The organism is Methylobacterium sp. AC832, assembly GCF_979256025.1.
Genome location: NZ_CEEDMV010000003.1, coordinates 388,738 through 446,408, shown reverse-complemented (window position 1 = coordinate 446,408; position 57,671 = coordinate 388,738). Strand labels below are relative to the sequence as shown.

Annotated in this window: 46 protein-coding genes and 3 tRNA genes (1 of these 49 running past the window's edge); 29 read left to right on the top strand and 20 right to left on the bottom strand. The window is 67.1% G+C overall.

The window, feature by feature from the left end; all coding sequences use genetic code 11:
* Nucleotides 1-66: 66 nt before the first annotated feature.
* A complete protein-coding gene (locus AC0IXR_RS13695) occupies nt 67-1,083 on the bottom strand; it encodes a carbon-nitrogen hydrolase family protein (protein ID WP_311274441.1) in 1,017 nt (338 codons plus the stop codon).
* A 148-nt stretch (nt 1,084-1,231) separates the two neighbouring features.
* On the opposite strand from AC0IXR_RS13695, the gene AC0IXR_RS13690 reads away from it, so the two are divergent.
* Nucleotides 1,232-2,236, top strand: a complete 1,005-nt coding sequence (locus AC0IXR_RS13690; protein WP_082470081.1) for a LysR family transcriptional regulator — start codon at nt 1,232-1,234, stop codon at nt 2,234-2,236.
* A gap of 60 nt (nt 2,237-2,296) precedes the next feature.
* Here the strand turns inward: AC0IXR_RS13690 and AC0IXR_RS13685 are convergent, their stop codons facing one another.
* Nucleotides 2,297-2,818 carry a MarR family winged helix-turn-helix transcriptional regulator gene (locus tag AC0IXR_RS13685; protein WP_419951184.1) on the bottom strand — a complete coding sequence of 174 codons (522 nt, stop codon included), beginning with the start codon at nt 2,816-2,818 and terminating at the stop codon, nt 2,297-2,299.
* A 151-nt stretch (nt 2,819-2,969) separates the two neighbouring features.
* Between AC0IXR_RS13685 and AC0IXR_RS13680 the strand changes: the two genes are divergently transcribed.
* From AC0IXR_RS13680 to AC0IXR_RS13630, 11 genes are all read left to right on the top strand, one after another.
* Nucleotides 2,970-4,244, top strand: a complete 1,275-nt coding sequence (locus AC0IXR_RS13680) for an amidohydrolase/deacetylase family metallohydrolase (RefSeq protein ID WP_471761109.1) — start codon at nt 2,970-2,972, stop codon at nt 4,242-4,244.
* A 25-nt stretch (nt 4,245-4,269) separates the two neighbouring features.
* A complete protein-coding gene (locus tag AC0IXR_RS13675) occupies nt 4,270-5,136 on the top strand; it encodes an alpha/beta hydrolase (RefSeq protein ID WP_471761108.1) in 867 nt (288 codons plus the stop codon).
* Nucleotides 5,133-7,505 (top strand): xanthine dehydrogenase family protein molybdopterin-binding subunit, encoded by a 2,373-nt coding sequence (locus AC0IXR_RS13670; RefSeq protein ID WP_471761107.1) that lies wholly within the window; start codon nt 5,133-5,135, stop codon nt 7,503-7,505. Before AC0IXR_RS13675 ends, AC0IXR_RS13670 begins: the two co-directional genes overlap by 4 nt.
* Nucleotides 7,502-8,377 (top strand): FAD binding domain-containing protein, encoded by an 876-nt coding sequence (locus AC0IXR_RS13665; RefSeq protein ID WP_471761105.1) that lies wholly within the window; start codon nt 7,502-7,504, stop codon nt 8,375-8,377. Before AC0IXR_RS13670 ends, AC0IXR_RS13665 begins: the two co-directional genes overlap by 4 nt.
* The gene (locus AC0IXR_RS13660; RefSeq protein ID WP_471761104.1) at nt 8,374-9,597 is read left to right on the top strand and encodes a xanthine dehydrogenase family Fe-S subunit; all 1,224 of its coding nucleotides are present in this window, start codon (nt 8,374-8,376) and stop codon (nt 9,595-9,597) included. Before AC0IXR_RS13665 ends, AC0IXR_RS13660 begins: the two co-directional genes overlap by 4 nt.
* A gap of 55 nt (nt 9,598-9,652) precedes the next feature.
* A complete protein-coding gene (locus AC0IXR_RS13655; protein ID WP_056433986.1) occupies nt 9,653-10,804 on the top strand; it encodes an ABC transporter substrate-binding protein in 1,152 nt (383 codons plus the stop codon).
* A 371-nt stretch (nt 10,805-11,175) separates the two neighbouring features.
* A complete protein-coding gene (locus tag AC0IXR_RS13650) occupies nt 11,176-12,048 on the top strand; it encodes a branched-chain amino acid ABC transporter permease (protein WP_471761102.1) in 873 nt (290 codons plus the stop codon).
* The gene (locus AC0IXR_RS13645; protein ID WP_471761101.1) at nt 12,045-13,082 is read left to right on the top strand and encodes a branched-chain amino acid ABC transporter permease; all 1,038 of its coding nucleotides are present in this window, start codon (nt 12,045-12,047) and stop codon (nt 13,080-13,082) included. The genes AC0IXR_RS13650 and AC0IXR_RS13645 overlap by 4 nt, the downstream gene beginning before the upstream one ends.
* Nucleotides 13,079-13,894 carry an ABC transporter ATP-binding protein gene (locus tag AC0IXR_RS13640; RefSeq protein ID WP_200919231.1) on the top strand — a complete coding sequence of 272 codons (816 nt, stop codon included), beginning with the start codon at nt 13,079-13,081 and terminating at the stop codon, nt 13,892-13,894. Before AC0IXR_RS13645 ends, AC0IXR_RS13640 begins: the two co-directional genes overlap by 4 nt.
* On the top strand, nt 13,887-14,591 hold the full coding sequence (locus AC0IXR_RS13635) for an ABC transporter ATP-binding protein (protein WP_471761100.1): 705 nt from the start codon (nt 13,887-13,889) through the stop codon (nt 14,589-14,591). The genes AC0IXR_RS13640 and AC0IXR_RS13635 overlap by 8 nt, the downstream gene beginning before the upstream one ends.
* Nucleotides 14,563-14,913: a Rieske (2Fe-2S) protein gene (locus AC0IXR_RS13630; protein WP_424753578.1), complete on the top strand. Its 351-nt coding sequence runs from the start codon at nt 14,563-14,565 to the stop codon at nt 14,911-14,913. The genes AC0IXR_RS13635 and AC0IXR_RS13630 overlap by 29 nt, the downstream gene beginning before the upstream one ends.
* Before the next feature lie 107 nt (nt 14,914-15,020).
* Here AC0IXR_RS13630 and AC0IXR_RS13625 read toward each other — a convergent pair whose 3' ends face one another.
* The 8 genes from AC0IXR_RS13625 to AC0IXR_RS13590 form a co-directional block, all read right to left on the bottom strand.
* The gene (locus AC0IXR_RS13625) at nt 15,021-15,956 is read right to left on the bottom strand and encodes a phosphotransferase (protein WP_471761099.1); all 936 of its coding nucleotides are present in this window, start codon (nt 15,954-15,956) and stop codon (nt 15,021-15,023) included.
* Nucleotides 15,957-15,966: 10 nt separating this feature from the next.
* Entirely contained in the window at nt 15,967-16,935 is a 969-nt protein-coding gene (locus AC0IXR_RS13620) for a phosphotransferase (protein WP_471761098.1), read from the bottom strand.
* On the bottom strand, nt 16,932-18,224 hold the full coding sequence (locus tag AC0IXR_RS13615) for a Zn-dependent hydrolase (RefSeq protein WP_207412486.1): 1,293 nt from the start codon (nt 18,222-18,224) through the stop codon (nt 16,932-16,934). The genes AC0IXR_RS13620 and AC0IXR_RS13615 overlap by 4 nt, the downstream gene beginning before the upstream one ends.
* The gene (locus tag AC0IXR_RS13610) at nt 18,217-18,984 is read right to left on the bottom strand and encodes a DeoR/GlpR family DNA-binding transcription regulator (protein ID WP_471761097.1); all 768 of its coding nucleotides are present in this window, start codon (nt 18,982-18,984) and stop codon (nt 18,217-18,219) included. Before AC0IXR_RS13610 ends, AC0IXR_RS13615 begins: the two co-directional genes overlap by 8 nt.
* A gap of 86 nt (nt 18,985-19,070) precedes the next feature.
* Nucleotides 19,071-20,906 carry an ABC transporter ATP-binding protein gene (locus AC0IXR_RS13605; protein WP_471761096.1) on the bottom strand — a complete coding sequence of 612 codons (1,836 nt, stop codon included), beginning with the start codon at nt 20,904-20,906 and terminating at the stop codon, nt 19,071-19,073.
* Complete coding sequence (locus AC0IXR_RS13600; RefSeq protein WP_056433956.1) at nt 20,906-21,829, bottom strand: ABC transporter permease; 924 nt, start codon at nt 21,827-21,829, stop codon at nt 20,906-20,908. Before AC0IXR_RS13600 ends, AC0IXR_RS13605 begins: the two co-directional genes overlap by 1 nt.
* Nucleotides 21,829-22,809: an ABC transporter permease gene (locus tag AC0IXR_RS13595; protein ID WP_471761095.1), complete on the bottom strand. Its 981-nt coding sequence runs from the start codon at nt 22,807-22,809 to the stop codon at nt 21,829-21,831. Before AC0IXR_RS13595 ends, AC0IXR_RS13600 begins: the two co-directional genes overlap by 1 nt.
* A 99-nt stretch (nt 22,810-22,908) precedes the next feature.
* Nucleotides 22,909-24,480 carry an ABC transporter substrate-binding protein gene (locus tag AC0IXR_RS13590; RefSeq protein WP_471761093.1) on the bottom strand — a complete coding sequence of 524 codons (1,572 nt, stop codon included), beginning with the start codon at nt 24,478-24,480 and terminating at the stop codon, nt 22,909-22,911.
* Between the two features lie 428 nt (nt 24,481-24,908).
* Between AC0IXR_RS13590 and AC0IXR_RS13585 the strand changes: the two genes are divergently transcribed.
* Nucleotides 24,909-25,511, top strand: coding sequence for a tyrosine-type recombinase/integrase (locus tag AC0IXR_RS13585; RefSeq protein ID WP_471761092.1), 603 nt, complete (start codon nt 24,909-24,911; stop codon nt 25,509-25,511).
* A gap of 40 nt (nt 25,512-25,551) precedes the next feature.
* On the opposite strand, the gene AC0IXR_RS13580 is transcribed toward AC0IXR_RS13585, so the two are convergent.
* Nucleotides 25,552-25,625 (bottom strand) — tRNA-Gln (locus AC0IXR_RS13580).
* Between the two features lie 522 nt (nt 25,626-26,147).
* On the opposite strand from AC0IXR_RS13580, the gene glpD reads away from it, so the two are divergent.
* Both glpD and glpK read left to right on the top strand, forming a co-directional pair.
* Nucleotides 26,148-27,656, top strand: coding sequence for a glycerol-3-phosphate dehydrogenase (glpD, locus tag AC0IXR_RS13575; RefSeq protein WP_311274400.1), 1,509 nt, complete (start codon nt 26,148-26,150; stop codon nt 27,654-27,656).
* Between the two features lie 70 nt (nt 27,657-27,726).
* Nucleotides 27,727-29,232, top strand: a complete 1,506-nt coding sequence (gene glpK / locus AC0IXR_RS13570; protein WP_311274399.1) for a glycerol kinase GlpK — start codon at nt 27,727-27,729, stop codon at nt 29,230-29,232.
* 57 nt (nt 29,233-29,289) lie between these two features.
* Here glpK and AC0IXR_RS13565 read toward each other — a convergent pair.
* A tRNA-Cys gene (locus AC0IXR_RS13565) sits at nt 29,290-29,363 on the bottom strand.
* A 206-nt stretch (nt 29,364-29,569) separates the two neighbouring features.
* Here AC0IXR_RS13565 and AC0IXR_RS13560 point away from each other — a divergent pair.
* From AC0IXR_RS13560 to AC0IXR_RS13530, 7 genes are all read left to right on the top strand, one after another.
* Nucleotides 29,570-29,645 (top strand) — tRNA-Asn (locus AC0IXR_RS13560).
* A gap of 332 nt (nt 29,646-29,977) precedes the next feature.
* Nucleotides 29,978-31,300, top strand: a complete 1,323-nt coding sequence (locus tag AC0IXR_RS13555; RefSeq protein ID WP_056433899.1) for a glycosyltransferase family 4 protein — start codon at nt 29,978-29,980, stop codon at nt 31,298-31,300.
* Between the two features lie 358 nt (nt 31,301-31,658).
* Nucleotides 31,659-33,863, top strand: coding sequence for a polysaccharide pyruvyl transferase family protein (locus tag AC0IXR_RS13550; RefSeq protein ID WP_311274398.1), 2,205 nt, complete (start codon nt 31,659-31,661; stop codon nt 33,861-33,863).
* Nucleotides 33,864-34,093: 230 nt separating this feature from the next.
* Entirely contained in the window at nt 34,094-35,407 is a 1,314-nt protein-coding gene (locus AC0IXR_RS13545; RefSeq protein WP_244477932.1) for a glycosyltransferase family 4 protein, read from the top strand.
* A 70-nt stretch (nt 35,408-35,477) separates the two neighbouring features.
* Nucleotides 35,478-36,479 carry an NAD-dependent epimerase/dehydratase family protein gene (locus tag AC0IXR_RS13540; protein ID WP_056433889.1) on the top strand — a complete coding sequence of 334 codons (1,002 nt, stop codon included), beginning with the start codon at nt 35,478-35,480 and terminating at the stop codon, nt 36,477-36,479.
* A gap of 176 nt (nt 36,480-36,655) precedes the next feature.
* Nucleotides 36,656-36,862 (top strand): hypothetical protein, encoded by a 207-nt coding sequence (locus AC0IXR_RS13535; protein ID WP_056433887.1) that lies wholly within the window; start codon nt 36,656-36,658, stop codon nt 36,860-36,862.
* 341 nt (nt 36,863-37,203) lie between these two features.
* Entirely contained in the window at nt 37,204-38,958 is a 1,755-nt protein-coding gene (locus AC0IXR_RS13530) for an outer membrane beta-barrel protein (RefSeq protein ID WP_471761091.1), read from the top strand.
* Between the two features lie 76 nt (nt 38,959-39,034).
* Here AC0IXR_RS13530 and AC0IXR_RS13525 read toward each other — a convergent pair whose 3' ends face one another.
* The 6 genes from AC0IXR_RS13525 to AC0IXR_RS13500 form a co-directional block, all read right to left on the bottom strand.
* A complete protein-coding gene (locus tag AC0IXR_RS13525; RefSeq protein WP_311274396.1) occupies nt 39,035-39,628 on the bottom strand; it encodes an AprI/Inh family metalloprotease inhibitor in 594 nt (197 codons plus the stop codon).
* 168 nt (nt 39,629-39,796) lie between these two features.
* Nucleotides 39,797-41,050: a cytochrome P450 gene (locus AC0IXR_RS13520; protein ID WP_471761090.1), complete on the bottom strand. Its 1,254-nt coding sequence runs from the start codon at nt 41,048-41,050 to the stop codon at nt 39,797-39,799.
* A complete protein-coding gene (locus tag AC0IXR_RS13515; RefSeq protein ID WP_311274393.1) occupies nt 41,047-42,348 on the bottom strand; it encodes an NAD(P)/FAD-dependent oxidoreductase in 1,302 nt (433 codons plus the stop codon). Before AC0IXR_RS13515 ends, AC0IXR_RS13520 begins: the two co-directional genes overlap by 4 nt.
* Nucleotides 42,349-42,353: 5 nt before the next feature.
* Nucleotides 42,354-42,599 (bottom strand): ferredoxin, encoded by a 246-nt coding sequence (locus AC0IXR_RS13510; RefSeq protein ID WP_471761089.1) that lies wholly within the window; start codon nt 42,597-42,599, stop codon nt 42,354-42,356.
* A gap of 80 nt (nt 42,600-42,679) precedes the next feature.
* The gene (locus AC0IXR_RS13505) at nt 42,680-43,189 is read right to left on the bottom strand and encodes a GNAT family N-acetyltransferase (protein ID WP_471761088.1); all 510 of its coding nucleotides are present in this window, start codon (nt 43,187-43,189) and stop codon (nt 42,680-42,682) included.
* Nucleotides 43,190-43,203: 14 nt separating this feature from the next.
* Nucleotides 43,204-43,932 (bottom strand): DUF3750 domain-containing protein, encoded by a 729-nt coding sequence (locus AC0IXR_RS13500; RefSeq protein ID WP_056434251.1) that lies wholly within the window; start codon nt 43,930-43,932, stop codon nt 43,204-43,206.
* 216 nt (nt 43,933-44,148) lie between these two features.
* Here AC0IXR_RS13500 and AC0IXR_RS13495 point away from each other — a divergent pair, with 216 nt between their 5' ends.
* Entirely contained in the window at nt 44,149-46,326 is a 2,178-nt protein-coding gene (locus AC0IXR_RS13495; protein WP_471761087.1) for a TonB-dependent receptor, read from the top strand.
* Nucleotides 46,327-46,479: 153 nt separating this feature from the next.
* Nucleotides 46,480-46,719 carry a hypothetical protein gene (locus AC0IXR_RS13490; protein ID WP_056433863.1) on the top strand — a complete coding sequence of 80 codons (240 nt, stop codon included), beginning with the start codon at nt 46,480-46,482 and terminating at the stop codon, nt 46,717-46,719.
* 254 nt (nt 46,720-46,973) lie between these two features.
* Here AC0IXR_RS13490 and AC0IXR_RS13485 read toward each other — a convergent pair whose 3' ends face one another.
* Both AC0IXR_RS13485 and AC0IXR_RS13480 read right to left on the bottom strand, forming a co-directional pair.
* Complete coding sequence (locus AC0IXR_RS13485) at nt 46,974-47,348, bottom strand: DUF6481 family protein (protein ID WP_056433860.1); 375 nt, start codon at nt 47,346-47,348, stop codon at nt 46,974-46,976.
* Nucleotides 47,349-47,560: 212 nt separating this feature from the next.
* Complete coding sequence (locus AC0IXR_RS13480; protein ID WP_018043862.1) at nt 47,561-47,770, bottom strand: cold-shock protein; 210 nt, start codon at nt 47,768-47,770, stop codon at nt 47,561-47,563.
* Between the two features lie 658 nt (nt 47,771-48,428).
* On the opposite strand from AC0IXR_RS13480, the gene AC0IXR_RS13475 reads away from it, so the two are divergent.
* The 5 genes from AC0IXR_RS13475 to AC0IXR_RS13455 form a co-directional block, all read left to right on the top strand.
* On the top strand, nt 48,429-50,342 hold the full coding sequence (locus AC0IXR_RS13475; RefSeq protein ID WP_471761085.1) for an autotransporter assembly complex protein TamA: 1,914 nt from the start codon (nt 48,429-48,431) through the stop codon (nt 50,340-50,342).
* 104 nt (nt 50,343-50,446) lie between these two features.
* Complete coding sequence (locus AC0IXR_RS13470) at nt 50,447-54,814, top strand: translocation/assembly module TamB domain-containing protein (protein WP_471761084.1); 4,368 nt, start codon at nt 50,447-50,449, stop codon at nt 54,812-54,814.
* Nucleotides 54,815-54,960: 146 nt separating this feature from the next.
* The gene (locus AC0IXR_RS13465; RefSeq protein ID WP_056433851.1) at nt 54,961-55,617 is read left to right on the top strand and encodes a DUF47 domain-containing protein; all 657 of its coding nucleotides are present in this window, start codon (nt 54,961-54,963) and stop codon (nt 55,615-55,617) included.
* 5 nt (nt 55,618-55,622) lie between these two features.
* A complete protein-coding gene (locus tag AC0IXR_RS13460) occupies nt 55,623-56,630 on the top strand; it encodes an inorganic phosphate transporter (RefSeq protein WP_056433847.1) in 1,008 nt (335 codons plus the stop codon).
* Nucleotides 56,631-57,016: 386 nt separating this feature from the next.
* Nucleotides 57,017-57,671, top strand: partial view of a methyl-accepting chemotaxis protein gene (locus tag AC0IXR_RS13455; protein WP_471761083.1) — the beginning only. It continues 1,022 nt past the right edge of the window; only the first 655 of its 1,677 coding nucleotides appear in the window; its start codon is at nt 57,017-57,019; the stop codon falls past the right edge of the window.

Sequence of the window (57,671 nt, the reverse complement as noted above, 5' to 3'; positions counted from 1 at the left end):
GGTTTCTGTGCTTGGGACTCGGTCGGGATCAGGAATGCAGGGGCGTGTCGGCTTGGCGTCAGCAAGTCACGCGCCGGTCGCCACAGGCGGCAGCGGCTCGGGCGCAAGCGCCGGACCGTCCCGGAACTGTGCGGGCGCGAGCCGCTGGCGGTTCACGGCGAGGTCGAAGACGTCGAAGCGGTTGTAGTAGCCCACCACGTCGTGGAACTGCTTGGGCTCGACGCAGGCGTTGAGGTCGATCTCAGCGTAGAGAATCCCCTCCTCCTGCAGCGCCTCGCCGATCTGCGTGCCGGTCGGATCGACGAAGAACGAGGCGGCGCGCGGCGTTCCGTCGAGCACCTCGGCGGCGCCCGGATCGCGCGCCGCCAGGAAGTCGTAGGCGTCCCGGTCCAGCACGCCGGCCGTGACCAGTCCGAAGGCCTTGGCCTCGAAGCAATGGGCACTGGCGCGCAGGCGGTTGGCGGCGAGGTTGTCGTAATTGCCGCCGCCCTGCGGCCGACGTGTCGGCCAGACCGGAGGCCAGGACGAGATGTGGAACTGCTCGCCCTGCGCCATCAGGGCATAGCGGGCGAGCGGGTTGGTGTTTTCGCCGCAGATGAGCTGGCCGATGCGGCCGATCCCCGTCTCCACCACTTTAAGCCCAGCCCCGTCGCCCGAGGCCCAGATGAGCTTCTCGTAATAGGTCGGCATCAGCTTGCGGTGGTGGTTGAGGATCGTGCCATCCTCCCCGATGAAAAGGTTTGCGTTCCAAAGGCAGCCCACGCTGGCGGGCGAGCGCTCGCTGATGCCGATCGATACGAAGATGCCCGCTGCCCGCGCCGCCTGCCGGATCCGCGCGATCTCCGGTCCGTCGACGAGGACTGATTGCTCCGCCATGCGGGCGAACAGATCGTGGTTGTCGATGGGAGCCGAGAGGGCGGCCCAGACCGGAAAGGCCGGGATGAAGGTCTCGGGAAAGGCGACCAGCGCGGCGCCGGCCCGGGCCGCTTCTTCGATCAGGGCGACCGCCTTGGCGGTGGTCGCGGCGGCATCGAGGAAGACGGGTGCTGCGTGAATTGCTGCGGCCTTGAACCGTGGAAGCATCGGGGTTTCCCTTTCCACGCCGAAGTTACGTGGTGGAATCGGCTTGCGAAGCGGGCAATTCTGCAAGGCGCCTTGCAGGATGTCTCCGGGATGATGTCCGGGCCGGCGCACAGGGGCGACTGGCGCACATCTTGCGCCCGCTTCGACCATGCAGACCTTCGATCTCCTGGACTGGAACGACATCAAGGTCTTCCTGGGAGCGGCCCGTGGCGGGAGTCTCGCCGCCGCGGCCAAGCGCCTGAAGGTCGACCAATCCACTGTGAGCCGGAGGCTGGCGAACCTGGAGAGTGTCCTCGGCCTCGCACTCTTCGAGCGCGTGCCGTCGGGGCTCCGTCTCAGCGATATGGGGCAGCGCATGCTCCAGCATGCCGAGCAGGTCGAGAGCGCGGTCATCTCCCTCCGGCACGAGGATCATTCCGGCGATGGCCGTATCGGGGGGCGCGTACGGCTCGCCACGATGGAAGGCATTGCCTCCCTGTACCTCGCCGAGCGCCTCTCGAGCTTGAGAGACCGCCACCCCGACTTGATGATCGACCTCGTGACCTCGGCTCAGACCGTCTACGTCAACCGTCGCGAGGCCGACCTCTTCCTCAGCTTCTTCAAGCCACCGGGGAGAGGGTTGGTCTCGGAGCAGATCGGAGCGTTCCGGCTTGGCCTGTATGCGGCGCCGAGCTACCTCGCGCGGCATGGATGCCCCGTCGATCTATGGGCGCTGAAGGAGCACCGCTTCGTCTCTTACGTCGAGGATCTCATACAGGTCGATTGCGTCCGCTGGCTGGACGACGTGCTCGACGAGCCCCGGACGGTGTTCCGTTCCACCAGCATGATCGCACAGAAGAGCGCGGCACTCGGAGGGCTCGGCCTCGTTCTGCTGCCGAGCTTTGCGGTGACGGCCCGTGACGACCTCGTTCCGGTTCTGCACGGGAGTGCCTTCACGACCCGGGAACTCTGGCTGAACGTTCACGCAGATCTTCAATTCGTGCCCCGCATCCGGGCCGTCATGGCCTTCCTGAAGAGCACGATTACAGCGGATGCGCAGTTTCGGGTGTCGGCGGACGATGCCGCTCCACCGGCGGTTCGCCATGTCGGGGAACCGCCGCGGAAGCGCGTTCCAAGTGTTCAACCGCGATGCGAGACAGTGCATTCTGCATGATCGTCGGGCGGTCACCCGCCTGCGCGCTGGAGGCCTGCGGGCGCTTCTCTGCGGGGCCGCTCAATTCACGAGCCCGTCCGCGTCGCGCCGCTGCTGATGGGCGGCGGTGATCTTCTTCATGAGCCGGATCAGTGTCGCCTGCTCCTCTTCCGAAAGGGGTTCGAGCGTCGCGTCATGGGCCTGACGCGCGGCCGTCTCCATCTGCCCCAGCAGGGCACGGCCTGCCTGGGTCAGGCGACAGCGTTGAGAACGCCGATCGGTCGGCGAAGCAGAGCGTTCGACGTATCCGCGTAGCTCCAGGCGTTTGAGGGCGCCGGTCGTCGTCGTTCTGTCCAAGGCGACCGCGTTGGCCAAGGTTGTCTGGTCGGCTTCCTCACGTTCTGCCAGTAGAGAGAGCAGGCTGTACTGCAGGGGAGTGACGCGGAAAGCGCCACAACGCTCTGAAAATAGGCTGACATGGATCTGATGCAGCCGCCGCATCAGAAAGCCCGGCCGTTCCGGCAGGAGCCAGGGCGTTCCGAGGGGCTGAAGAGCCTCCGGTGAGGGCGCCGCATCCGCTTCAGCCAGCCCGCTTTCGTTCATCTGCGTCCCGTCTCCCGCTCCCGATCCGAAGCCCGGACGGTTCCTGGCACGTAACATGCCTAGGCAGATATACGAAGCATACTTCGCATTTCCCTGGTCACGTCCGTGCGAGGCAAGGCGAAGGCCGACGCGCGACGATGGAGGAGACGGAATGGACGCTGGTCGCTACGACATGCTGCTGTGCGGCGGACGGGTCATCTGCCCGGCCTCGGGCATCGATGGCATCAAGGACGTCGCCATCCGCGACGGGCGGATCGCCGCCGTCGAGGACAGCATAATACCGTCCGCCGCCACCGAGGTGGTGAACGTCTCCGGCAAGCTCGTCCTGCCGGGGATGATCGACACCCACGGGCACGTCTACCAATACGTCACCGGACGGTTCGGACTGCCGCCGGACATGGTCGGCGTGCGCTCGGGCGTGACCACGGTGATCGACCAGGGCGGCGCGTCCTGCATGACCCTGCCGGGCTTCCGCCACTTCATCGCGGAGAGGGCCGAGACCCGGATCTACGCGTTCCTTTCCGCCTATCTGGTCGGGGGCCTCGAAGGTCACTTCTACCCGAACCTCTACAGCCCGGACGGGGTCGACATCGACGCCACGGTGAAGTCGGCGGTGGAGAACCGCGACCTCGTGCGCGGCATCAAGGGTCATGCAGAGATCGGGGGCTTCGCCCGTTGGGGCATCAAGGTGATGGAGATGGCGGCCGAGATCAGCCGCCGGGCCGACCTGCCGCTCTACGTGCATTTCGGCCAGCTCTGGGGCCTGCCCGAGAACGGCGCCAATGGCGAGGACGCCAACACCATCATGGAGCGGGTGATCCCGCTGCTGCGTCCCGGGGATTTCCTCGCCCACCCGTTCACCCGGCATCCCGGCGGCTTTATCAACGAGGAGGGCGTCGTCCACCCGATCATCCGGGCGGCGATGGATGCGGGCCTCCGGGTCGATGTCGGGCATGGCAGCCACTTCTCCTATCGGGTCGCCCGCGCCTCCCTGCCGGCGGGCGTCGTGCCCTACACGCTGGGCGCCGACATGCACGGCTACAACACCGAGGTGCCTCGGCCGGCGGGCACGCCCGACGAGCACCACGATGACGAGAACCACCCCTTCCTGGGCCAAGCCCGCTTCAGCCTGACCCAGGCCATGAGCTCGATGATGGCGCTCGGCCTCAGCCTCGAACAGGTCGTCCCCATGGTGACGAAGCATCCGGCCGAGATGCTGGGCCTGTCCGACCGGATCGGTGCCCTGACGCCGGGCTTCGCCGCCGACGTCTCGGTGCTGCACGACCATCGCGGCCGGTTCCTCCTGCGCGACAACGAGGACACCCAGGTCATCGCCCAGCGCCTGCTGCAGCCGGCCTTCTGCCTGCGCGCCGGCCGCCGCTTCGACGCCGACTCGCCGATCCTGCCCAGCGCCATCGCGGCCTGACCCCGGTATCCCAGGAGACGACCGCATGAGGGCCGATCCGTCCCCGCTGCTGCCCGACCCCCGGCACGATTGGTCCTGCCTCGACCTGGCAGCGCGCGATGCCGCCTACGACAACAACGCGGCGGTGCCCGATGCCGCCGCCCAGGCCGCGGCGCGCAACGCGGCCTCCGCCGCCTACCGCGCTGCGCATCCGGGCGCCCTCGACATCCCCTATGCGTCCGCGCCCCGCACGGCCCTCGACCTCTATCCGGCGACAAACCCGGCGGCGCCCTGCCTCGTCTTCATCCATGGCGGCTATTGGCAGCGCAATTCTCGTGACCTGTTCGCCTGCTTCGCCGAAGGCCCCGCCGCTGCTGGCTGGTCCGTGGCGATGCCGGGCCACACCCTCGCCCCCGAGGCGAGCCCGACGCAAATCGTCGAGGAGATCGGCCTGGCCCTCGACTGGCTGGCCGAGCACGGGCCGGCGCATGGCCTCAGTGGTCCGCTGGTCCTCGCCGGCTGGTCGGCGGGGGCGCATCTCGCGGCGATGCAGCTCCATCACCCGGCCGTGGTGGCGGGGCTCGCGATTTCGGGAGTCTACGAACTCGGGCCCATCCGTGACACCGGGCTGAACCAGGCCCTCTCCCTTACCGACGCTGAGGTCGCGGCCTTGTCGCCGCTGCGCCTGCCGGTGGTGGGGAAACCCCTGGCCATCGCCTACGGCACGGCCGAGCGCCCGGCCCTCGTCCACGACGCCCGCGACTTCCACACCCTGCGTAGCGCCCACCACGCGCCGGGGCCGCTCGTCCCCGTGGCGGGGGCCGAGCACTTCTCGATCTTGAACGAACTGCGTCGTCCCGGCGGCGTGCTGGTGCGCGCCGCCATCGATCTCATCGAGGGGAGACACGCATGAGCGACGCGATCCTGCTCACCGAGGGCGTCGGCGCACGCCTGCCCCGCAAGGAAGACGACCGCCTGATGCGCGGGCGCGGACACTATGTCGGCGACCTGCGCCTGCCCGGCCTGCAGGACGTCGCCTTCGTGCGCAGCCCCCTGGCGCATGCCCGTATCCGGGCGATCCACGTACCGGAGGCGTTTCGCCACCACGTGTTCACGGCGGCCGACCTCGCGGACGTGCAGCCGATCCGGGCCGTTTCGGGGCTCGCCGGTTTCAAGGTCTCCGAGCAGCCGGTCCTTGCCAAGGACAAGGTCCGGCAGGTCGGTGAATTGCTGGCGATCTGCCTCGCGCCGACGCGAGCGCAAGCCGAGGACATCGCCGCCGCCATCGTCCTCGACCTCGAAGAGCTTCCAGCCGTGCACGACATGCTCGCCGCCCGCGAGCCCGGCTCCGCCCTGGTCCACGAGCATTGGGGCGACAACGTCTTCCTGGAGACCCTGGTCGACGTGAACTTCGCCGCGGCGCTCGATGCCCCGATCAAGGTCTCGCGGACCATCTCCACCGGACGCCAGTGCATGGCGCCCATCGAGGGGCGGGGCACGGTGGTGCATCTCGACCACCGCATGGATCAGCTCGTGGTCCACACGGCGAGCCAGATGCCGCATATCGTGCGCAACGGCCTCTCCGAATGTCTCGGGATCGAGCAGGGGCGCCTGCGCATCGTCTCGCCCGATGTCGGCGGCGGCTTCGGCTACAAGGCGATCCTGCTCGCCGAGGATGTCTGCCTCGCCTGGCTGGCGCTCCGCGTCGGCCACCCCGTGCGCTGGCTGGAAGACCGGCGCGAACACCTCACCGCCAACGCGAATTGCCGCGAGCACCATTACCGCATCACCGCCTATGCGGAGCGGGACGGCACCCTCCGGGGCATCGATTGCGAGGCCACCGTCGATTCCGGGGCCTATTCGGCCTACCCGTTCTCCGCCTGCCTTGAGGCCGCGCAGGTGGCGAGCATCCTGCCCGGCCCTTACGACTTCCCGGCCTATCGCTGCCGGACCTGGTCGGTCGCCACCAACAAGTGCCCGATCCTGCCCTATCGCGGCGTCGCCCGGACCGGCGTGTGTTTCGCCATGGAGCTCATCCTCGACGCGGTGGCGGCCGAGGCCGGCCTCGAGCCCTGGACGGTGCGCGAGAAGAACCTCGTGCGGGCCGAGCAGATGCCCTTCGACAACATCACCGCCAAGCATTTCGACAGCGGCGACTACCCGCAGGCGCTGAGACGCGCCCTGAAAGCCATCGATGTCGACGCCGTACGGGCGCGCCAGCGGATTCCCGAGCCCGACGGGCGCCGCATCGGCCTGGGGCTTTCGATCTATTGCGAGCAGGCGGCCCACGGCACCTCGGTCTATTCCGGCTGGGGCATCCCCATGGTGCCGGGCCACGAGCAGGCGGGTGCGCGCCTCACCCCCGATGGCGGCCTCGAACTCCGGATCGGTGCCCATTCGCACGGGCAGGGATTGGAGACGACCCTGGCGCAGGTGGCGCACGAGATCCTCGGCGTTCCGGTGGCCCGCACGCGCCTCGTCCATGGCGACACCGCGATGACGCCGTATTCCACGGGCTCCTGGGGCTCGCGCGTGATGGTGATGGCCGGCGGCGCCGTGGCGGCGGCCTGCCGCGAACTCAGCTTGCGGGCGCTCCGCATCGGGGCGCACCTGCTCCAGGCCGACCCGGCGGACTGCCGTTTCGAGGCGGGCCGCGTCGTCGGTCCCTCGGGCGATGTCGGCCTCGCGCAGATCGCCCACACCTGGTACCGGCGCCCGCAGGATTTGAGCCTGGACGTGAATCCGGGCGGCCTCGAAGTCACCGCCGGTTATAAGCCGCAACGCGATTCCGGCACCTTCTCGTACGCGGCCCACGCGGCCCTCGTCGCCGTGGACCCCGATCTCGGGGCGGTGGAAATCCTCGACTACGTCATCGTCGAGGATGGCGGCACCCTGGTGAACCCGCTGGTGGTGGACGGCCAGATCTATGGCGGCCTCGCGCAGGGGATCGGTACGGCCCTCTACGAGGAGATGCGCTTCGATTCCCGGGGCCAGCCGCTGGCCTCCACCTTCGCCGACTACCTCCTGCCGGGGCCGGCGGAGGTGCCCGAACCCCGCATCGACCACATGGAGACCCCCTCCCCCTACACGCAGTTCGGCGTGAAGGGGATCGGCGAGGGCGGGGCCATCGCGCCCCCGGCCGCGCTCGCCAACGCCATCAACGACGCCCTGCGTCCCCTCGGTGTGGCGATGCTGCATGCGCCGGTGAGCCAGCACCGCATCGTCGAGGCCGTGCTGGAGGCTCGCGACGCGGCCTCTGCCCGCAGCCGGGAGGCCGTATGAAGCCCGCCCGCTTCGCCTATGAGCGCCCCGGCGATCTGTCCGCCCTGCTCGCCCGGCTCGCCACCGCCGAGGGCAGCGTGAAGCTGATGGCCGGGGGGCAATCCCTCGGACCGATGCTGAACCTGCGCCTCGTCGAACCCGACCTCGTCCTCGACATCACGGGCATCCCCGAGCTGCGTCGGGCCTCGGTCGAAGGCGAGACCCTGGTGCTCGGCGCCTGCATCACCCATGCGGATATCGAGGACGGGCGCGTCCCCGACCTCACGGGCGGCGCCATGGCGCGGGTGGCGATGGCCATCGCCTACCGGCCGGTGCGCAATCGCGGCACGATCGGCGGCTCCCTCGTCCATGCCGATCCGGCCGCAGACTGGGTCACGTCGCTGATCGCGCTCGGCGCCGAGGTCGAACTGGCCTCGACATCCGGTCGCCGCCGGCTGGCCCTGGAGGACTTCGTCACCGGCGCCCTCGACGTGGCCCTGGCGCCCGGCGAAATGCTGATCGCCGTGCGGATTCCCGCCCTCCCTCCCGGCACTGCCTGGGGCTACGTCAAGCATTGCTCCAAGATCGGCGAGTTCGCCCACGCCATCGGGGCCGTACGGATCGAGCCCCATGCCGGGCGCGGTCGTGTGGTGATCGGCGCCATCGAGCGTGCGCCCCTCGTGATCCCGGACGCATCCGACCTGTTCGGCGGCCGGATCGGTCCCGACTTCGCCGAACGCTTCGATGCCCGGGCCGCCGATGCGCGCCTGCGCGAGGCCGGGATGACCGACGCCGTCGACCGCCACGTCCACGTCACCGTGCTGGGCCGCGCCATCGCGCAGGCGGCCGCCGCGCCGCCCTCCCTCACACCTACTGTCAGCGAGGCCGCATGAGCACCGCCGCGTCAGCCCTTCGCGACGACTGCCTGCCGCTAAACTTCACCGTGAACGGTCGTGCGCGCAGCCTGCGGGCCGAGCCGCGCACGCATCTCGGCGACGTCCTGCGCGACACCCTCGACCTGACCGGGACCCATCTCGGCTGCGAGCACGGAATCTGTGGCGCCTGCACGGTGCTGCTCGACGGCGAGCCGGCGCGGGCCTGCCTGACCGTTTCGGGGGCCTGCGCGGGGGCCGACATCACCACCATCGAAGGCCTCGACGACGACCCGATCGCCGGTGAATTGCGCGCCGCCTTCAACCGTGAGCACGCCCTCCAGTGCGGCTACTGCACGCCCGGCATGCTCATCGCCGCCCGTGATCTCGTCCTGCGCCTGCCGGACGCCGACGAGCGCCGCATCCGCGCCGGCCTCTCGGGCAACCTGTGCCGCTGCACCGGTTATGTCGGCATCGTCCGCGCGGTGCGCAGCGTCATCGCCGAGCGTCGCGCCCGCGGTATCGGGCCGACGACCGGCGGACAGCGCGGCCTCGGCCCCGTCGGCGCGCGCCTCGGCACGTCGTCCGGCACCGCATCGGAGGCGGCCCGCACGCCCCTGCGCCCCGTTGCACAGGCCGAGGCCGCGCCGTCGATCGCCGATCTCGACGGCGATTTCGTGCCGGCCCACCGGTTCGACCAGTCCTTCACCGTGGCGCACCCGCCCGACACCGTCTTCGCTCTGTTCGGCGACGTCGAGGCCGTGGCCGCCTGCCTGCCCGGCGCCATGCTGACGGGCCAGCCGAACCCGGACGCGGTCGAGGGCGCGCTTCAGGTGCGGATCGGGCCGATCGCCGCGCGCTTTCGCGGCCGCGCCCGGATCTTTCGCGATGAGGCGGCCCGCACGGGACGCATCCTCGGTGCCGGCAGCGACGCAGGCGGACGCTCCGCCACGCAGGGCGAGATCCGCTACCGCGTCGGATCGGGCGAAGCTCTCGGTACCGCCCGGATCGATCTCGCCGTCGGCTACACCCTCAAGGGGCCGCTGGCGCAGTTCGGGCGGCCGGGGCTCGTGCGCGACCTCGCCGGACGCCTCGGGGCCGACTTCGCCGCGAACCTCGAAGCCCGCCTCTCCGGTGCGCCGGCCCCGGCTTCCACGGGCCTCAACCCCCTGCGCCTGCTCCTCACGATGCTGACGACTTCCCTGCGCCGGCGCCTCGCCGCATGGGGCCGCCGTCCCTGACCGTCGCCTCCCCCCGCGATCCTGCCCGCGATCCTGCTCAAGACCGGAGACCACCATGACGCGCAGCCACACGATTCCCGCCCTGACCCTCGCCTTCGTCCTGTCGGCGGGGGTAGCCCACGCGCAGGCGATCCGGATCGGCGTCAACGAGCCCCTCACCGGTCCGTTCGCGGCGTCGGGCACCTACGTGGTCAACGGCGCCCGGATCGCCGCCGACGAGATCAACGCCAAGGGCGGTGTCTTGGGAAAGAAGCTCGAACTCGTCGTCGAGGACAACAAGAGCAACCCCACCGAGGCGGCGGCGGTGGCCGAGAAATTGATCACCAGCGACAAGACCCCGGTGCTCATGGGGGCCTGGGGGTCCAGCCTGACGCTCGCGGTGATGCCAAAGCTCGCCGATTACGAAACCGCGATGCTGGTGGAGACGTCGTCGTCGGGCAAGATCACCACTTCGGGCAACCCTTACGTCTTTCGCATCTCGCCGCCCTCGGCCCTGGAAGCCGAGGCCTTCGCGCCGATGGTGGAGAAGCTCGGGCTGAAGAAGGTCGATTTCCTGGCCATCAACAACGACTGGGGCCGGGGGGCGGCGGCCGATTTCGGCAAGATGCTCAAGGGCAAGGGCGTCACGGTCGGCCTCGTGGAGACCATGGACCAGGGCGCGCAGGACATGAGCGCTCAATTGTCCAAGCTGAAGGGCTCGGATGCCGACACGATCATGATCACGGCTGCCGTCGATCAGCTGACGCTCCTGTTCAAGCAGATGGCGGCGCTCGGCCTCAAGAAGCGGATCATCACCACCGGCGGCTCCCAGAACCCCGACCAGATCATCGCCCAGGCGGGCAACGCCGCCGAGGGGACGATGCATCTCACCACCTTCCTGCCCTGGTACCCGGACAAAACCCCGAACCCGGCGGCCACCGCCTATTTCATCGGCGAGTGGAAGAAGCGCGGCTTCGAGTTCGCCGGCGTCACCGAGAGCTTCCGGGGCTACGACGGCATCCGCGCCATCGCGGCGGCCATCGAAAAGGGCGGCGCCGCCGATGCGGCCTCGATCAAGAAGGGGTTCTGGTCGGTCGATTTCACCGGCCTCAACGGACAGATTCGCTTCGCCAAGGCCGGCCCCGCCGGGTCCGAGAGCGGCCAGAGCAAGCCGGACGTCTATCTCGTCAAGATCGACGGCGGGAAGGTCGTGGTGCCGACGCTTTAGCCGGGCGCAAGCCTCCCGGCTCGCACCCCTCGGGTATCACATGCGGAACAGGCTCTTCTCCTTAGGGCTACTGGATTCCCCCATCTGTTTTTGCAGGCAGAGCGCGTCCCTCTCCCCCTTGTGGGGAGAGGTTAGGAGTGGGGGTGGCTCCGCTAGCCCCCGCAAGCTGAGGGTCGCTCAACCACCCCCACCTCCAACTCCTCCCCACAAGCTCGACGGATCTCGGGCAGGCCCGAGATCCGCTGGGGAGGAGGGCCGCCCATCCCGCGCAATTGCCGTCACGCTGACGGACAGGGACCCGCGCCAAGCTCGCTGACTCTGCACTGACGCTCAGCCGACGACCGTATCACCTGCTTACAGGCGAGGCCTCGATGACCGAATTCCTGCAGCACCTCCTCAACACCCTGGTCCTGGGGGGCACCTATGCCCTGCTGGGCATCGGGCTGACCCTGATCTTCGGCATCATGAACGTGGTGAACTTCACCCACGGGGCGCTCTACACGGTGGGCGCCTACGTCATGTACCTCGCCGTTACCGCCCTCGGGCTCGGCTTCTTCGCCGCTCTGCCGACCGCGATCCTCGGCGGCCTCCTGCTCGGCGCAATCCTCGACCTCGTGCTGCTGCGGCCCTTACGCAGCGCCGACATGGACACGACCATGCTGGTGATGATCGGCGCCGGCATCGTCCTGCAATCGGGCACGCTCTGGCTGTTCGGCGGCGTCGCGAAATCGATCCCGACGCCGTTCCCGGATGCGCCCCTCCAACTCGGACCCGTCTCGGTGTCGTGGCTGCGGCTGTTCGTACTGGGCGCGGCTCTCGCGCTGATCGGCCTGACCTACTGGCTCATCAACCGGACCCGCCTCGGGCTGGCCATGCGGGCCACCTTCCAGGACCATGACACCGCCTCGCTGATGGGGGTCAACGTGCGGCTCGTCTATACCGCGACCTTCGCCATCGGCTCCAGCCTCGCGGCAGCGGCCGGTGCGCTCCTTGGGCCGGTCTATGTGGTGTTCCCGCAGATGGGCGGCATGGCCGAGCTGAAGGCTTTCGCCATCGTGATTCTCGGCGGGCTCGGCAACGTCACCGGGGCGGCCATCGGCGGCTTTATTCTGGCGCTGGCTGAGGAGCTGGGCGCCGGCTACATCTCGTCGGGCTACCGGGACGCCATGGGCTTCCTGATCATCATCGCGGTGCTGATCTTCAAGCCGACGGGCCTCTTCGCCAAGGCGGAGCGCATCGGATGACCCGGCACCTCCCCGCTCTCGCCCTCCTGGCGGCGCTGGCCGCCCTGCCCTTCGCGCTGGGCCACAACCCCTACCTGCTGAACGCGCTGATCACGACGGGCATCGTCACCATCGCGGCAATGAGCCTGAACCTGCTGCTCGGCTTCACCGGGCAGCTCAGCCTCGGGCACATCGCTTTCTTCGGCATCGGCGCCTATGTCAGCGCCCTTACGAGCCTCGGCTTCGACGTGGAGTTGCTCTGGGGCCTTCGCATCGTACACGAGCCGTGGCCGCCTGTGGTGGGCTTCGGCCTCGCCGTGCTGGTGACGGCCGCCTGCGGCTACCTCGTCGGCCGCCTGTCCTTCCGAGTGCGGGGTGCCTATTTCGTCATCGTGACGATCTCCTTCGCCGAGGTGGTGCGGCTCGTCGCCCTCAACTGGGTTGAGCTGACGCAGGGCCCCCTGGCGCTGACGGGCATCCCACCCTTCAGCCTCGGCCTGCCCGGCCTCGGCTCCGTCACCCTGCGCACGAAGCTGCAGAACTACTACCTCGTCCTCGTGGTTGGCACGCTCTGCTACGCCCTCATCGCCCGCCTCGTGCGTTCGCGCTTCGGACGGGCCATGCGGGGCCTGAAGGAGAACGAGTCCCTGGCCCTCTCGGTCGGCATCAACGCCACCCGGACCCTGACCCTCGCGGCGGTGATCTCGGCGGCGATGGCGGGGGCGGCCGGCAGCCTCTACGCCCATTACCTGCGCATCATCGATCCCGACGTGTTCCTGTTCTCCACCACGGTGACCATGGTCATCATGGTGGTGGGCGGCGGCAAGGGTACGCTGCTCGGCCCCGTCGTCGGCGGCCTGATCTTCGGCCTGCTTCCCGTCGCCCTGCGGCCGGTCATGGTGCCGGAGGCGCAATGGATGGTGTTCGGCCTCGTGCTGATCGTGATCCAGTTCGTCATGCCCCGGGGTATCGTGCCGGGCCTCGCCCGTCTCGCCACGCGCCGTCACGCGCCCGGTGGTGCAACCGCCCGGATGCCCGTGGAGGCCAGGCCATGAGCGAGATCCGCGCTCCCATCCTGTCGGTGGACCATGTCGGCGTGCGCTTCGGCGGCCTCGTCGCCATCGCCGACCTGCATTTCGACGTCCATCCCGGCGAGATCGTCAGCCTGATCGGCCCGAACGGGGCCGGCAAGACGACGGCCTTCAACGTGATGACGGGCTTTCTGAAGCCCAGCCAGGGTCAGGTCCGGTTCCGCGGCACCAGCCTCCAGGGGTTGCAGCCGCACGAGATCGTCCGTCTCGGCCTGAGTCGGACGTTCCAGCGCACGAGTGTGTTCCCCGACGACACCGTGTTCGACAATGTGATGATCGGCCTGCATCGGCGGGGCCGCGCGCGGCTGGTCGACACGCTGCTCGGGCGGGACCGCACCGGCGAGGCGGCTCTGCGAGACCGGGCCCGTGAACTCCTCGACTGGGTCGGGCTCTCCGGCCGGGCCCAGGAGAAAGCCGGGTCCCTGGCCTATGGCGAACAACGCCTCGTCGGGGTCGCGCTGGCGCTGGCCACCGAGCCTGCCATGCTGCTCCTCGACGAGCCGGTCTCGGGCATGAACGCCTCCGAGACCCAGGTCTTCGTGCGTCTGATCCGCTCGATCCGCGAGCGCGGCGTCACCATCCTCCTCGTCGAGCACGACATGCCGATGGTCATGGAAGTGTCCGACCGGATCGTGGTGCTGAATTACGGCCGCCTCATCGCCGAGGGGCCGCCGGCGGCGATCCGATCCGATCCGGCCGTGATCGAGGCCTATCTCGGCCAGGGAAGTGCCGCCCGCGAAGCCGCACAGGCCGCCAGGGAGACGATCGATGCTTGAGATCCGCGATCTCGTCTGCGGCTATGGCACGGTGACGGCCCTGAAGGGGCTCTCGCTCAAGGTCGAGGAGGGACAGCTCGTGGCGTTGGTCGGCGCCAACGGCGCCGGCAAGTCGACGACGCTCCGGGCCGTCTCGGGACTGATCCCAGCGCGCTCGGGCAGCATTCATTTTGCCGGCCGGGACATCACCGGCACCGACCCGCGCAAGGTGCTGGCCCAGGGCATCGCCCATTGCCCGGAGGGGCGGCGGGTGTTCCCGCAGATGAGCGTCGCGGAGAACCTCGCCATGGGCGCCTATCTGCGGCGCGATCCGACCGGAGTCTCCGCAGATCTCGCGCGTATCTATGGCGAGTTCCCGCGCCTCGCCGAGCGCAAGCACCAGGCTGCCGGTACCCTTTCGGGCGGCGAGCAGCAGATGCTGGCCATCGGCCGTGCGCTGATGTCCCGCCCCCGGCTCGTCCTGTTCGACGAGCCTTCGCTGGGGCTCGCCCCCAACATCGTCGAGCGCATGTTCGCCGTCATCCGGGCGATCTGCGACACCGGCACCACGGTCCTCCTCGTGGAGCAGAACGCCTTCGCGGCTCTCGAACTCTGCGACTACGCCTACCTGCTGGAGACCGGCCGCATCGTACTGGCGGGGCCGGGCTCTACGCTGATCGCGGACCCGCATGTGCGCCAAGCCTATCTCGGCGGTTGAAGGCGGGGCCTGGATCCATGCCTGCCGGATCGGGGCCCTGGACGGCCGGGCCATTCTCCCCGTCTTCGTCGCCGGGCGCCATCTCGTGCTCGTGCGGGACGGTGACGGCATCTTCGCGGCGGAACGGGCCTGCCCGCATGAAGGGGCGGATCTCGCCCTCGGCCATTGCTCCGGGGGACGCCTGTTCTGCCCAAGGCACGCGGCATGGTTCGCGCTGACGGACGGTGCCGTCTCGCCGGGATGGTTCTTTCGCGACCTCCGCACCTACCCGACCCGCAGGAACGGGGGCGATATCCAGGTACGGATCGAATCCGACGGATGAGGACGCGGGCCGGCCATCGTGACCGGGATCCGCGAGAGGGAGCATGGCATCGCCGGGCTCGCTCGCCGAGACGATCGTCTCGGCGCTGCGTCGATGAAGCCCAGTGATCAGAGCGCCTTCAGAAAGATCGGCCAGCACGGATCGTTCATGATCGAGCGGGCCCGCATGTGTTTCCAGATTCCGTATTTGTAGAAGTCGAAATCGAGGGTGGAGATGGTGTTCTGCACCATCGCCCAGGTCGACCATTTCACGTCGGCGAGTGCTTTGTGCACCATCAGGCGGGCGAACGATGCCTTGTCGTAGCGCCCGAAATACGCCTCGATCAGCTCGCGATCGACGCTCTCGGGGAAGAACATCTCTCCGCTCCAGATCGCGAGGTCGTAGAGGCGATCGTTGTTGGAGGCGTATTCGAAGTCGATCAGCAGGATGGAGCCATCCTCGCCAATGAGGAAGTTGCCCGGCATCGGATCGTTGAAACAGGGTACGAGATCGAGACCGGAGGCTTCGAGCGCCGACTGCGCCAAGCGCGTCTGGCGCGTCAGCCACACATGATCGGGCGGCATCGGCGCCTGGAGTTCGGCCACCTGCCGGTCATGTTCGGCGATCATGTCGAACACGGTCTTGGTGAGGGGCAGCAGCGGCGCTGCGTGGAATCGGCGATAGACGCCCATCGCCTCGGCCCGCAGGGCGGGGTCGGCGAAGTCGCGGTGGGTCGAGGGGCGTCGGCCATCGACGAACTCGGCGATCTCGATGTCCCGTGCGTCGAGATGATCGAAGGTACGGGGCCCGAGGCCGATCGCTTCGGCCTGCCGGCTGGCGGCGCGGGCGGCGGCGCGATCGATGAACATTTCCGTTCCGCGACCGGGCATCTTCACGAAATAGGCATGCGGTTCGCCATCGATCTCGACGCGCCAATTCATGTTGCTGATGCCGCCCAGGACCGGGCGATAGCGCATGGGGCGTCCCTGCCATGGCGCGACCGAGCGGAGAATGGCCTCGAAGGCGCGTTCGGTATCGGTGGTGCCGCCGCCCAGGGATATCATGCTCGCCTCGTCACAGGGATCTCAGGCTTTCCTCGAAACCCGATCCACCGACCCGCATCCGGCACCGCAGGAAGCGCCAGGCCGCATATTTGCGGAATTCCAGGGCGCGACGGGGTGACAGGCGGTCCATAGCCAGGGCCCGGAGGCCCCAATGGAGATCGTCGGCGGCGGCATAGGCCCTGCAACGGTGGAAGATGGCGTCGCGGTAAGCCCCTTCCGCCATCTCGATCGCAGGCTTCATCTGGGCGTCGAACTGGCAGGCTTCGCTGAGAAAGGCGCCGAGCTGGTAATGGGGGTCGGTGTCACAGGCCATGTCGAAATCCACGAGCTGGAGCGCGCCGTCCGGGGAGAACAGCAGGTTCGAGGCATGGGGGTCGGCATGGGCCGGACGGATCTCGGTTCCGGCGGCTGTCAGCGCCGCCTCGATGGCGTCGACCCAATCGAACAGGAACCAGGAATCCTGCGGCAGGGTGTCGGCCTCCTCGCCGAGGAATGCGCGAAGCCCGCGGATCGCCTCGAAGACGCTCCAACGACGTTCGAACGGTTCGCCGGCACCGATGCGCCGGAAGGCTTCGAAGACCGTGACCATGCGCTCGGGCCGGCGCAACGCGTCGAGGGTGGCGGGACGCCATTCGGGGCCCAGAGACTCGAACAGGATCGCGCCCTCCGCCTCGGCCAAGTGGAGGGGGCGAGGCGCAAGACCCAGGGAGGCGATCCGTTGCGCTGCCCGGAAGGCAGCGGAGGGATCGAGCAAGGCCGCGGCCGCGCGCTCCCCCACCTTCAGGAAGTAGCAAGGTGCCGCATCCGCGGCCTCGCCGACGAGGTACGAGGTCGATTCGACGCCGTGATAGGACGGTGAGGCGACCCCCGGCACAGCCTCCCGATAATGGACCGCCCTCCCCGCCAGCATGGGCGCGGCGGCAAGGGCCGCTTCGGCAAGGCGTTCCTGCGTATCCGCCGGCATGCCGAGCGCTTTCACCGGCGCTCCTTCTCCACTTCGAGGACCGACAGGCCCTCGTTGGCCAGGATAAGGAGCATATCCGCCAGGACTTGCGTGCCGAAGGCATGATCCTCCGGCGTGGTGAACTCGGTCGGGTGGTGGATCACGCCGCCGACACTGGGGACGGCCAGCACGATGGAGGGGCACACCGCCGCGAGGCTGATCGCATCATGGCCGCCGATCGTGTCGAGGGATCGGGCCGGGGCGCCGTTGGCGTCGCTCGCGCGCTCGGCGAGGTGGACGAGACCGGGCGACATCCGTCCGGCCGCGCGGCGGTCGATGGAGCGGATCTCATGCCCGACTTCGGCCCGTGCCGCCGCCGCCTCGATGCTCGCCAGCAGCCGCGTCTCCGCCTCGGCCAGGATCGCCTGCGATCCGGAACGGAGCTCGATGAACAGCACGGCCTCGCTCGGAACGGTGTTGGGCGAGTTCGGATACACCTCCATCCGGCCGACGGAGGTGTGCAGGTCGAGCCCGAATTCCCCGGCCAGCGCCTTGAGATCGGTGATGACATAGGCCCCGGCCAGGAGAGCGTCGTGGCGCGCCGCCATCGGGGTCGGCCCGGTATGGGCCTGCCGCCCGAGGAAGGCGAGGCGATACTTCACGGCTCCCCAGAACCGCGTGAAGGCACCGAACCGCAGCCCTTCCCGCTCGAGGACCGACTCGCCTTCGATGTGCAACTCGAGATAGGCGTCTGGAATCGGGACGGTATCGGTCCCGGCATAGCCGATGCTCTCCAAAGCTTCGCCGACCGAGATCCCCGCCCCGTCCCGCCGGCCGAGGGCCCAGGCCAGGTCCGCCGCCCCCGTGAAGACGCTGCTGCCGAGGAGGCTCGGCTGGAAGCGAGCCCCTTCCTCGTTGGTCCAGTTGGCAGCCACGAAGTTGCAGGCGGACCGGCCGCCGCTCTTTTCCAGACTCTCGCGGACCGCCAGGATGGCCTCGCAGGCGGAGATCACACCGAGTGCGCCGTCGAAACGGCCGCCATTGGGCTGGCTGTCGATATGGGAACCGACCATCACCACGGGGGCGTTGGCGCCGGCCAGATCGAGGCGCCCGAACTGATTGCCGATAGGATCGACCTTTTCCGCGAAGCCGTTCTCGCGGAACCACGTGGCGAGCCAGTCGCGCGCCTGTCCGTCTTCGGGCGAGAGGGTCAGGCGGGTCATGGAGCCGCCCGCTCCGCCGCCGAAAACGGAGACGGCCTCCATCATGGCCTGGAGGCGCGCGGGGTCGATCCGTACGGAAGAGGGTGAGGTCGTCTCAGGCATGGATCACATCCACTTGTGTGCGCTGAAAGGCCCGCGCGATATCGCGCGTGAGAGGGGCGTTGGTGACGAGGGTGTCGACGGCGTCGAGGCCGAAGGTGCGGATCGTGCCAAGCCGGCCGAACTTGGAGGAATCGGCCAGGATGACGGAGTGGCGCGTGCGCTCCACGGCGAAACGGCGCAGGACCGCCTCGTCCTCGCCCAGATCCATGAACCCGAGCGCGTGATGCACGGTGACGATGCCCATGATCGCCACGTCGTAGATGTGCTCGCGCAGGACGGTGTTCGTGCGATGGCCGAACAGGGCCCTGTAGTCCGGCTTCATGTCTCCGCCCAGCACGGTGACCTGCGCCTGGGGATCGCCCGCCAGAAGCGCTGCGATGTCGATGGAGTTGGTGTGGACCCGGATGCGCCGGCCCAGCAACTTGCGAGCGAAGGCCAGTGTCGTGGTGCCCGCATCGATGAAGACGGTCATGCCGTCCTCGACGAGTGGCAGGGCGGCCTCTGCGATCCGCGCCTTCTCCCGGGCGGCGACCCGGACACGTTCATCGAAGGGCCTGTCGCTCTCTCTCCGGTCGAGGACGGCCCCGCCATAGACCCGCCGCGCATGGCCACGCAGTTCGAGGTCGCGCAGGTCGCGCCGCACGGTCTCGGTGCTGATGGCGAGCCGGGTCGCGAGGTCTTTCACGGTCACCCGCCCGTCGCGTTCGAGCGCATCGAGGACGAGATCGAGGCGACGCCCGGTGATCCCCATCGCAGGCATTCCCTCCTTTGCCGCCGATCCGGGGCCATGTGCCCCGGTCCCGACGCCGACCGGGAGATGGACCCGCCGAAGGAACAAGCCGTGCATCAGACGAGTCCGGCGACACGGTTCGGGGCGGGATCCGTCTCGAGATGGCAGGCGGCGAGATCGCGCGATCCGCGCACGCCGAGGTGCGGGCTCAGGGTCACGCAGGTCTCGAATGCCTGCGGGCAGCGTGACCGGAACGAGCAGCCGGTCGGCAGGTCGATCGGGCTCGGGGGCTCGCCCTCGAGGAGACAATCCTCCGGCCGGTAGCGCCGCTCCTCCAGGGTCGGCATCGCCGACAGCAGGGTCCGCGTATAGGGATGGCCAGGATCGAAGAAGAGGCGCTCGTTATCGGCGAGTTCCACGACCTCGCCGAGATACATCACGGCGATACGGTTGCAGGCTTTGCGCACCATGGCGAGGTCGTGGCTGATGTAGATGTAGGTGAGGCCGTGCGCGCGCTGGAGCGTGTCGAACAAGGCCAGCAATTTGAACTGTTCCGTCTGGTCGAGGGCCGAGAGGGTCTCGTCCATGAGCAGGATCTCCGGGTCGAGCACCATGGCGCGGGCGACGTTGATGCGCTGGCGCTGCCCGGCGGAAAGCCCGAGGGGCAACTGGTCGTAGAGCGAGACGGGCAAACCCACATCGTTCATGACGTCCCGTACCTTGTCGCGGATACGCCGGCCGTCGCGCCAGCCATGAGTGCGCAGGGGCGCTTCGAGCATCGCACCGATGCCCGTGCGCGGAGGCAGCGAGTCGAACGGATCCTGGAGCACGAGCTGAAGCTTGCGCCGGAAGGCGAGAAGCTCGGACCCGGAAAGCCCTGCAATGTCCCTCCCCTCACACAGGACCTCGCCGCTGCTGGGCCGTTCCAGGCGGCTGAGCAGGCGCATCAGGGTGGACTTGCCGCAGCCGGATTCGCCGACCACCGCGAAGCTGTCGCCCTTGTGGATGTCGAAGGTGACATGGCGAACCGCGCGCAGCGCGCTCGTCCCGGCAAAGCTGCCGCGCTTCTTCACCCGGTAGGTCTGCGACACGTCCCGCAGGCTGACGATGGCGGAGCCCGGCATTGCGCCCTTCCGCGGGACGGCCGGCACCGTCGGCCGCGCGCTCCAGATCGCAGGGATCTGCGCCACGAGTTCGCGGGTATAGGGATGGCGGGGCGCGGCGATCAGCGCTTCGGTCGGCTGCTCCTCCACCAGCCTGCCCTCATCGATGACGAGGATACGGCTCGCCGCCTCGCGGGCGACGGGGAGCGAGGACGAGACGAACAGGATCGCGGTGTCGAACCCCTCGGTCAGCTCGCGCATCAGGCGGATCACCTGGGCGGCGACGGTGACGTCGAGGGGCTGGGTCACGTTGTCGGCGACCAGAAGCGCCGGGTTCGAGATCATGGCGTCGACGATCAGGGCCCGCTGCATCATTCCGCCGGAGAATTGCGACGGGTAATCGTGAAAGCGCGCGCTTGCCGAGGGAATGCGCACCGCGTCGAGCATCGCGATCACGCGGTCCTGCGCTTCGGCCGCATTCACCTCCGGCGCCACCGCCCGGATCTTCTCCACGATCTGGCGCCCGACCGGGAGGGTCGGATCGAGGGCACCCATGGGATTGGCGCCGACATAGGCGATGTCGCGGCGTAGCCGCCGCATCTCGCGCGGGGGCAGCGTGAGAAGGTTGCGGTCGCGGAACCGAACCTCGCCGCCGCCGATGACCAGGGGCGGGGCGATCCAGTTGACCACCGCCCGGGACAGCACCGTCTTGCCGGCGCCGGAAGCGCCGACCACGCCGACGATCTCACGTGGCGCGACGTCGAACGAGATGCCGTCGAGGATTCGGCGCTCGCGCCCCGGAAGGTTCAGGTCGATCCGCAGGTCGCGGACGGAGAGGACGGGGCCCATCAGGCGCCTCCGTGAATCGTGTTGCGCGCGCGCTCGAAGGCAGCGCCGATCAGGTTGATGCTGGTCAGCGTCAGGCACAGGAAGACTCCCGGCATGGTGGCGATCCACCAGGCATTGAGGAGGTACTTGCGGCCATCGGCGATGATGTTGCCGAAGGTCGGTGTCGGCGGTTGCACGCCGAGACCGAGGAATCCTAGCGTCGACTCGAAGATCATCATCCGGGCGACGTCGAGCACCGAGGTGAAGAGCAGCGGCGGCACCAGTAGGGGCACCAGCAGGGTGAGGATGATGCGCGGGTGCGTCGCCCCGGAGACCTGCGCGGCCCGCACGTATTCACGGCCCCGCTCGGCCATGACCATCGACCGCATCACCCGGGCATAGACTGGCCAGTTCGACAGGCCGAGTACCAGGATGATTGCCGGGATCGTCGGACGCGAGACGCCGAGCACAGCGATGGCCAAGATGATCATCGGGATCGAGAGTTGCGCGTCGGTGATGCGCATCACCACCGTATCCGTGCGACCGCCGAAATAACCCGCGATCGTGCCGAGGGCACAACCGATCAGGAGAGTGACGGCGACCGAGGCAACGCCGATCAGGAAGGAGTAGCGCAGGCCGACGAGGCTGCGCACCAGCATGTCGCGGCCGATCTGGTCGGTGCCGAGCGGGTGGGCCCAGCTCCAGGTCTCACCGACGAACAGCGGCGGCAGCAGGCGCGCGCGCACGTTCATCTTCAAGGGATCGATGCCGCTGAGCTCGGGGTAGAAGGCAGCGGCGAGGGCGAGGAGCGTGAACAGCGCGAAGCCGATGCGGAACTCGGTGGAGCGGCCGGCATGCGAGAGGATGCGCCGGCCGATCGAGCGGGAGGCGGCGACGTCGACCCGCAATGGCTGGGCGACCAGGGTGGCGTCGAGGGCGCTCATCAGTATTCGAGCCTCGGATCGATGGAGGTGGCGGCGAGATCGACGAGGATATTGATGAGGACGAAGATCGCGCTGGTGACGATCGCGATGCCCTGGATCAGCGGGAAGTCGCGCTGCAGCACCGCATTGATGGTGAGCAGTCCCAAACCGGGATAATCGAAGATGTATTCGACGATGATCACGCCGCCGAGCAGGCTGGAGAACTGCACGCCGAGCAGGTTGAGCAACGGGACGGAGGCGTTGCGCAGGGCATGGGCGGCGACGATCCGGCTCGGCGACAATCCGCGGACATGGCCGACGGCGACGTAGGATTCGCTCATCTGTGCGGCGACGGCCCCCGACAAAGTCCGGATCAGCACCGGCGACAGTTCCACCGCGAGCACCAGGGCCGGCAGCACGGTGTAGGAGAAGCCGCCATAGCCGATCGCCGGCAGCCAGCCGAGCTTCACTGACAGAAGCAGCGCCAGGACGATGCCGAGCCAGAAATTCGGCAGCGAGACGAAGACCGACGAGACGGTGAAAGCCAGCTTATCGGCGATGCCGCCCGGGCGTAGGCCCGCCGCGATCCCGAGAAGGCTGGAGAAAACGAGAGCGAAGAGCAGGGCCAATGCCGCCAGTTGCAGGGTCATCGGCAGGGCATCGAAAATGAGGTCCAGGACCTTCGCACGCTCGCCGCGGGTGGTGTCGTTGAAGGTCGCGCCGCCGGTCGACGCGCCGTTGGCCGGCCGCACGAAACTCTGGCCGAGATCGCCCTGGACGACGCGCACCATGTAGCGTCCGAACTGGACCGGGATGGGATCGCGCAGACCCATCTGGGTGGCGATCTGCTCGATCAGGGCTTCGGGCGCCATGCCGCCGGCCATGAGCCGCACGGGATCGCCCGGCACGACCCGAAGCAGCGTGAAGATCAGCAGCGAGACCAGGAAGATGATGACCGCACCCTGCGCGAGGCGCCGGGCGAGGAAACTGAGAACGAACATCGGGAGCAGGTCCGGTGACGGGTTCGGCAGGGCGCGACACGGCTCCCGCCGGAGCGGACCGTGTTACGCGCCCAACGCGCATGGGATCGGGCTGGTCGATCAGACCGTCTTGGAGGCGTCGATGGAGCCGTCGGGATAGACATAGAGACCCTGCAGCTCCTTCTGCATCGCGTGGATCATCACGGAGGTGAACAGCGACAAAGCCGGCACTTTCGCCGCGAGGAGCGGCATGGTCTCGTCCTGAAGGATCGCCTTGCGTGCTTCCAGCGTGGGCGCGGCCCGCTCCTTGTCGAGGCTCGCGTCGATCGCGGCGTCCTCGATGCCGGTGATCCGGTGCGAGGACGAGTGGAAATGGGTGCGCAGCACCAGATCCGGCTCCGGCGAGCCCGTGGACCAGCCGCAATCGACCATGTGGCCAGGGCCGCCGCCGGGGCGATGGTAAAGGCGCTCGTTCCATGCCGCCGGTTCCAGGACGGTGAGGCTCACCGGGAACCCCTGCTCGTTGAGCATCGCGGTGATGACCTCGCCGTATTCCTTGGTCTTCGGGTAGAAACCCACCGACGTGATGTATTCGAGCGGCGGCAGCCCCTTCCCCTTCGGGAAGCCGGCCTCGGCCAGCAGCGCCTGCGCCTTAGCGGGGTCGTAGGCCGGATAGTTCTTAAGATCGACGTAGCCGAATTTCACGGGCGAGACGTAGTTCGCGGATGCGTGGCCGGCCGCACCCAGAAGCTCGACGATCATCGCCCGGTCGATGGAGTGGCAGGCCGCCATCCGGACCCGCACGTCGTTGAAGGGCGGTTTGGAGCAGCGGAACCAGAGATACTTGTTCTCGACGGAGACGACCTGATTGATCGCGATCTTCGGGTTGGCCTTCACGGTCTCGACCTGCTCGGGCTCGAGCCGTTCGACGATCGAGGCCTGCCCGTTCATCAGCGAGAGCATCCGGGTGGTCGAGTCGCCGGTGAAGGTGAAGTCGATGCCCGGGATCGCCGGCTTACCCTTGAAGTAGCCGTCGAAGGCGGCGAGGACGGTGCTGTTGCCGCGCTGTTCGACGAAGCGGAACGGACCCGTACCGTTGAGCCGGCGGGTCAGGGCGCCGCCCGGCCCTTCCGCGATGTCCTTGGCCGACATGATCGGCAGGAACGACGCCAGGAAGATGAAGAGATGGGCGGGATAGCCGCCCTTCGACGTGTCGACGATGACGGTCTCGTCGTCGGGCGTCGTGATGGTCAGCGTGTCGGTCGGGCCGGGATACCATTGCGCCGGCCGGTCCTTGCCCGAGCCGTATTCCAAGGTGGCCTTGACGTCCTCGGCCTTGAACGGTTTGCCGTCGTGGAAGTGGATGCCCTCGCGCAGCTTGATCTGCAGGCGGGTGGGCTCGATCAGCTGGATATCGGTGGCGAGCTCGTAGACCACCTTGCTCGGGTCATCGAGCGTCATCGGCGTGCGGGTGAGGAAGCCCATCACGAATCCCTCGATGTTCTTCTGCGAGAGCGTGGTGTGAGCGGTTGGATCCCAGTTGCCGGTGATGTTCTCGGCGGACAGGAACACCAGCGGCTTTCCCCCTTGCGCGAAAGCGGAGGAGATCAGGAAGTCCGGATTGATCTGGCTGACACCGGCCAGTGCCGCACTGCCTTGCAGAAAACGCCTGCGATCAATCCCGTCGGCCATCCCGAAACTCCCAAAGCCACGTATCCGTCAAAGTGGTCAAAAACCACAAAGCACGGCGCGTGCCAGAGCGCTCGAACCGGTCAAAACGGTCATGGAGCGGATGGTGGCAGGGTCGGGGCGAGAGGAAGACTCCCGATCGACGATCCACTTCTCTCGTGCCGTCGATGGGCGGGGATCAGCGAAGGGTCGAGCGTCGCGACGAAGGGGCGATGTGAGCAGGGCTCTGGCCCGGTTACGGGCCTGCGCTGCATCGGCGCGTCGGTGGAGGACAACGCCAGCCTCTCTCATCTGCCGGGTCGACGAGGCTCCAAGAGTTCGACGAGGCTCCAAGAGTTCGACGAGGCGCACGGTCTCGTCGGCAGGCTGATTATGCCTGGAGCGTCCTGGCCCGTGTCCTATCATGGGCGCTCGATCGCGGCCTCGTACTGGTGAACCCCTGTGAGAAGGGTGGCCGTCTCTACCGGGCCAAGCGCACCGACAAGGTGTGGACGGCAACGGACGAGGCTGCGTTCCTGGCAAAGGCGCCCGTGCACATGCGCCTGCCCCTCATCCTGGCCCTCTGGACCGGTCAGCGGCAAGGCGACCTTCTCCGCCTCACCTGGTCGGCCTATGACGGCGAGACGATTCGCCTGCAGCAGAGCAAGACCGGCGCGCGGGTCGTCATCCCGGTCAGCGGACCACTGCGCGAGGCCCTGACGGCCACGGTGCGCAAGAGCCCGATCGTCCTCGTGAACTCTGAAGGCCGCCCCTGGACGAGTGACGGCTTCCGCTCGTCGTGGCGGAAAGCATGCCAAGCAGCCGCGGTGAGCGGTGTGACGTTCCACGACCTGCGCGGCACGGCGGTGAGCCGTCTGGCGCTTGCTGGATGCTCTGAAGCTGAGATTGCGACCCTGACCGGGCACTCGCTGAACGATGTGCGCTCGATCTTGGATGCTCACTACCTGAACCGTGACCCGGCACTAGCCATTGCGGCCATCAGGAAGCTCGAAACAAGAACACAATTTCCCGACCGGGTACCCGACCGGGCCTAGCTGTTCTTGGTATGAAACGGAAAAAGCGTAGTTAAATCAGTGGCTGGGGGACGAGGATTCGAACCTCGACTAGAGGAGTCAGAGTCCACTGTTCTACCGTTAAACTATCCCCCAACGAACCCTTTGAAGACAAGGCGTTTTTTACCGCCGCTCTTCGAACTGGGCCGGAAGCTTCGTGAGCGCCTCCGAACGAGGTTGTTCGCATAAGCCACTGCTCCCGTCCGGTCAACCACCCCGATGACGCCAAAATCACCGAGGATGTATTTCCACGGTCGGCGTCTCGCGGGCGGCGGAGTCGACTTCCCCGCCCAGCCTAGACCGGCCTTGCCGAGGGAGATGCAACCCGCCGACATCCATGTCACGCACTCCCGACGCGACGCACGCGCGCCCCCGCTCCTGACTGGCCGTATGTGCTGCGGCCGTGGGGCCATTCGTCCGATGGGAAAATCGTGCGTAAATGTCAGCTCACCGAAACATCCATACTTGTCCGGGGTTGGCGAAGAGAGCGTGAGGCCCGATTCATTCCGGCGGCGTTTGGGCAGGGACCGTCAGTGTTCGAGGAACGTCACAGGGTCCGCGTGGAATGAGCCCCGCCGGACAAGAGCGCTCCCGCCATGGGGCGAGGGAGGTCGCGGGTTGAGCGCGCGCGAATACGATCTTCTCGTCATTGGCGGCGGCATCAACGGCGCGGGTATCGCTCGCGACGCGGCCGGGCGCGGCCTCGGGGTGCTGCTCTGCGAGAAGGGCGATCTGTCCGAGTTCACTTCGTCCGCCTCGACGAAACTCATTCATGGCGGTCTTCGCTACCTTGAACATTACGAGTTCCGACTGGTGCGGGAGGCACTGGCCGAGCGCGAGCGCCTATTGCGGCTCGCTCCCCACATCATCTGGCCGCTGCGCTTCGTCCTGCCACACGACGAGGGCTTACGCCCTGCCTGGATGCTGAGGCTCGGTCTGTTTCTCTACGACCACCTCGCCCGCCTGCAGACCCTGCCCGGCTCGGCCTCCCTGCGCCTGCAAGGCACGGATCTGGGCGCGCCGTTGCAGCCGCGCCTGACGCGCGGGTTCGCTTATTCGGATTGCTGGGTCGAGGATAGCCGCCTCGTGGTGCTCAACGCCATGGATGCGCGCGAGCGCGGCGCCGAAATCCGGACGCGCACCGCCGTCGAATCCGCCCATCGCGATGAGACATCCTGGGTCGCCACAATCCGCGACGTCGTATCCGGCCGCCGCGAGACCGTACGTGCGGGCATGGTCGTCAACGCCGCTGGTCCCTGGGTCAGTGAGACCCTGGGGCGCACGCTCGGCCTCGCAAGCCGTGCGACGGTCAGGCTCGTCAAGGGTAGCCATATCGTCGTGAAGAGGCTCTATGACGGCGCGCAGGCCTATATCCTGCAACAGCCGGACGGGCGGATCGTCTTCGCGATCCCCTACGAGCGCGACTTCACCCTCATCGGTACCACGGATGTGCCCCATGGGGGGGAGCCGGGCCCGGTCCGAATCTCCGAGGACGAGACCCGCTATCTCTGCGACTGCATCAACCGGTCGTTCCGGGCTCGGGTCGGCCCCAACGACGTGGTGTGGAGCTTCTCGGGCGTGCGCCCGCTCTTCGACGATGCCGCCACGAATGTCTCCGCGGTGACTCGCGACTACGTCCTCGATGTCTCGGACCGCGATGGCCGCCTGCCCGTGCTCTCGGTCTATGGCGGCAAGATCACCACCTACCGGCGCCTCGCCGAACACGCGATCGGTAAGCTCGCCCCCTATCGACCGGGGTTGAAGCCCGCCTGGACCGCCACTGGGATTCTTCCCGGCGGCGACTTGCCGAATGCCGATATCACGAGGTTCCTCGGCGATCTCATGGCGCGACGGCCCTTCCTACCGCCGATGATGGCGCGGCGCCTGGCCCGTGCCTATGGCACCTGCACGGACGAGCTACTGGGCCCGGCACGGAGCCTCGCCGATCTCGGCACCGATTTCGGAGAGGGACTCACGGCGGCGGAGGTGGATTACCTGATCGATCGCGAATGGGCACGCAGCGCGCAGGACATCCTCTGGCGCCGCTCGAAACTCGGCCTGCATCTGTCACCCGAGGGACAGGCCCGGCTCGAAGACTATATGACCGGCAAGGCCAGCGCAGCCTGAGAGCCGATGGACTCGCGCCCGGCCTCGCGAGCCGTACAGGAACGACACGCTCCAAGGATGGGAGGCGGCCATGACCCGTTATGTCGGTGCCCTCGATCAGGGCACGAGCAGCACGCGCTTCATCGTCTTCGATCGCGGCGGCGCAATCGTCGCGTCGGCCCAGCGTGAGCACGAGCAGATCTATCCCTGCCCCGGCCATGTGGAGCACGACGCGAACGAGATCTGGCGCAACACCCGCATCGTCATGCGCGAGGCCCTGGCGATGGCGGGGCTGGTCGCTTCCGACCTCGTCTCCATCGGCATCACCAACCAGCGCGAGACGACGTTGATCTGGGATCGCGCCACCGGGCGCCCGCTTCACAACGCCCTGGTCTGGCAGGATACGCGAGTGGACGGGCTCGTGAGCGAGTTCGCGCGCGATGGCGGCAAGGACCGCTTCCGGACGGTCACGGGGCTACCCTTGGCGAGCTACTTCTCCGGCCTCAAACTCGCATGGCTTCTCGACCGGGTACCCGGCGCCCGCGTAGCGGCGGAGGCCGGGGATGTCCTGTTCGGCACCATCGATAGCTGGCTCGTCTGGAACCTCACGGGCGGACCCGCGGGCGGTCTGCACGTCACCGACGCAACCAATGCCAGCCGAACCCAGCTCATGGCTCTCGACACCCTCGATTGGGATCCCGGCATGATCTCGGCCTTCGGCATCCCGCGGGCGATGCTGCCGAAGATCGTCTCCTCGAGCATGGTCTATGGCGAGACGCGCGGCGCCCTCCCCGGGGTTCCCATCGCCGGCATCCTCGGCGACCAGCAGGCGGCCCTGTTCGGCCAGGCCTGCTTCTCTCCCGGCGAGGCCAAGAACACCTACGGCACCGGCTGTTTCGTGCTGATGAATACCGGCACGGCGCCGGTACCTTCCACCTGCGGCCTCGTCACCACCCTCGCCTACCGGCTCGGTGATCAGGCGCCGGTCTATGCGCTGGAAGGGTCCATCGCCATTACGGGGGCCCTGGTGCAATGGTTGCGCGACAACCTCGGCCTCATTCGGGACAGTGCCGAGATCGAGCCCCTCGCCCGCACCGTGGAGGACAATGGCGACGTGTATTTCGTGCCGGCCTTTTCCGGGCTCTACGCGCCGCATTGGCGCGAGAGTGCGCGCGGCATCATCGCGGGCCTCACCCGCTACGCCAACAAGGGCCACATCGCCCGCGCCGCTTTGGAGGCCACCGCCTACCAGACCCGCGAGGTCATCGAGGCGATGGAGACGGATTCCGGGATCGCCATCAAGGAATTACGGGCCGATGGCGGCATGGTCCGCAACGACCTCCTCATGCAGTTCCAGGCGAACCTCCTCGCGGTGCCGGTTCTGCGCCCGAAGGTGACCGAGACCACAGCACTGGGCGCCGCATACGCGGCAGGCCTCGCCACGGGCTACTGGGCCGGCACGGGCGACCTCGTCGCCAATTGGGGCGTCGACCATCGCTGGCACCCACGAATGGACGAGGACCGGCGCAACCGGCTCTACGCCGCCTGGGGCAAGGCGGTGACGCGTTCGTTCGGGTGGACGGAAGCGACGGGATGAGGAAGGTCGGCCATTGCCGGCCTTCTTCGCCTCACCGTGGCCCATCGAGAGAGAAATTGGAGGCCTCGCCCGGAATCGAACCGGGGTGCAAGGATTTGCAGTCCTCTGCGTAACCACTCCGCCACGAGGCCTCTCGCACATCCCATCGATGAGGGAATGGCGCCACCGGATCGGACGGTCGATCCGGGGTGACCGGTCTCTTACAGAGCCCGGGCCCCATCCGCAACGGGGATTCCGCGACAGGAGGCCAAACGGTGGCGAGGCCGTAAACAAAGCCGACAAATATGCGAAGAGGCCTTGCGTCCCGCCAAAGCCGTGTGTAGAGACCCCGCCGTGGTCCCCGATAGCTCAGTTGGTAGAGCAAGCGACTGTTAATCGCTTTGTCGTAGGTTCGAGTCCTACTCGGGGAGCCAATTTCCTCTTCGGTCGATTGTGACGCCGAACGAGGTATGGGTGTGAGGCCGAGCGGTCTCCTCATTTCAAACCTATTCCTGTTCAACCTCGGCCATCCATGAGCGCTTCGTTCCGCCGGACCGGCTATGCGTGGGTAGTGCAATGCGGTAGCGTCACTCGGTGCGGGGGACGTCATATTTTCGGCGTGTAGTGCTCGCATTGAGCTTCTATGTTCTCGAGCGGACGGGGCCTTCCTAACGATGGCAAAGATCGCTGACTCCGGGGGCAGTCAGAGACGGGGGCATGTCATGCTGCGGTCTATCTCCATCGTCGGAACCGCATTGCACGTTCGATGAAGTCTGCAAACATCCTGATGGACTACACGGATCTGGTGTCCTTCTTCAAAAGAGGGTTGCCGATCACCGGGATCCAACGCGTCGTCTATGAGATCACCAGCGCTATACAGGCGGACGATCTCGACTGCGTCATCACTCCCATCGGCATCACCCCCTTCAAACGGCGGCTCGCGCCCATCAGTGCCCCGATGTTGGAGCTCATCGAGGCCTATGGCCGGACCAATACCGTCAAGGGGCGCTCCCTCGTCGCCAAGGCGGTGGAGGAGCTGAGTTATGTCCGCATCTTCAAGAACCAGCCGGCGGCGGCTGCCGACAGTTCCATGCCCCGGTCCGCCCCGTGGCTCGTCATGCTCGGGGCGAGCTGGTCGCGCTCGAATTATGCCGGCATCGTCAGCGCGCTGAAATCCGCCAACATCTCCTGCCGCAAGGCGATCCTGGTCCACGACATGCTGCCGATCGAGCAGCCGAAGCTCACCTTCCGTTCAGCCCATGAGACGTTCAAGCGCTGGATCGATCTCGTGCTCGAGACGGCGGATGTGATCTTCACGCCATCTCGCGCCACCGCGGAAGCCTTGATCACCTATCAGGGGTTCGATTGCGGGCGGATCGTGACCCTCGATTTCGGAGTGTCGCAGATCGGTGACAACACCCCGCCGAGGCCGTTGAAGGTGAAGGGGCCCTACATCCTCTATGTCTCTTCGGTGCATCCGCGGAAGAATCACCGGGTCGCCATCAAGGCTTGGTCATTGGCCTTCAAGGGCAATGAGGAGGCGGCCCCGAGCCTGGTTTGCGTCGGGCACAGCAAGCGCAGGAAGCGCATGATGCTACGCGCTATTGTCAGGCGCACGCCGCTGGCCCGTAAGCTTCACTTCCTCGCCAAAGTGGACGATCTGGCGCTGCGGACCCTCTACAAGAACTGCCAGATGTTCCTGTTTCCCTCCCGCTACGAGGGGTGGGGCCTCCCGGTCGCCGAGGCCCTGAGCTTTGGCAAATTCGGCATCGTCTCGAAGACCACGTCCCTGCCCGAAGTCGGTCAGCACTTCGTCGATTATGCCCCTCCCCATATGACGAGCGAATGGGCCGCCAAGATCAAATCTTACGCTAGCGATCCCGGGTTGCTCCGGGCGAAGGAGCGCGAGATCGACAGGAACTATCGCCCCGCTACCTGGACCGATACGGGCCGGCAGATCATGGCGGCCCTTCGACGTGTGGACGAGGAGGCCAAGACCGCTCGGGCCGTCAAACGTCCCACCCCGTCCCACGGGACCCCGGCGCCGGCGGACACCGCCAGGCAGCGCGTCTCTCAGACGACATCGTGATGCTGGTCGCTCCCTCGCTGCCTTCCCATTAACGTGAACTCCTGCCCTGGACACCCCGCAGGAACCGCCTTAATCAGGCGCACCAATGACTTGAAGAGGATCCATGGATTCGGGATCGAGGCAATCAAATGCGAGATGACCTTGCTGTCTGTCGGCGAGATAAGATCTTTGGTCGCGTTGGATTGCTGGGTTTATAGTCACCTAAGCATCGATATCACTTTGTTTGGCTCCTAAATATTGATTGCCGTGGGACGAAAGCTAGAGCGTCGATCGTGTTGATGCTTGTGGGTCTAGGTTGTGCAGTGACGATGAGGTCGTCGTTTTCGTTTAGATAATCCAAGAATTGAGGACGTGATCTATGGCGACATCCATCACCCGGTACGTGCGTGAAAAAGGCGAGATTCCGCTGGCCTGGGCCGGTTCGACCATGGACATGAACTATCTCAACTTCGGCGACGCTTTGAGCCCGGTGATGATCGCGCTGCTTTCGGGCAAGCCGATCCGCAGAACGCCGATGAAGTCCTTCGCGCCTCGCCTGTCCTGCGTCGGTACGATCGGACACGGCTTCGCCAATGGTGAGGTCTGGTTCTGGGGGACGGGCTGCTCGAACTGGGCCAACCCCTCGGCGCCGGCGAACGAAAAGAAGCCGTTCGTTCCTTCGGCGGATTCGCACTTTACCGTGACCGCCACACGTGGGCCGGTCTCGGAATCGCTCCTCTCGGCCAAGACCCTCTCGCATGCCGTTCCCTACGGTGACCCAGTCTGGCTGCTGCCGCTTTTCTACAAGCCGACCGTCAAGAAGCGCTACAAGCTCGGTGTCATCCTACATCTGTCGGAGCTCGCCAATCGCGAGATGGAGGCGGTGCCGCGCAAGGAAATCGCGCGCTTCAGAATTCCGGCCGAACTCGCCGACGACGTCCATCTCATCACGACCGTCACCGAACTGCATGTCGGCGCGCTTCAGTCGAAGATCGACGAGATCCTGTCCTGCGAGCGGATCGTTTCCACCAGCCTCCACGGGATGGTGATCGCGGAATCCTACGGCATTCCCTGCCTGTATTTCGCGCCGAGCCTGAGCAAAGACGGGCTGCAATCGGTGGAGCTTACCCCCGAGGGGGATGTCGACCTGCGCATCGTCGATCTCTATACCGGCCTCGGCCTGCCGAAGATCGATGTCTACAATCAGCCGCGGCCCAAGCCGAGCGACTGGCCCGCCATCATGAAGGCCATCGACAAGAGCTGGTCGCCGAAGAGCTTCGATGGCGATGCCTTGATCAACGCCTTCCCTGTCGATCTGAGCCCGATCTCCGCCGCGCCCGGCGAGACGATCTGGGAGCACAAGGCACTGACCGACCTGAAACTCCGCCACGATGTCGGCGAATTGAACCGTCTCGACCGCAAGGAATTTCCGGGAGGTGCCAAGGCGGTGGCTGCCCGATTTCCTGATGAACCTTCCAAAGGCGCTCCCCAAGCTATGGCTGAAAAAAATGCCCCCCAACCGACTGTCGAAGATGCTGCCTTGGACGACGCGGCGAAGTTAGAAAAAAAAAAGACTTCCGCCGCTCTCCTGAAGCGCGTTAGGTCGACCTTGCCGCCCGGTTCAGTTCCCTTGGCCTGGGCGGCCAGCTCTCAGAAGTTTCCCCACGCAAATTTTGGTGACGCACTGAGTGCCGTGATGGTCGCCGCCATCTCGGGATGTGTCGTGCGGCATGCCGCCTTCGACAGCAATTCCGAGCGTCTCGTCGCGGTCGGTACCATTGGACACGCCATCCGCAACGGGACGGTCCACATGTGGGGCACCGGTCTCGATGCCCAGCGCTGCCCGGGTAGTCCGAACCCGGCGCCTTATCAGCGGCCTGCGGGAACCGAGTTCCACGTCCATGCCGTGCGTGGCCCCAAGACCGGCGCCGTGCTGAGGGCGCAGGGTATCGCGGTTCCGGAGATCTACGGCGACCCCGTTTACCTGCTGCCTAAATTCTGGCCCATGGATCACGTGGTGAAAACCCATGAGATCGGCGTCATCGTTCACCTGACCGAGCTTGCCTCCCAGGACCCCGCCGCCACTGTTCTCGACGTGATGACCCGCTACGGCATTCCCCCCGAGCGCAAGGGTGACATCCGGATCATCAACACGATCACCGACCGTGATGCGCCGTCCTTGCGCGCCAAGGTTGAGGAGATCGTGTCCTGCCGACACATCCTCTCCACCTCGCTCCACGGCCTCGTGATCGCGGAATGCTACGGTATTCCCAGTTCCTGGTTCGCTACCTATGGCCAGGGTGAAGGCCGGGAACTCAAACTCGACGACGATCAGGAGAAAGTCGATCACCGGGTGCGGGATTTCTATCTCGGCGCCGGTGTGACCCGCCTCAACGCCTTCTGCCTGGAGCGGCGCGCCAAGCCTGAATGGGACAAGGCCCTCGACTGGATCAAGGCCACATGGCGTCCCTTGGCCTACTCGCCCCAGGCCCTGTTCGAGGCCTTCCCGCTGCCGAAGGCGGTCGAGTACGAGGCGACCCCCTGGCCGGTGGAGCCGAAAGTGCTCAAAGCGCTGAAGTTCTAGGCTTCCGGCTCCGCGGAACGCGTCATATCGTCGTCCACGCGGCGATCTGGGAGAGCTGAACTCCGTCCCTTTCGGAGACGTCACCGCCCGGGGAGCAGGAACGGAATGCTTCCGTCATGGACCCGGGCCGCCGACGCGAAGACGGCACTTGGTCCAACTCTTTCATTTGGTCCGAGTCTTCTATCCTTGTCGCCAACGACCCATCGCAGAACCATCCAAGGAAGTCTGGAATGCCTAAAAGTGTGATGCTGGATGGGTATAACCTCGGGCTGGAGAAGGGTACCGGCGTCGCCACCTATGCCCGCAACCTGAGCTACGAGTTGCACGAGCTCGGCTATCGGACCGATGTCCTCTACGGGACCCGCGCCTCGCCAGGCATCGATCCGCTCCTGCGCGAGATCTCGTTCTTCGATCCGGCGGTCGGTACCCCGCCCCAATGGCTGGTGATCCTGCGCTATATCCGCGACCAGCTCACCTCACCTCTCGGGCGGCGTGCGGTGAAAGTGCCGATCACCGGCACCGTCATCAGCAAGACGTTCGAAGCGCGGATGCCGTATTTCGATCAGATCTGGAACAGCGTGAATCTGTTCGACGTCTCGCTCAGCTATTTCAAGACCTACAACCGCACGCTACGCGTCAGCGGCCTGCGCACGCCCGACATCATGCATTGGACCTATCCTCTGCCGATCCGGATTCCGGGCGCCAAGAACATCTACACCCTGCACGACCTCGTGCCCCTGCGCCTGCCCTTCACAACCGGCGACATCAAGCGGCGTTACCTGCGCCTGATGCGGCGCATCGTGAAGGATGCCGATCACATCGTCACCGTGTCCGAGACCTCGCGCCGCGACATCATCAACCTGCTCGGCTGCCCCGAGCACCGGATCACCAACACCTACCAGTCGGTGGAAATCCCGAAGAAGTTCGCCGAGAAGCCCGAAGACGTGGTCCGTCGCGAGATCGAGGGCGCGTTCGGCTTGCCCTATAAGGGCTATTTCCTGTTCTTTGGCGCCATCGAGCCCAAGAAGAATGTCGGCCGCCTCGTCGAAGCCTATCTTGCCAGCCAGGTCTCGGCGCCTCTCGTCATCGTCGGCGGCGCGGCCTGGAAATCGGATGTCGAGTTCAAGTTCATCAATCCGACGACGAACTCGTATCTCGAACAGATCGACAACATGACCTACCAGCGCGACCGCATCCGGCGGTTCGACTACGCGCCGTTCTCCCTTCTCGTCAGTCTCATCCGCGGCGCCAAGGGCGTGGTGTTCCCCTCCCTCTACGAAGGCTTCGGCCTGCCGGTGTTGGAGAGCATGCTGCTCGGCACCCCGGTCATCACCTCCAAGGAGGGCTCGACGCCTGAGGTCGCCGGCGATGCCGCGCTTCTGATCAACCCCTACGATGCCCGCGACATCGCCGACGCGATCCGCGCCGTGGATTCGGATGCGGATCTGCGCGGGCGCCTCTCCGAGATGGGCAAGGTCCAGGCGGCGAAGTATAGCCCCGAGATCTATCGCGGCCGCCTCAAGGAACTCTACGAGCGACTCTGAACGAACCTTTCCGGACCGCCGCCGGCCTCGTCGGCAGGCGGTTCGGACCACGATGAGGCCTCGACCCGAAATGGCGATTCTCGTGACCGGAGCGGCGGGCTTCATCGGTTACCATGTGGCCGATCGCTTGCTCGCACGTGGCGAGACGGTCTTCGGCATCGACAATCTCAATGATTATTATTCGGTCGCACTCAAGCGTGACCGGATTACCGATATCGCGACGCGCCGGGGCGACTCGTTCCGCTTCCTTCCCCTCGACTTCTCGGATCACGAGGCCCTGGACAGGGGGCTGGACGGGCATGGGATCGACAGGATCGTCCATCTCGGGGCGCAGGCCGGGGTGCGCTACTCCATCGAGAACCCGCGCGCCTACGTTCAGGCCAACGTGGTCGGTCACCTCAACATCCTGGAATTTGCGCGCCACCGGGGTGTGGCGCATCTCGCCTATGCCTCGTCCTCCTCGGTCTATGGCGGCAATACCTCCCTGCCCTTCCGGGTCGAGGACCGTGTCGACCATCCGGTCTCGCTCTATGCCGCCACAAAGAAAGCGGACGAGTTGATGAGCGAGACCTACGCCCATCTTTATCGCCTGCCCCAGACGGGCCTGCGCTTCTTCACCGTCTACGGGCCGTGGGGACGGCCCGACATGGCCTTGTGGCTGTTCGCCAAAGCCATCTTCGCGGGCGAGCCGATCCGTGTGTTCAACGACGGTGCGATGCGGCGGGATTTCACCTATATCGATGACATCGTCGCCGGCATCCTCGCCTGCCTCGACAATCCGCCGCCCGATGACGGCGCGGAGAAGGCGGGCGGCAGTCATGCGCCGCACCGGCTCTACAACATCGGCAACAACACGTCGGTGCCGCTTCTGCGCATGATCGACGTGCTGGAGGAAGCTTGCGGGCGTCCGGCGATCCGTCGGTCCGAGCCGATGCAGTCCGGCGACGTGAGGGAGACCTATGCCGATCTCAGCGCCATCTCCCGTGACCTCGGCTATGCCCCGACGACGCCGATCGAAATCGGCATCCCGGCCTTCGTGCGCTGGTTCAAGGCCTATCACCGGCTCGGTTGATACGAACCAGACACCCCCGCGGCGACGGCATTGCAGATGGACAGCGTCCTGTCGGGGATCCGGCTGCTAGCGGGAGGTCCCTCATCCCCCAAATGGGGGATGGCAGCAATGGGCGGGATGCTAGTGTTCCCAGGACCAACGGGCTCGACCTAACCCGGGATTCCTATGGAACAGAGATGTTCATCGATTGCCGTATCACCTACGACCTCCGATCAGATGATCGGAGCCTCGACCTTTGGACAGTGTTCGACACCAAGACCGGCCGCCCGGCATTGGTGAATGGTGTCCGGCAGGTCGGGCTTGCCTTCGCTGCGGCCGACGCACTGGTCGACGTCCTGAACGCCATGGAGCGCGCCGCGCCTGGCTCGTCCGTAACCTGGTGAAGCAGGGCGCAGCGCCCTGGATCGTCGGTCTTTTCGCCCTCATGGCCGGGAGCGTTCGCGCCGTGAGCCGATCACGGGCGTGAACGACTTTAGCCCCTTCGGCGCCCCGTCCTTAAGACAACGCTAACCCTGTTCTTTTACCACGTTGGGGTCGGCGAGGAGCCGTCCCGATGTAAGGGCCGTGCGTCTTGGACGTGGGCGATCCTCTGGGACGATCTTTGGCCGCCGCGTCCATCGCGCCGGTCCGGGATGCGCGAAGGGACGTCCGAGAAACATCCCGGGCAGTGGTCTTGTCGCGCGAGACGTTCGACGCCAGGGCCGCGGAGAGACAGTCGTCCGGGATGCGTGCAGGGCCGACCGCAGGATGGCACAGGACGGGGCTTCGTAGCCTGATCCTGACGGCCGCCGTCGCCTTGCCGGGGGTGCAGGCGCAGGCCCAGTCGCGCCCGGCGACACAGCTTGCTACCCCGACTTTCGGCAGCACGAATCCCTCCTCCGCCACGGGTGCCGGTACCACGGGTGGTCCGACCCTGCGTGGGAGCGGCGCGTCCGGCGATGCATTGACGGGTGCCGCCTCCCCAAGCGACGGCGCTTCTTCGCAGACGGACGATGGTTCGGCCGGCACCGCTGCCCGGCGGCGCTCCCCTTCGCCCGTTCCGCCTGTGGCTTCGAGCGCCGGCAACAACCGCAATCCCACCGATCTCTTGCGCCTGCGCGCGATCCCACCTCGTCGTTTCGGCGTGGCGACGACGCGGCCGGTCCGTTCCATCGTGCGGACACCGTCGCCGGACCTGCGCCTGACCCCGGTGATCCGCAACGCCGTCGTCGGCGCGCCGCTGCCGACCCCGTCACCCGCCCCGCCCCTGGCGCCGTCCCTGACCCTGCTACCGCTCGCCGGGATCAGCACGCCGGGTGCTTTCCTCGGCTCGGCCCTGCGCAGGCCGCTGGTGGTGGACGAGGCCTATGCCCCCCTCGGCATCAAGCTCGGGACCTTCACCTTCCTGCCGGTGTTCCAGCAGAGCGTGGGCTACGACACCAATCCGGACCAGGTCACGCCCAACCGCGCCAAGGGGTCGCTCGCCCTGCGCACCGAGGGCGAACTCGCCTTCCGCAGCGACTGGTCCTCGCACGAACTCGCGGGCGAACTCCGCGGCGGCTATCTCGACTTCCCTGACAACCAGGCCGCCAGCCGGCCCAACGGCGCGGGTACCGTTCGCCTGCGCCTCGACGCCAACCGCAGCACCACCGTCGATGTGGAGACCCGCTTCCTCGTCGACACGCAGCGGCCGGGCTCGCCCGACATCAATGCCACGCTCTCGAACCGCCCGATCGTGGCGAGTTACGGTACGACGATTGGTGTCACCGAGACGTTCAACCGTCTCCAGGTCTCCCTGCGGGGCCTCATCGACCGGTCGGAGTTCGAGAGCGCGACGCTCTCCAACGGGGCGATCCTGAACCAGAGCGACCGCAACCTGAACCAGTACGGGTTGAGGCTGCGCGCCTCCTACGAGATCTCGCCCGTCATCTCGCCCTTCGTCGATGTCCTGGCCGATACCCGCGTCTATGACCTGCGCACGGATTCCAACGGGATCCGCCGGAATTCCGATGGCATTACGGTCACGGGCGGCGCGCGCGTGGCGCTCACCCGTTTCGTCAACGGCGAGGTCTCGGCGGGTCTCCAGCATCGGACCTATGTCGATCCGGGCCTGAAGGACCTCACCGCGCCGATCATCAATGCGGCCCTGATCTGGACGGCGAGCCCGCTCACCACGGTGCGGCTCAACGCGGCCACCGGCATCATCGAAACCGCCGTCCCGGGATCGAGCGGCGTGCTGACCAAGGCGGTGACGCTGGAGGTGCAGCACGACCTCCTGCGCAACCTGTCGATCACGCTGGGCGGCGGTTACCTCGCCAGCGACTACGACCGGGTCAACATCACCGAGCGTGGTTTCTCAGCCACCGCACGGCTCGACTACCGCTTCAACCGCTGGCTCTCCCTGCGCGGCAGCTACATCTACCAGCAGATCGACAGCAGTTCCGCTGGGTCGAGCTTCAGTGCCAATACCTGGCTGCTGGGGCTACGGGTCACGCCTTGAGGGGGCTCGGGCCGCCTCCTGAAACCTGAGCGTCCGCAGGGCTTCAGGCGGCCTCTGTCAGGTGCCGGATAAGGCCCTACCGCGCCAATGCCAGCGACGCGCCGGACTTCGAGAGCGCACCGTCCAGCGCCCCGCCGCCCTGGCGCAGGCGGGCCGTCACGGTGCCGCCTGGCTGGTAGAGATAGACCTCGCCGTCGCGGTAATCCCAGGCCGTGACCTTCGCCAGATCCTTGTTGGCGCAACCGGACGCATTCGCCTTGTAGAGGTCGAGGGCGGGGGCGCTCGACAGGGAGACCTTGCAGGTCGCGCCCGTGGCGTCCCTGGCGTTCCAGCTTCCCACCACCGAGGAGCGACCGCTCGACACGACCGGCGGAGCCGGCGGTGGCACATAGACCGGCTCGGCAACGACCGGGGCAGGCGCGACGGCCACGTCCGTACCTACCGGAGGCGGGGCGTCGACAGGGGCGGCGCTGGCGCCGGGGGGAGGAGCAAGGGGGGAAGAGGTCACCGGACCGGCGGGCATGGCCGGAGCGGCCGGCTCGAGGGCGGCCTGGGCACCCAGACCGGCACGGCTGCCGCGGCTCGGCCCATCGAGGCGCGACGAGCTGCAGGCGCCGAGGCCTGCGGCAAGGGCGACGAGGGCAACGGTCGACAGGACTTGACGCGGCATCGATCTCTCTTCCCGGCGGGGACATCGGCAATAGACCGCTGCGTCACCGCCAATTGCGCTGACGGCAAGGCAATGCGGGACGATCGAGAGGGGAAAGGCGCATTGCTCTGGCTTTTCGGACACGGTGTGGCGGCAAGGCCTCAATCGCCTCCGCGCATGCTCGCGGCCTCAGCGCCGAGGTGCCACTCCATCGATGGCAAGCCGAAGATGCATGGGCCCGCGCAAGGCAGCGCCCGAGCGATAGGGAGGCGGATCGTCGATCAGACGCGGATGGACGAGGCGTTGTGCCAGCGCCACCAGGGCCGCCTCGGCCTCGAACCGGGCGAGCGGCGCGCCCGCGCAATAATGGAGTCCGCCGCCGAAGCCGAAATGACGGATATCGGGGCGATCCGGATCGAACCGGTCCGGATCGCAGAACACCGCCGGGTCGCGATTTCCGGAGGCGAGGAGGAGGACAATGTCGGCACCCTCCGGGATGGTGATGCCGGCGATGTCGATGGCGCTCAATGCCCGCCTTGTCCGGAAATGCACCGGTGGGTCGTAGCGCAGCATCTCTTCGATGAGACGCGGGGCGAGGTCCGGCTCGCCGGCGAGCCGCGCGAGGATATCGGGGTGGCGCACCAGAGCCAGCGTGCTGTTGGCGATGAGGTTCACGGTGGTTTCGTGCCCGGCCACCAGCAGCAGGATGGCGCTGGCGATGAGGTCGACTTCGCCCATCCCCGGTTCGCCGCCTGGCCCGGAACCGGCACTCAGGCCCGACAGCATGTCGTCTTGCGGATGTCGGCGCTTTTCCTTGATGAGGCCACGCATGTAGGTGGAGATCTCGTCGAAGGTGGTGATGTTCTTCGCTCGTGCCTCTTCGTTGCCGAGGTTGTCCGGTTCGAGGGCCGAGGCGAGCTGCGTCGCCCAGCCGTGGAATTGCGGCTCGTCCTCCGGCGGCACGCCGAGCATTTCGCAGATCACCGTGACGGGAAGCGGATAGGCGAGGTCGCAGACGAGGTCGAAGCTCGTCGCATCGCTCTGCTTGTCCAGGAGGTCGGCCACGAGGTCATGCGAGCGCCCACGCATGGCATGAACGCGCTGATGGGTGAATTGCCCCATCACGGCCATCCGCAACCTGTCGTGATCCGGTGGATCGCGGAAGATGAAGGGGCGATGGGTGTTGGTGAGGTGGTCCTTGACCGGGTTGACGATCCAGTCCGAGAACGGATTACCGGTCCGGGGGCGTTCGCTCGGCGGCAGTGTCTCCGAACTGATCCGCGGATCGTGCAGAAGGCTCGTGATCGCCGCATGGGTCGAGACCACATAGATGCCGTCGTCCTGGCGTGAGACGGGCGTCTCGCGCAGTCGGGCATAGAGCGGATAGGGATCGGCCCGGTTCGCCTCGTCCTTGACCGCCTCGAACAGCTGTCCGGTCTTCATGGCGATGTCCGTTTCTCGGGAAAGCCCGGCGACAGCACCGTCAGATTGTGTTCGTCGGTTCCACCGCGGATGGGGGGGAATGGTGCGCGGGCGGCGATCTGCTCGGCATAGGCGGGAAGCCACCGGGCGGAATCGAACGACACGGCTGCGATGCAGCGGCCTTTCGCGCCGTAGACGACGACGAAGCGGCCCTCCTTCGGGCTCCCCTGCGCGAAGACCATGGAATCCGCCCCTTCGGTGAGGCCGACCGACTTGATCGTGATCCCGCCCTGGGACGACCAGAAGGCGGGCATCTCGTCATAGTCCGTCTCATTGGCTTCGCCCGCGAGAAGGCGCCCGGCGTGCTCGCCCTGCGCCACGGCGTGTCCCCAATGTTCAAGGGCGACGGGACGTCCGTCAAAGAGCGGATGGGGGAACCGCGCCACGTCGCCGGCCGCGGCGATGGCCCTGTCCGGACGCCCCTCGGTGTCGAGGGCGTGGCCGGCCTCGTTGCAGACGACGCCGCCCGGCCCGGCATCGAGCCCCGATCCACTCAGCCATTCAGTGTTGCGCACCGCGCCCAACGCCACCACCACGAGGTCGGTTTCGACTACATTGCCGTCCTCGAGAATGGCCCGGACCACCCGGCCTGCCTCATTGCCTTCGAGCCGCGCGACCTTGGTCCGGCTGCGCAGGTCGACGCCGAGAGCTCGGTGCAGGGCAGCGACGATCTCGCCCACCGGCTGCCCGAGAATCCGGGCGAGGGGCGCCGGCCCCGGATCGATCAGCGTGACGGCGCGGTCGAGGGCCCGGCAGGAGGCCGCGACCTCGCAGCCGATGAAACCCGCGCCGATGATGAGGACGCGCTTGGGGCCGGCGGCGAGCGCCTGACGCAGGGCGGCGGCATCGTCGCGCCCGCGCAGGGTATGGACCCCGGCAAGGCCTGCCTCGGTCGGGTTCGGCCATGATCGTGCGCGCGAACCCGTGGCGATGAGAAGCCGGTCATACGACAAGGTCGTACCGTCGGCGAGGCGGACCTCGCGCGCCTGCCTGTCGAGACCGGTGGCGGCCACGCCGAGCCGCCAATCGGCAGCGAGGGCGTGGAGGTTCGGCAGGACCGTCGCTTCGGGCGCCACCTCGCCCGTAAGAGCGGATTTGGAGAGCGGCGGCCGGTCGTAGGGGCGATGTGGCTCATCGCCGACAAGGGTGAGGCGGCCGGCAAAGCCCGCGCGGCGCAGGGCCTCGGCCCCGCGCAGGCCCGCCAGGGACGCGCCGACCACCACCGTATGTCCCCCGGTGTTCTTCCTTTCGGCGTCCATGCTTCTCATCGGCCCTGTCGCTCCGGATCCTCGACGCGGATCGCCTGGACCGGGCAGGACACCCGAGCGCGCTCGATGGCGAGACGGGTGGAGGAAGAGGGAGCGGGGTCGTAGAACAAAGCCTCTCGCCCATGCAGAACGAAATGCCCCGGCGCCGCGTAGCAGCACTGAGCATAGGCTTGGCAACGGTTGAGATCGACGGTGACGCGCAAGGGTGGCGTCGCGTCGGGTGGCAAGGAAGAATCTGGCATGAGGCTCGCTGCAGGAATCACCCGACAAGGTTTCCGGCGAGCCGAGGTTCCGTCGCGAGCGCAAAGGTCGCGTAAGCGCTTCACGATTCGGCGTCGGTCCCGAGCTTCCGGTGCATCACCAGGGCATCGACCAATCCGAGGGTCGGATGCCGGAACGCGTCGGGCAGGCGCGCAAGTTCCGAGAAGCCGAGGCGCTTCCACAGGGCTACCGCGCGGGTATTGCTGGCGACGACGAAGTTGAACTGCATTGCCAGGAAGCCCTGCCGGGCGGCATCGTCGATGGCGTGTCGTCCCATGGCGCGGGCGATGCCGCGGCCGACCGCGTCGGGATGCGTCATGAAACCGGCATTGGCCACATGGGCCCCGCCACCCTGCTGGTTCGCCTTGAGCATGAAGGTACCGAGCACCCTGCCCTCGTCCACGGCGATGAAGACCTGGTTTGCCGGGGCGAACCAATAGTCCAGCATGGCCTTGCGGGATCCGTCACGCGGAAGCGCATAGGTCTCGCCCGCCCGGATCACCGGCTCGAGGATGGACCAGATCGCATCGGAATCGTCGGGTTCGGCGGCACGAATAAGAAGGGACGTCATCGTTCGATCCGGGCTCATGCCACTCCGATTCTTCCCCAACCGGGAAGTTTGATCGCCGGGCGGCGCAGGTCGAGTCCTGCGACGAGGCCGAGCAGGTTGATCTCGACCCCCTCGACCCAGCCGACAGTGATACCGGCATAGCCGCCGACGGTCAGCCTGATTCCGGTGCCGCTCGGCGTGCGCTCGACGATGCGTCCGGGAGGCGCCCAATCCTTCCCCAGCGCCGTCGGCGGAAGAGTGACCTGCGGCTCCGGCAGGCGGGCCAGCACATGCGCCGCGAAGCTGTTCGAGTTCGGGCCTGGCCAAGCCCGGTAGGTTCCGAGCGCCCGGTAGGGGTAGTCGGCCACGGCCGCGCGGATCGCCGGGATAGCGCGGGCGGCATCGTCCCCGTCGAGGGCGAGAATGGTTTGCGGATCGTTGCCGAACCAGCGGCCGTCTGCGGCCCAGCCATCCGTGCGGACCGGCATCCCCCAGCCGACCACGTCGTAGCGGGTGTAGCGGGCGGCACCGGCCGGTTTCACCACGATCCAGCTGTGATGGGCAAAGATCCCGCGCCAGCGCCCGACACGCGCCGCATAGACCCTGACGAGGGCCGGATCGGTCGCTTTGGGCGGGCGCAACAGCCCGGCGCTCGACCAGTCGGCCACTGCCCAATCCGCTGCGCCGCCGCCCCGCGCCGTCCACCACAGCGCATGGGTGCCAAGTGGCAGAAGGAACAGACCGAGCAGAAGGAGGCCGAGCATTCGGAAGGTGGTGCCAAGGAGGGAGAGGGAGATCACGAGCAAGAATGTTTGCCTGCGCCGAGCCTCCCGCAAGCGCCGCCTTCGTCGCAGCGGCGCCTGCCGTTGATGCAGTTCGGCAACAGGCGGGGCTCCAACCGTCCATCAGCGCCCTCCCCCCCTTGCGGAAATAGACGCTCTCGCGGATGAAACATTATAACATAATTCTTGAGGGGCCTGATGCGGACGAGACGATCGAGGATCTGGCTGGCCGGGACGATGCTATCCGGCGCGGGCCTGACATCCGGCGCGATGGTCGCTCCCGTAGCGGCCCAGCAGGCCGAGGCGACGCTCTCCGAACTCAGCGTGACCTCCGCGAGCCCGATCCTTCCCGCCCCCGGCCCTTCCGCCGTGGGTGGGTTTCCCACCGGCGTGCTACCGGTCGTCGGCGACAGCTTTTCCCCCGTCACGGTGGTGACCCGCTCCGAGATTCAGCGCAACCAGCCCCGCACCCTCGGCGACGCCCTATCCGACCGCCCCGGTATCTCGTCCTCGACCTATGCGCCGGGCGCGGCTTCGCGGCCGATCATTCGCGGCCTCGACAATGCGCGGGTGCGAATTCAGGAGAACGGAATCGTCAATGGCGGCGTATCCGATCTCGGCGAGGACCATGCGGTGCCGGTCAACCCGCTCACCGCCGATCGGATCGAGGTGATCCGGGGCCCGGCGACCCTGCGCTACGGCTCGGGCGCTATCGGCGGCGTGGTCTCGTCCGAGAATAACCAAGTGCCGACCTTCATTCCGGCCCGGGGTGTCTCCGGCCAGGTCACCACCGGCTATTCCAGTGTCGATAACGGTCGGCTCGGCGCGGCGAGCGTCGATGCCGGGGCCAACGGCATCGCGGTCCATGCCGACGGCTTCAAGACGGCCACCGATTCCTACGCGATTCCCGGCGGCATCCAGCGCAACTCGGCCACCGAGACGCAGGGCGGCTCCATCGGAGTCTCGGCGATCGGCGATCGCGGATTTCTCGGCGTGTCGTTCAGCCATTACGAGGCGATGTACCAGATCCCCGGTGGCGAGTCGGAAGAGACCCGCTCAAGTCTGAACCCGAAGCAGGACCGGGTGCTCGCACGTGGCGAGTACCGACCGCTCCAAGGGCCGTTCGAGGTTCTACGGTTCTGGGCCGGCGGCTCGGTCTACCGCCACGAAGAGATCGGTCTGGCGCATCACGACCATGAGCATGAGCACGACCATGAGGAGGTGGCCGGCCCCGAAGGCGTGCAGGCCATCTTCAAGAACCGCGAGGTCGAGGCCAGGTTCGAGGCGCAGCACGTACCGGTCGTCACCGCGCTCGGCACCCTGACCGGCGCGGTTGGCGTGCAGACCAGCCGGCGCGTCCTCAATTCGCAGCTCGAGAGCTTCCTGCCGCCGACGGAATCGCGCTCCCTGGCCGCCTATTTGTTCGAGGAACTTGCAGTCGGGGGCGGCCTGCGCTTCCAGGCGGCCGGCCGGATCGGGAACGACCGGCTCAACAGCATCGCCACGCTGTTCCCGACCGACTATCTGCCCGGCGGCATCGATCCGTCGAGCTACCCACTGACCCGCCGCTTCGCCCCCAAGATTCTGAGCTTCGGCGCTCTGCAGGACCTCCCCTACGGGTTCGTGGCGAGCATTAACGGCTCCTATGTCGAGCGCGCGCCCACCAGCTACGAGCTGTTCTCGCAGGGACCGCACCACGCCTCCGCGACCTTCGAGATCGGTGATCCGACCCTGAAGCTGGAACGCGCCCGCACGATGGAGCTCAGTCTGCGCCGGGCCGAAGGTCCCCTGCGCCTCGACGCGACCGGATATGTGACGCGCTATACCGGCTTCATCTACCGCCGGGATACGGGCAACCGCTGCGACGACGATTTCGCCTCTTGCGGCAGCGGCGACGAATTGCGCCAGATCGTCTACTCCCAGGCCAACACGACCTTCTACGGCGCCGAGATCGGCGCGCAGCTCGACATCCTTCCCGTTGGCGACGGCTGGGCCGGGATCGAGGCGCAATACGATTTCGTACGGGCGCAGTTCGACGACGGTTCCTACGTTCCGCGCATTCCTCCCCATCGTCTGGGTGGTGGCGCCTTCCTGCGAGCGAATGGCTGGTTCGGCCGTGTGAACCTGCTTCACGCCTTCGACCATACGGAGATCGCGCCGTTCGAGACGCTGACCCGGGGCTGGAACGACCTCCGCGCCGAACTGGCCTACACGCAGTCCGTCGACCCGGCGATCTACGGTGCCACCGAGGTCACGGTGGGGCTCCAGGGGCGCAACCTCCTCGACGACGATATCCGCAACTCCGCGTCGTTCAAGAAGGACGAGATCCTGCTGCCAGGTCGCAACGTTCGGCTGTTCCTGACGGCCCGGTTCTGAAGCCGGACCCCTCCTCGAATCGGGCCGCACCGGCCCGTTTCGGGACCGATGAGACCGAAGTCGGACAGTTAGCTGCCCGCGGCGTGACAAACCGTGCTATAATGTGAGCAACCCCGCACGAACCCGTGCCCTGGGCAACTCCATGAGGCCCAAGTGGCGAATGCGTTTAAAAGTGGTGCGTCCCAGTCGCGCACCACTAACGATTTCAACGAACGGGCCAAGCAGCTCTCCGAGCGTCTCGGCGCTATCGAGAAGCCGGCGCAGATGAAGCGCGGCAACGCCCCGCGCCGCTCGTTCAAGGCCGGCCCCCGCCCCGAGGCCGATACCGAGCCGAAGGGCGAGGTCGAGACGACCTCCGAGAAAGACGAAGGCGAAGCTGAGGGCGAGGCTTAAACTTCGGCCTCCTGTCGCTAGTCCTGATGCGGCATTGAACCGGCGCGCCGAATCTCGCGTTCCGAGCATCTGTTCAATGCCTGTCATCGTGCTCCATTCTCGGCGCGTGTGCCGCGAAGAAACGCGAAGGGCCCGGAGCGCCGCAGCGGATGCGAAATCCGGTACGACGTTCCGAGCCCTTGTCTCATCCAGCGTCCGGCGCCCCCCGGAGCGGCGAGGCTAACCCTTCCCCGGGAGGGCTTCCTCTGTGGGTGTCAGCGGCGAGCCTTGGCCTTGCGAGCCGCGTAGCGCGCATCGCGCTGGGCCTTCTTCTCGGCGAGTTCGATCGCCTTGCGTTCGGCGGCGAGACGCGTCTCTTCCTCTTCGCGGGCGATCTGTGCGGCGAGCTCCGCCTCCTCGCGAGCGCGCTTCTCTTCAGCGGCCTTCTTTTCGGCCGCGATGCGGGCGGCTTCGCGTTCGCGAGCCCTCTCGTCCCGGGCGCGGGCAACCGCGGCGCGGGCCTGGGCCTTGGCAACCATTTCCGGGTCATCCGCCGGAGGACGGGCCTTGAATTTTTCCAGCAGCATCTGCTTGGCGCTGGCGGAGTTCTTACGGCGGTCGTCGAAATTCCTGTAGTCGAAGGCGCTCATCTGACCTTTCTCGGGTGGTGCGTCTCGGCCCGTTCCGCGAGCGGAAGCGCGCGGCGCTGAGCCTTGCTGTGAATCATCGGAAGACGGGATCGAATCGAAAAGCCCAATGCCTCACGATTCGGCCGGAATCAACAGAAGCCGCCCATGACAGGGCGGCTTCCTACGCATGTGTTGAACGAAGGCCTCACTGAACGGCCCTCGCCCTTAGCGGTTCAGGCCGCCTGAAGGTTGCCGGCGGACTGCTTGCCGGTGCGACGGTCGTTCTCGATCTCGTAGGACAGCTTCTGTCCCTCGATGAGATTGCGCATACCCGCGCGTTCCACGGCCGAGATATGGACGAACACGTCCTTGCCGCCGTCATCAGGCTGAATGAAGCCGTAGCCCTTGGTTTCGTTGAACCATTTCACGGTGCCCGTGCTCATGGTGATGTCCTTCTCGTCGTCGGGAGGAACGCGATTGCAGTCTTCGCGCCCTCGTCTCGAATTGTGTGGGGAGGGGCCTCTCGGGCCGCAGAAAACGACGTGCGGCCGACAGGGCGCAGGGTTTCGGAGATGCGATGAGATCGAAGCGACAGACCGCGGCAGTTCTGCAATGACTGCTGGGCGTGCGACCCGGATTGAACCGGCGGGGGATCGTGGAAGACAAGGTCCGATAGGTGAAAGTTAGGGTGCCTGCGATGTTCAGACAAGGCTCCCGGCCGTTCCGGGTTCCCGTCGAGGTGCGCGATTTCCATCCTTCCCCGGGGCCGACTGAACGAAGGGCTGCGGCACCGGCCGAGATTGCCCTCGTGGGTGGTGCGGTCTAGGCTTGCCACTCTGCGACATGAGGCGAGGAACGACCTTAACGACCCGGTGAGGGGTCGTCACGGAAGGTTGACCGGCATCGAAGCGGGGGCGGGATGACGGAATCGACGGCTGACGGACGAACCTTTGCGGGCATACCGTTGCAAGGGGCGAGAGCGGACCGGTCCGAATCACGGGCGGGCCGTGTTTCGTGACGTCGAACACGCGTGACCTAAAGGGCAGAGGCCTGAAACACGGCTGCGCGGGCGTGGCCATGGCCGTCCTCGGCGGCGTGTCGATGAGCACCTTAGCCGCCTCCCCCGCCATCGCCTTCGACCTGTTCGGTATGTTCGGTTCCGAAGAAGAGCCGCCGGCACCGAGCGGCGAGACGCTGCCCTATTCGGTGAAGTTTCAGGGGCTCGAGGATGACGACGTGCTGCAGGCTCTGCAGGACACCTCCACGCTCTATCGCCTTCGCCAGGACGCTCCGCCCGACGGCGAGGGCATCGTGCGGCGTGCGGAGGCGGACCTTCGCCGCCTGTCAGACGTGCTCTCCGGCTACGGCTATTACCAGGGCAAGGTCGCCATCCGCATCGATGGCGTCGAACTGACGGGCGAGGCCTCGGTGGCGGCTGCGGCGCGTGCCGCCGAGGGCGGCCGGAACCGGGCCTTGGTGCCCGTGAAGATCGTCGTCGATGCCGGCCCGCTCTATAAGCTCCGCACGGTGACGGCTTCCGATCCGCGCGGCAACGATTTCCCGTCCGAGGTGCTGCCCGAGCGTTTCACCCGGGTGGGTGACGACGTCCCCGCACGCTCGGCCACCGTGCTCGCCCGCGAGGCGAAGATCGTCGACCGCTTCCGCGCGCTGGGCCATCCTTTCGCCAAGGCGGTTTCGCGCGATCCTGTGGTGGATGACGAGGCACACGTCATGGATGTGCGCTTCACCATCGATCCCGGGCCGATCGCGGGGCTGGGCGAGGTCGCCGTGCGCGGTACCACCGGCATCGACCCGGCGGTGGTGCGCTCCTTCATCTATAGCGAGCCGGGCGATCCCTATTCGCCCAAGGCCGTGGCCGACATTCGCCGGTCCGTCGCCAAGGTGGAGGCCCTGGGTTCCGTCCGGGTACGCGAGGGCGAGGCGCTCGACGCGCAGGGCAACCTGCCGATCTTCGTCGACGTGACCGAGCGCGACCGTAACCTGATCGGGGTCGCGGCCCGCTTCTCCACGGTCGATGGCCCGGGCATCCGTGCCTATTATGCCAACCGCAACCTGTTCGGCGGCGGCGAGACTCTGCGGCTCGATGCCGACATCTATTATCTCGGTAACGACCTCTACGCTGCGCAGCGCAAGGCCGCCGGGATCGATTCGAACGGGCTGGGCGGCCGGATCTCCGCGACCTTCGTCAAGCCGGCTCTATGGGGCACGCGCAACGATCTCGTGGCCAATGTCTTCGCGGGCCGCGAGGCCCAGCAATCCTACGTCTCGGACGCGGCCGGCGGTACGATCGGCATCCGGCACCGGTTCTCCGACACGTTCTACGCGCAGATCGGCGTCGACGGTCAGGCGGGCCGCTCGCAGGACGCGCTCGGCAAGGTCGATTACCGCCTCGTCGGCGTGCCGCTGTCGGTGGCCTACGATTCCACCGACAACCTGCTCGACCCGACGCAGGGGTTCCGGGCCACCGCCTCGGTGACCCCCTATGCCGGATTCCTCGGCTCGGATCCGTCGATCTTCGTCGCCAAGGCGCAGGGCTCGACCTACTACGCCATCGACGACGAGGCCCGCTACATCCTCGCCGGCCGCATCGGCTTCGGTTCGATCTCGGGCGCGAGCCTCGAGGACATTCCGGCCAATATCCGCTTCTTTGCTGGCGGCGGCGGCTCGGTGCGCGGCTTCCCCTACCGGACACTGGGCCCGCGCGGGCCGTTCAACCTGCCGGTGGGCGGGCGTAGCCTGCTCGAAGCGTCGGTGGAGGCGCGGGTCAAGATCACGGACACGATCGGGATCGTGCCGTTCTTCGACGCCGGCACCGCCTTCGAGGGCAGCCTGCCCGATTTCGAGGAGCGCATCCGCTACGCGGCGGGCCTCGGTCTTCGCTATTATACCGGCATCGGCCCGATCCGCGTCGACGTGGCGTTCCCCCTCGACCGCATCAAGGGGAACCGCGAACGTCCCGTGGCCCTGTACATCAGCCTGGGGCAGTCGTTCTGATGGAATTTTTCGGACGGGTTATGGTTCGGTGCGCATCGACCCTCCCCCCTCTGCGGGGGAGGGTGCCTGCGGAGCAGGCGGGAGAGGGGCCGACCTCTCCGGACATGGCGCTCCCCTCTCCCGACCCGCTTCGCGGGCCACCCTCCCCCGCAAGGGGGGGAGGGAGAACGCGCGTCATCGTGGCGATCGTCTCTCTGACCGTCTGCATCGCCGTTCCCGCGACCTACACCCGCGCCGACGACGGCGAGAAGACCGTCCTCGGCGGGTTGTTGTCGAAGGCTTTGTCCACGCCGGGCTCCCAGGTGTCCATCGGTGCCGTGGACGGGGCGCTCTCGTCGAACGCCACGATCCGCGACGTGGTGATCAGCGATCGCAACGGTCCCTGGCTGAAGCTCGACAAGGCGCGCCTCGTCTGGAGCCGCCTCGCCCTCCTCTCCGGCCGGCTGCAGGTCGACAGCCTGGAGATCGGCCGCCTCGAAGTGCTGCGCCGTCCCCTCCCCGCCCCGGTCTCGGCGACGCCGGAGCCCGATGGCTCGCTGCTTCCCGAGTTGCCCGTGAAGGTGGAGATCACCGCCTTCAAGCTCGCCGAGCTCGTCCTCGGCGAGACCGTCGCCGGTCAGCCGGCACGCCTGTCCGCCGAGGGGAAGGCCAAGCTCGGCGCGCCGTCCGAAGGGCTCGACCTCGACCTGTCCGTGCGCCGCCTCGACGCCACCGGGCAATTCGTCGCCCGCCTGCTCTTCGTGCCTAAGGGCGAGAAGCTCGAGGTGAAGACCACCCTGGTGGAGGCCGCCGGTGGCCTCCTTTCCAAATTCGCCAATCTCCCCGGCGAGCCGCCGATCAACCTCGATCTCGACGGGCGCGGCACCCTCGATGCCTGGAACGCCCGGCTCGATTTCGATGCCGGCCCCGATCTCGGCGCCAAGGGCACGGCCCGCATCGCCCGCGCCGGCGCCGACCGCTCCCTCACCCTCGACCTCTCCTCGCGGATCGAGGGGCTCCTGCCCGGCCCGGCGGCTGCGATCTTCTCCGGCACCACCAAGCTCGACGGCGCCCTGCGCTTTGCCGATAACGGCGCGTTCGGCATCGACCGCCTCGCGCTTGCCTCCCGCACCGCCCGCCTCGACGCGTCGGGCGGCCTCACGCCCGAGCGGGTCGCCGACTTCACCATCTCGGCCCGCGCCGTCCCCACCGATGGCAGCGTCACCAAGGCGGCCAATGCCGAGCTCGACACCCTCGTCTTCGACGGGACCGTGAAGGGGCCGATCGCGCGGCCACGGGTGAACGGCGACCTCAAGGCGGCGGGCCTGCGCGCAGACGGCAACGTCCTCGAGCGGATCGCCGCCAGCCTCGCCATGGAACCCACGGGCGGCGATCCCAGCGCCACCCGCTTCGCGCTCCGTGCGGATGCCAATGTGGAGGGGTTGAAGCTCGCCGACCCGGCCCTGCGCCGGGCGGTCGGATCGCGCGGTGCCTTCAGCTTCCGGGGCACGCTCCAGCCCGATGGCGTGGTCGATGTGGCGGCGTTCGATCTCGACGCGCCCACCGCCACGCTCTCCTATGCCGGCCGCGTCGGCCAGAACACGCTCACCGGCACGCTGAAGGCGGGTCTCGCCGATCTCTCGGCCTTCTCCGATGTGGCCGACCGGACCCTGGCCGGCAGCGTCGCCGTTAAGGCGAACTTGAGCGGGGACCCGGCCCGCAAGGCCGTGACCGCCGATGTGGATGCGACGACACAAGGGCTCGTTCTCGGCCTGCCGGCCCTCGACCGGCTCCTGGGCCGCGAGCCGCATTTCTCGGGCAGGCTTTCCCAGGTTTTCGATGGGTACAGCTTCGATGGTGTGAAGCTCGACGGCGCCGAGATGGTGGCCCGGCTGGAGGGCAAGGCCACGGCACGCCTCGCCGACGCCAAGCTCCTCGTGGACGTGAAGACCCTCTCGGCCGTCGATCCGCGCCTTGCCGGCCGCGCCCTCCTCGACGGGCGGCTCTCCGGAACCCTGGAAAAGCCGGACCTCACCGCCACCCTCACCGCTGCCGACGGACGGGCGCTCGGCCGCCCGATCCGGGACGTGCGCGTAGCCGCGGCGCTCAAGGACCTCACCGGGGCGCTCGATGGAACGGTGGCGCTGGGCGGCGAGATCGGCGGCAAGACCCTGCGCGGGGACGTGCATCTCGCCCGCTCGGGCGCAGATTGGTCCCTCGACCGGCTCGCGGTGAATCTCGGCTCGGCTACCCTCGCCGGTAAGGCCGCCGTCGATGCGGCCACCCTCCTCACGCAGGGCAGCGTCATGCTCTCGGCCGCCAATCTCGACGATCTGTCGCCGCTCGCCCTCACGCCGCTGGCCGGAAGCCTCGACGCGACCGTCGCCCTCTCGCGCGATGGGGGACGCCAGGACGCGTCGGTGAAGGCCAAGGGCGCCTCCCTGCGCTCGGGTGAGATCGGCCTCGCGCAGCTCGACGCCGACCTCACCGGCCGCGATCTCCTCGCCCATCCCGTGGTGGACGGCCGGGTCAATGCCGACCGGGTCATCGCCGCCGGCGAGTCCATCGACACCGTGCGCCTCCTGGCCGTGGGGTCGCCCAATGCCAGCGACATCACCCTCACCGCCAAGGCGCGAGGTTTCGATCTCGACGGGGCTGCCCGGCTGGTTCCGGCCGAGGCCACGCGGATCGAGCTGTCGCGCTTCTCCGCGTCACGCGGCAAGGATCGTCTGGCGCTGGCTGGTCCCGCCACGATCACCCTCGACCGGGGCTCGGCCGTCATCGACGGTCTCGTCATCGCCGCCGGTACCGGGCGGGTCAGCCTCGCCGGCCGCGCCGGATCGAATCTCGACCTGAAACTCGGCATCCGGGCGCTGCCGTTGGCTCTTGCCCGGATCGCTTCGCCGAGCCTCGCCCTCACCGGCACCCTCGACGGGGACGCCGATATCCGCGGTACCAGCGCGCGGCCGGAGGGGCGCTATGCCCTGTCGGTGGCGAAGCTGGTGACCCCGGAGACACGCAAGGCCGGCCTGCCGCCCATCGACGCCAAGGCGAGTGGCACACTGGGCGACGGCCGCGCCGGGATCGAGGGCCGGGTCTCGGCCGGTCGCGGCGCCGAGCTGACCCTTGCCGGCTTCCTGCCCGTCTCGGCGGGCGGACCCATCGCGCTGAAACTGCGCGGCACCCTCGACGCGGCCATGGCCAACAGCCTGCTCAGCGTCGGCGGTCAGCGGGTCGCCGGCCGGATCGCCCTCGACGGGGGCGTCTCGGGCACCCTCGACGCGCCCCGTGCCGAGGGTGCCGCCACCCTCTCCGGCGGCAGCTTCACCGATCCGCTCCAGGGCATCGCCCTCAAGCAGATCGAGGGCCGCGTCACCGGGCGGGGCGATACCCTCGTGGTGGAGCGCCTGACAGCGCAGACCCGGAACGGCGGCGGCCTTCAGGCCAGCGGGCGCGTGGCCCTGGACCCGAATGGCGGGTTCCCCGGCGCGTTCAAGATCACCGCCGAGCGGGCCGAGCTCGTCTCCAGCCCCATCGTCACCGCCACTGCGAGCCTCAACCTCGCCCTGAGCGGTCCTTTGGCGCGGACGCCGAAAGTGTCGGGACGGGTCGACCTCGTCTCCGTCGATGTGACGGTCCCCGATCGGCTGCCCGCGACCGTGCAGCCCCTGCCCGGCGTGCGCCGGGTCAATACGCCCGCCGACGTACGGGTGCGCCTCGATGCGAAGGCCGACCGCAAGGCGAAGGTCGCCGCATTGGGCAAGCGCAGGAAGGCGCCCCCGCCCTTCGACGCCACGCTGGACGTGGCCGTCCATGCGCCGAACCGCATCTTCGTGCGTGGACGCGGAATCGACGCGGAACTCGGCGGTGACCTGCGCCTCACCGGCACTTCGCGCGACCCGGTGGCGGTGGGCGATTTCGCCATGCGTCGCGGGCGCCTCAGCATCATCGGTCAGCGCCTCGATTTCACCCGCGGCCGCCTGGCCTTCAACGGCGAGCTCGCGATCCCCGATCTCGACTTCCAGGCCGAGACCAAGGCCGCCGAGGTCACCGCCCGCGTCGCCGTGACCGGCCCCGCCAACCAGCCCGACTTCGTCCTCACCTCCGACCCGTCCCTGCCGCAGGACGAAGTGCTGTCGCGGCTGCTGTTCAAGAAGGCGGCCGGGGGACTCTCGCCCTTCCAGGCGCTCCAGCTCGCCCAGGCCGTGTCGCAGCTCTCCGGCGGGGCCGGCGGCCCGGACGTGTTCGAACAGGCCCGCAAGGGGCTCGGCCTCGACAGCCTGGACGTTTCCACCGGAGCCAGCGGCGGTCCGGCCCTGGGTGCCTCGCGCTATCTCAGCGACCGTCTCAGCGTCGGCGTGAAGGCGGGCGCCAAGCCCCAGGATACCGCTGCCACCGTGGATTACGACGTGACCCGTCGCATCAAGATCCAGGGCGAGGCCGGCAGCGACGGTCGCACCGCCGTGGGGGTGGGCGCCGAATGGGAATATTGATGGGGTCGGAGCGAATGACCGGCACCGGAGCGGCCTCGAAGACGTTATCGGCCGGCAGGACTCTCAGGGCCACGGTCACCTGACGGCTGACATAGCCTGCGGCGCCGAGCGGAGAGTGCCCGCCACATCGGGAAGGGGCACGCCGAATGATGGGCTGGTTTCGGGCCTTGATGCCGCGGGAGGATCGCTTCTTCGACCTATTCGAACGCCATTCCCAGACCCTCGTCGCGGGAGCGGAGGCACTCCAGGGCGTCCTGAAGGGCGGCGACGGCGTGCCGCGCTACTGCCAGGTGATCGTCGATCGCGAGCACGAGGCCGACGCGATCACCGCAGAGGTTCTGCTCGCGGTCCGGCGCAGCTTCATCACCCCCTTCGACCGCGGCGACATCAAGGATCTGATCCAGTCGATGGACGACGCCATCGACCAGATGAACAAGACCGTGAAGACGATCACCCTCTACGAAATCCGTTCTTTCGACCCCCTCATGCGCGAGATGGGCGACACCGTGCTCGAGGCGGCGCGTCTCACGGCCGAGACGATCCCCCTGCTCAACGCCGTCGGCACCCATGCGGGACGCATCAACACCCTCACGGAGCGCATCACCCGCGTCGAGGGCCGCTCGGACGAGTTGCAGGAGCGTGGCCTCAAGGCTCTCTACCGGGCCCATCGCAAGGATGGCGGCGACGGCGACACCATGGCCTACATCATCGGCGCCGAGATCTACGGGCACCTGGAGGATGTGGTCGACCGGTTCGAGGACGTCGCCAACGAGATCAGCGGCATCGTGATCGAGAACGTGTGACGGGCATGGACGCCGCCTCCCTCGCGCTGCCGGCGCTGGCCGGCCTCATCGCCGTCGCCCTGTTCTTCGACTTCCTCAACGGCTTGCACGACGCGGCCAATTCCATCGCCACCATCGTCTCGACGCGGGTGCTGCGCCCGCAATACGCGGTGCTCTGGGCGGCGTTCTTCAACTTCATCGCCTTCCTGTTCTTCGGCCTCCATGTGGCGCAGACCCTGGGGACCGGGATCGTCGATGCCGGGATCGTCGATCCGCGCGTCATCCTGAGCGCGCTGGTCGGCGCCATCGCCTGGAACATCGCCACCTGGGTGCTCGGCATTCCGTCGAGTTCTTCGCATGCGCTGGTGGGCGGCCTCGTCGGGGCGGGCATCACCAAGGCGGGGTTCGACGTCGTGGTCTGGTCCGGCCTGTCGAAGACGATCGCTGCCATCGTGCTGTCCCCGCTCGTGGGGTTCCTGCTCGCCCTCCTCCTCGTGCTGATCGTGTCCTGGACCTGCCGGCGCGCCACGCCCTTCGGGGTCGACCGGAGCTTCCGGCTCCTGCAATTCGTCTCGGCCTCGCTCTATTCCCTCGGACATGGCGGCAACGACGCCCAGAAGACCATGGGGATCATCGCTGTGCTGCTCTACTCGCAGGGGCATCTGGGGAGCAGCTTCCACGTTCCCCTCTGGGTGGTCCTGGCCTGCCAATCGGCCATGGCGCTCGGGACCCTCTTCGGCGGCTGGCGCATCGTCCACACGATGGGCTCGAAGATCACCCGCCTGAACCCGATGCAGGGCTTCTGCGCCGAGACGGGTGGCGCAATCACCCTGTTCCTGGCGACATGGCTCGGTGTCCCGGTCTCGACCACGCACACCATCACCGGCGCCATCGTCGGCGTGGGCGCGGCCCGCCGGACCTCGGCGGTCCGTTGGGGCATTGCCGGGAACATCGTCGTCGCCTGGGTCCTGACCCTGCCCGCCGCCGCCCTCATCGCCGCATGCTGCTACGTCCTGACGGGCTGGCTCGGCTGAGCGATCTTGCCCGGCTCGCCTGGAGCCATGATGCCGCGAACCTCCGCGCGAGACCCTTCTACTCGTGGTCGAGGGAAATCAGGCACGCCTCACACTACCGCTGCTGCGTCGATATTGGTGGTCAGTTGTGATGCTCGCGAATACTGAAATAAGTTTCGCGGTAAGGTTTTCGCGAGTTGGACGTGACAATACATGTTTTGTCGTTATTCAAGTCATCGGTGGGGCGGGCAGAGTTTTTATTTACGTAAATTTGAATACGCGATCGTTCAAGCGGAGCGAATATAAATCAAATATCGATGAACTATATTTCATACAAGTAGTTATAAAATATTAAATAAGACTCTTTATTCGGTTATTATCATTGTATCGTTGGGGGAGTATAAGTCATGCGATTGTCGATCAAGGCCGTACTGATCGGTCTGTTCAGCATCGTCGTTTCGATTTCGGCAGCGCAGGGCTTGGTGGCCCTATACAAGCTTCAGGACATCGGCACGAAGATTGCCGTTCTGGTCGACAATGCCGTGCCGTCGGTGACCCAGGCCGACAAGATCAATCGTCTGGTGCTCCGGGTCCGCACGTCCCAGCTGCGCTACCTGACCGCTCCCAACAGCACCATCGAGCAGGCCGATCTCAAGCTTGCGAACGAAATGATGCTGGAGCGCAACAAGTCCATCGAAGACTACAAGTCCCTGATCTCCGGAGCGGAAGAAAAGGCGATCTATGAGGATCTGATCGCCAAGATGGAGATTCTGAAGGCCGATTGGGGAAAGCTCCGCTCCATGCGCGAGACCGACAGGGACCAGGCGCTGAGCTTCTTCCGCGAAGGCAACCACGCGAATTATCGGGCGGTCGCCGACGCGGCCACCCGTCTGGTCGAGATCAACGTGGTAGCTGCCAACGCCGCCGGAGAGGCGGCGCGCAGCCAGCAGGCCGAAGCGATCCGGATCTCGATCATCATGCTCACGGTCTGCATCGTGATGGCCGTCTCAGCCATGATCTTCTCGTTCCTCGGCGTTGCCCGCCCGATCGAGCGCATGACCC

Bases quoted from the DNA above. Each gene is read 5' to 3' on its own strand.
- AC0IXR_RS13680 (WP_471761109.1), top strand. From the start codon at position 2,970: ATGGACGCTGGTCGCTACGACATGCTGCTGTGCGGCGGACGGGTCATC.
- AC0IXR_RS13670 (WP_471761107.1), top strand. From the start codon at position 5,133: ATGAGCGACGCGATCCTGCTCACCGAGGGCGTCGGCGCACGCCTGCCC.
- AC0IXR_RS13460 (WP_056433847.1), top strand. From the start codon at position 55,623: ATGGACGCCGCCTCCCTCGCGCTGCCGGCGCTGGCCGGCCTCATCGCC.
- AC0IXR_RS13475 (WP_471761085.1), top strand. From the start codon at position 48,429: ATGAGCACCTTAGCCGCCTCCCCCGCCATCGCCTTCGACCTGTTCGGT.
- AC0IXR_RS13515 (WP_311274393.1), bottom strand. From the start codon at position 42,348: ATGGACGCCGAAAGGAAGAACACCGGGGGACATACGGTGGTGGTCGGC.
- AC0IXR_RS13500 (WP_056434251.1), bottom strand. From the start codon at position 43,932: ATGCTCGGCCTCCTTCTGCTCGGTCTGTTCCTTCTGCCACTTGGCACC.
- AC0IXR_RS13540 (WP_056433889.1), top strand. From the start codon at position 35,478: ATGGCGATTCTCGTGACCGGAGCGGCGGGCTTCATCGGTTACCATGTG.
- AC0IXR_RS13470 (WP_471761084.1), top strand. From the start codon at position 50,447: ATGGCGCTCCCCTCTCCCGACCCGCTTCGCGGGCCACCCTCCCCCGCA.
- AC0IXR_RS13655 (WP_056433986.1), top strand. From the start codon at position 9,653: ATGACGCGCAGCCACACGATTCCCGCCCTGACCCTCGCCTTCGTCCTG.
- AC0IXR_RS13605 (WP_471761096.1), bottom strand. From the start codon at position 20,906: ATGGGCCCCGTCCTCTCCGTCCGCGACCTGCGGATCGACCTGAACCTT.
- AC0IXR_RS13545 (WP_244477932.1), top strand. From the start codon at position 34,094: ATGCCTAAAAGTGTGATGCTGGATGGGTATAACCTCGGGCTGGAGAAG.
- AC0IXR_RS13555 (WP_056433899.1), top strand. From the start codon at position 29,978: ATGAAGTCTGCAAACATCCTGATGGACTACACGGATCTGGTGTCCTTC.
- AC0IXR_RS13550 (WP_311274398.1), top strand. From the start codon at position 31,659: ATGGCGACATCCATCACCCGGTACGTGCGTGAAAAAGGCGAGATTCCG.
- AC0IXR_RS13495 (WP_471761087.1), top strand. From the start codon at position 44,149: ATGCGGACGAGACGATCGAGGATCTGGCTGGCCGGGACGATGCTATCC.
- AC0IXR_RS13530 (WP_471761091.1), top strand. From the start codon at position 37,204: ATGCGTGCAGGGCCGACCGCAGGATGGCACAGGACGGGGCTTCGTAGC.
- AC0IXR_RS13525 (WP_311274396.1), bottom strand. From the start codon at position 39,628: ATGCCGCGTCAAGTCCTGTCGACCGTTGCCCTCGTCGCCCTTGCCGCA.
- AC0IXR_RS13510 (WP_471761089.1), bottom strand. From the start codon at position 42,599: ATGCCAGATTCTTCCTTGCCACCCGACGCGACGCCACCCTTGCGCGTC.
- AC0IXR_RS13600 (WP_056433956.1), bottom strand. From the start codon at position 21,829: ATGAGCGCCCTCGACGCCACCCTGGTCGCCCAGCCATTGCGGGTCGAC.
- AC0IXR_RS13535 (WP_056433887.1), top strand. From the start codon at position 36,656: ATGTTCATCGATTGCCGTATCACCTACGACCTCCGATCAGATGATCGG.
- AC0IXR_RS13690 (WP_082470081.1), top strand. From the start codon at position 1,232: ATGCAGACCTTCGATCTCCTGGACTGGAACGACATCAAGGTCTTCCTG.
- AC0IXR_RS13640 (WP_200919231.1), top strand. From the start codon at position 13,079: ATGAGCGAGATCCGCGCTCCCATCCTGTCGGTGGACCATGTCGGCGTG.
- AC0IXR_RS13590 (WP_471761093.1), bottom strand. From the start codon at position 24,480: ATGGCCGACGGGATTGATCGCAGGCGTTTTCTGCAAGGCAGTGCGGCA.
- AC0IXR_RS13610 (WP_471761097.1), bottom strand. From the start codon at position 18,984: ATGCCTGCGATGGGGATCACCGGGCGTCGCCTCGATCTCGTCCTCGAT.
- AC0IXR_RS13625 (WP_471761099.1), bottom strand. From the start codon at position 15,956: ATGATATCCCTGGGCGGCGGCACCACCGATACCGAACGCGCCTTCGAG.
- AC0IXR_RS13660 (WP_471761104.1), top strand. From the start codon at position 8,374: ATGAGCACCGCCGCGTCAGCCCTTCGCGACGACTGCCTGCCGCTAAAC.
- AC0IXR_RS13665 (WP_471761105.1), top strand. From the start codon at position 7,502: ATGAAGCCCGCCCGCTTCGCCTATGAGCGCCCCGGCGATCTGTCCGCC.
- AC0IXR_RS13695 (WP_311274441.1), bottom strand. From the start codon at position 1,083: ATGCTTCCACGGTTCAAGGCCGCAGCAATTCACGCAGCACCCGTCTTC.
- glpK (WP_311274399.1), top strand. From the start codon at position 27,727: ATGACCCGTTATGTCGGTGCCCTCGATCAGGGCACGAGCAGCACGCGC.
- AC0IXR_RS13485 (WP_056433860.1), bottom strand. From the start codon at position 47,348: ATGAGCGCCTTCGACTACAGGAATTTCGACGACCGCCGTAAGAACTCC.
- AC0IXR_RS13630 (WP_424753578.1), top strand. From the start codon at position 14,563: ATGTGCGCCAAGCCTATCTCGGCGGTTGAAGGCGGGGCCTGGATCCAT.
- AC0IXR_RS13645 (WP_471761101.1), top strand. From the start codon at position 12,045: ATGACCCGGCACCTCCCCGCTCTCGCCCTCCTGGCGGCGCTGGCCGCC.
- AC0IXR_RS13635 (WP_471761100.1), top strand. From the start codon at position 13,887: ATGCTTGAGATCCGCGATCTCGTCTGCGGCTATGGCACGGTGACGGCC.
- AC0IXR_RS13520 (WP_471761090.1), bottom strand. From the start codon at position 41,050: ATGAAGACCGGACAGCTGTTCGAGGCGGTCAAGGACGAGGCGAACCGG.
- AC0IXR_RS13480 (WP_018043862.1), bottom strand. From the start codon at position 47,770: ATGAGCACGGGCACCGTGAAATGGTTCAACGAAACCAAGGGCTACGGC.
- AC0IXR_RS13615 (WP_207412486.1), bottom strand. From the start codon at position 18,224: ATGCCTGAGACGACCTCACCCTCTTCCGTACGGATCGACCCCGCGCGC.
- AC0IXR_RS13675 (WP_471761108.1), top strand. From the start codon at position 4,270: ATGAGGGCCGATCCGTCCCCGCTGCTGCCCGACCCCCGGCACGATTGG.
- AC0IXR_RS13595 (WP_471761095.1), bottom strand. From the start codon at position 22,809: ATGTTCGTTCTCAGTTTCCTCGCCCGGCGCCTCGCGCAGGGTGCGGTC.
- AC0IXR_RS13505 (WP_471761088.1), bottom strand. From the start codon at position 43,189: ATGACGTCCCTTCTTATTCGTGCCGCCGAACCCGACGATTCCGATGCG.
- AC0IXR_RS13685 (WP_419951184.1), bottom strand. From the start codon at position 2,818: ATGAACGAAAGCGGGCTGGCTGAAGCGGATGCGGCGCCCTCACCGGAG.
- AC0IXR_RS13465 (WP_056433851.1), top strand. From the start codon at position 54,961: ATGATGGGCTGGTTTCGGGCCTTGATGCCGCGGGAGGATCGCTTCTTC.
- AC0IXR_RS13650 (WP_471761102.1), top strand. From the start codon at position 11,176: ATGACCGAATTCCTGCAGCACCTCCTCAACACCCTGGTCCTGGGGGGC.